This is a genomic window from Citrobacter sp. Cb028 (assembly GCF_030336705.1).
Lineage (GTDB): Bacteria > Pseudomonadota > Gammaproteobacteria > Enterobacterales > Enterobacteriaceae > Citrobacter > Citrobacter braakii.
The window spans coordinates 1,722,556-1,780,071 of sequence record NZ_JAOWCZ010000034.1; the positions used below are offsets into that span (position 1 = coordinate 1,722,556).

The window sequence follows — 57,516 nt, forward strand, 5'->3', positions numbered from 1 at the left end:
TCCAGCCCGGTCAGCAGAATAAGCGCGTGGTTAAACTGGATGACGGCACCATTTTGAATCGCTACTGGGATGACCGCGATACGCCGCGGCCAGAGTCCTGGGTGGAGGATATCGCCACAGCGAAAAGCAATCCGAACCGACCGGCCACAGAAATCTACCGCGACCTGCGTTCTGCCGCCGCGTCGGGTTGGGACTTTAGTTCCCGCTGGATGGATAACCCCAATCAACTAGGCACCCTGCGCACCACCAGCATCGTTCCGGTCGATCTCAATGCGTTGATGTACAAAATGGAAAAGATGATCGCCCTCGCCAGCAAGGCCGCCGGGGATAATGCCAAAGCTGCACAATATGAAGGCTTCGCTAATGCCCGACAAAAAGGGATCGAAAAGCACCTGTGGAACGACAAAGAAGGCTGGTATGCCGATTACGATCTGAAGAGCCACAAAGTACGTAACCAACTGACGGCCGCTGCCCTGTTCCCGTTGTATGTCAATGCAGCGGCAAAAGATCGCGCCAGTAAAGTGGCCGCGGCAACCCAGGCGCATTTGCTGCAACCCGGCGGCCTGGCCACCACGTCGGTGAAAAGCGGCCAGCAGTGGGATGCTCCCAACGGCTGGGCCCCGCTCCAGTGGGTCGCCGCATCGGGATTACAGAATTACGGTCAGGATAACGTCGCCATGGACGTGACCTGGCGATTCCTCACCAACGTGCAGCACACCTACGATCGTGAGAAAAAGCTGGTTGAAAAGTATGACGTGAGTAGCACAGGCACTGGCGGAGGCGGCGGCGAATATCCGTTGCAGGATGGTTTTGGCTGGACCAACGGCGTAACGCTAAAAATGCTCGACCTGATCTGCGCCAAAGAAAAGCCCTGTGACAGCGTGCCCGCATCGCGCCCGGCCCCGGCAAGTACCACGCCAGTCGAGCCTAAAAAACAGGCTCAGCCGACGTCTTAATGCCGTCACCTGAAGCGTTTTACTCCCCGAATCCGCGCTGCGTCGCGGATTTTTTCTGGCTTATATTTCGCCATTCCTGTTGTCTCTACGCCATCTAGCCCTTATGGGGTATTCCGGGTTTTCATCCGTGAGAAATTGATTCTGAACATGTTTTTATTCGCTGTATATGTAAATATATAGCGATTTTATCACCTTCAGGATAACAATTATGCCACTGACAAGACGGATGTTTGCCCAGCTTGTGGCATCTGCACTGCTGCTACGCCATCTTCCCGCCTTGGCTCAAATGCCGCTAACCGTTGCCGTTGGAGGCCACCCAGCGCCAGAGGCGACCCAACGCGTGGTCAGCGCAGGCGCACCCGCCGACATGCTGCTGCTGGCCGTCGCGCCGGAAAAACTGGTTGGTTTTTCATCCTTTGATTTTTCTCGTCAGACCGCCATCCCGTTTCACGAAGACATTCGGGCTTTACCGAAACTGGGCAAGCTGGCGGGACGCGCCAGCACACTCTCGCTTGAAGCGCTACTGGCGCTTAAACCCGATCTGGTGATTGACTGCGGCAATGCCGATGAAACCTGGCTTTCTCAAGCCAGACAAGTGAATGCGCAAACGCAAATTCCCTGGCTGCTGATTAATGGCGAACTGCGGCTCAGCCCGCAACAGCTACTCGCGGCAGGTGAAGCGCTGGGAGTCGCAACACGGGCCAGGACTCAGGCCAAACTGGCCCAGCGTTTTATTGATGAAGCCCTCGCGTTTTCACACTCTCCCGCAGCAAAGCTGCGTTTTTATGCCGCGCGCGGCGCCCGCGGACTTGAAACAGGATTACAAGGTTCATTGCATACCGAAGCGGCAGAACTACTGGGATTACACAATGTGGCGCAAATTCCTGGGCGGCACGGGCTGGCGCAGGTTTCAATGGAAAACCTGTTGAGCTGGCAGCCCGATATTATTCTGGTACAGGATGCGATTACGGCACAGTACCTGCGAGAAGATCCCGTCTGGCAAGGAGTCAAAGCGGTTGCCGATCGGCGCATTCTGTTTCTCAGCGGCCTGCCGTTTGGCTGGCTGGACGCGCCTCCCGGCATCAATCGTTTGCTGGGGTTACGCCGTCTGCATGCCTGGCTTGATCCACAGGTTGAAGCGGGCTTTAAAACCGATATGCAGCGCTACAGTGAACTGTTCTGGCACACCACGTTAAGCGACGCACAGTATCAACAACTGGTGAGCGTCTGATGAAAACATCTACCCTCGGTTTTCTGATGATTACGACGGTGGTGCTTTGCGCGAGCATCGCCGCGGTGTCGGGTGCTTATCGCCTCGATGCACAACAGGTCGTGGATCTTATTGCGGGCAGGGATGGCGTCCCGATGCAGGACAAAATCGTCTTCTGGCAAATCCGACTGCCGCGCATTCTGGCTGCATTGTTACTCGGCGCAGCGCTGGCTGGCGCAGGAACCACTTATCAGGGAATGTTCCGTAACCCACTGGTTTCGCCGGATATCCTCGGCGTGGCGGCCGGTGCCGGTTTGGGCGCCTGTACGGCAATCCTGCTGGGGCTACCAATCCTGTTTATTCAGCTGTATGCGTTCACTGGCGGTTTGTTAGTGGTCGCCGGTGTCTGGCTGATTACCCGGCGAGTCAAGCGTCACGATCCGGTGTTAACACTGGTGCTGGTCGGGATTGCGCTGGGTACGGTCTGCGGAGCAGGAATTTCACTCATCAAAACGCTGGCCGACCCGTATACCCAACTCCCGTCGATCACCTTCTGGCTGCTCGGCGGTTTATCGACAATTACTCTGCACGATCTGTGGTTCTCAGCACCGCTGATCCTTGCTGGACTGGTCCCGTTATTGCTGCTGCGCTGGCGCATGAACCTGCTCACTCTGTCGGATGATGAAGCCCGATCGCTTGGGATCAACGTCTCCCGACTGCGGCTGGGACTGATCGTCTGCGCAACGTTAGTCACCGCCTGTACCGTCGCCATTGCCGGCATTATCGGCTGGATTGGACTGGTGGTGCCGCACATCGGCAGACTCCTCAGCGGGAATAACCACCAGCAGTTACTGCCGGTGTCCATGGGGATCGGCGCCATTCTACTCCTGCTCACCGACACCCTCGCCCGCACGCTGGGCCGCACGGAAATCCCGCTGGGGATCCTGACTGCATTTATTGGCGCACCGTTCTTTTTGCTGCTTTTGCTGCGGGGAAACCGCCCATGACGCTATTACTCGTGCGCCACGCGTCGCTGGGATACCACAGTAAACAACCCGTGTTACGTGATATCTCCTTTCAGGTTTCGCCCGGTTCTGTCTGTTGTCTGATTGGTGCTAACGGCAGCGGTAAAACCACCCTGATGCGCACCATTCTCGGCGTTCTTCCGCCGCTTCGCGGTGACATTCTGCTTGATGGCGTCGCAGTGAATCATCTCAGCGATCGGGAACGCGCCGCAGCCATCGCCTGGGTTCCTCAGGCGCACGACGGCGCGTTTGCCTTCACCGCCCTGGACATGGTGATGATGGGACTGGCCCCGCAACTGGCGGCATTTGCGGTTCCCGGCGCTAAAGAGCGTGAAATTGCGCATCAGAAACTGGCGATACTGGAGATTTCTCACCTGGCACTTCGACGCTGGAACACCCTGAGCGGCGGCGAACGGCAACTGGTGTTGATCGCTCGCGCGCTGGCGCAACGTCCGCGTCTTTTATTGCTGGATGAACCCGCATCCAGCCTTGATTTTGGGCATCAAATCCGTCTGCTCGACACGCTGGTGACGCTGAAAAATTCCGGTATGGCCCTGCTGATGTCGACCCATCACCCGTTGCACGCCCGGGCAATCGCCGACAGCGTGGTACGGGTTGAACCAAACGGCGAGGTGTCGCAGGGTCTGCCTGAACATCAGCTCGCCGCCGACCGCCTGGCCGCGCTGTATCGCGTTACACCGTCACAAATTACCCACCATCTTTATGGTTCACTCAATTAAGGAATATTCATGCTCATTGACGACATTGATTTTGCCGATCTTTACCGTAAGCAATTACAGCTGGCGAACAGAACCGAGAAAAAGCCGGAGCACTGGGACAAACGTGCGGAAAAAATGGCGGAGAATTGCGCCTCATTAACCGACAGCTATCTGCTGCAACTGCTGGGGAAAATCGACCTGCAAGGTGCAGAGTCGCTGTTTGATATGGGTTGCGGCCCCGGTACAGTCTCGCTGGCGCTGGCTAAAAAAATGCCAATAATTTACGGCGTAGATTACAGCAAGGGAATGCTGAGCGTAGCTGCCCGCCGCGCCGCACAAATGAACGCCCGTCACGTACAATGGGTGCAACGAGCCTGGGAAGAGCACTGGGATGATTTACCCCAGTGCGATATCGCCGTCGCCTCGCGCTCCACGCTGGTTGCCGATATGCGCCAGGCAATGAGCAAGCTGAATAATCAGGCCCGGCTGCGGGTTTATACCACCCACCTCGTCAGTTCATCTTTCGTTTCTCCCACCATTCAGCGCGCACTGGGCCGCGAAGTGATTGAACTGCCCAACTATATCTATGCGCTTAATGTTCTTTATCAGATGGGGATCCACGCGCACGTTGATTTTATCCGCGGTCCCAACTGTCAGCAGGACAACAGCACCTGGACGCGTTTTCTGGAAAATGTGCGCTGGAGTATGGGTGAACTGAGCGCCGACGAGGTCGAACGTCTGGAAAACTGGTATCAACAGCAGGATCCACGCGCTATTGCCCCCGCCAGCCGTGACTGGGCGCTTATCTGGTGGGACAGCATCCCGCGGGAGGCGCTGCGATGATCTACTTTTCGCAGGCGCAAACTGACGCGCTGCTGCTGGAAGATATTCAGGGCGGCGATCTGACCACCCGTGCGCTGGGTATCGGCGCCCAACCAGGCGTCATCGAGTTTAACCATCGCCAGGGCGGATGCGTTAGCGGTACCGCTGTTGCCAGACAAATGCTGACGTCATTGGGATTAACCGTCACCGATATTATGTCCGATGGCGAACGGGCGAACGCCGGACAGCGACTGATTCGCGCACACGGACCGGCGGCGGCGCTGCACCAGGGCTGGAAAGCGGTACAAAATGTACTGGAGTGGAGCTGCGGCGTGTCGGGCTATCTCGTCGAGATGCTGAGCATGCTGCATCAACGCTATCCCGATGGGCAGATTGCCTGCACCCGCAAAGCCATTCCCGGTACGCGTTTACTGGCGACTCAGGCAATACTTGCCGCCGGGGGCATTATCCATCGGGGAGGATGCGCCGAAACGGTACTGCTGTTTGCTAATCACCGCCGTTTTCTTACCAACCCAAACGACTGGACAGGCGCGATTGCGCGCTTACGCAGCCATGCGCCAGAAAAAAAGATCGTGGTCGAAGCGGATACGCCAGATGAGGCATTGGCCGCCCTACGCGCCGCCCCTGATGTCCTACAACTCGACAAATTTACCCCCGAGCAGGCGGCAGAAATTGCCCGTCAGGCCCCTGCTCTGGCCCCCCATTGCACGCTGGCACTGACCGGCGGCATTACCCTCGCCTCGCTGGCGGGTTATCTCGACTGCGGTATCAGACTCTTTATCACTTCCGCGCCTTACTACGCTCCACCTGCGGATATCAAAGTGAGCCTGAGCCCGGACGCACGTGGCCTATAACATCAAAAAATGGACTAAAAATAATGAATTTCAACAAAAGTTGTCTTTACACAGCCCTGTCGTTTGCTTTCGCGCACAGTGCTTTTGCTGGGCAGGAAAGCGAAACCATGACCGTCTGGTCTAGTCCGGTCTCCGCGGCCACCACCACGGTTCTCGGCCAGGAAACGATACAACAGCTGGATAAACAGAACGTGGCGCAGGCGCTGAGCGTCGTCCCCGGCGTCGTGCTGCAAAAGTCAGGCAACCGCAACGAGCAACAGGTAAAAGTGCGCGGATTTGACAGCCGTCAGGTTCCCGTCTTTTTTGACGGCGTGCCGGTGTACATCCCCTATGACGGCAACCTCGATTTAGGCCGTTTTCTGACATCCGATATCGCTTCGGTTGAAGTCTCCAAAGGCTACTCGTCTCTGTTACAGGGGCCAAACCAGATGGGCGGCGCCATCAATATCACTACAAAAAAACCGACCAAACCGCTTGAAGGCAGCATTGGCTATCGCCAGGGCTGGAGTCGCAGCAAAGACAACGCCCACGATATGCACGCTTCATTTGGCGCCAGTAACGATCTCGGCTATATCCAGCTCAGCGGCAGTCAGCTGAAGCAGGATTTCCTTGGGTTACCACATGGCGTGGACAACCCGGTTGCAGGCAGTCACGGCAAGATGATCAACTCTTCCGCTGATGACAAGCGTGGCATCGTGAAGCTGGGCTTTACCCCTCGTGGAGATGATGAATATGTGCTGACCTATATAAATCAGGACGGTGAAAAAGATAATCCACCGTACGCCGGAACCAGCAGCCAGAAATCACGCTACTGGCAATGGCCACAATACGATAAAGAGAGCTATTACTATCAGGGAACCACGCATCTGGGCGACCGTTTTACCCTGAAAAGCCGTCTGTATCGCGACACCTTTGAAAATACGTTGATGATGTACAACTCGCTGGCCGATCTGAAAAATAAGAAAGGCAGCTACAGCCATTATTCGGACTATAGCGATGGGGCTGGCCTGCAGCTCGCTGCGGATATGCGAGAAAACGATCTGCTCTCTTTCGCCGTGAACTGGAAGGACGATGTTCACCGCGAGAAAGGCGCACCGAATGCGGCTTACGACCGCTACGAAGACCGCACCTGGTCCGTGGCCAGTGAATACCAGTGGGCTGCGGCGGATAATGTCGATGTGGTGGCGGGAATAAGCTATGACTGGCGAGACAGTCTGGAAGGTATGAAGCACGAGAAAAACGGCAGCGTCACGCACTACGATGACAACAATCAGTCGGCCTTTAACTGGCAGGTGATGACCAAATACCACTTTGAAAATTCAGACACATTAGCGCTGTCTTACTCTGACAGAACGCGTTTCCCAACGTTAAAAGAACGCTACACGACCTCGAAACCGGCCTATAACCAGGTGGCCCTGGTCAATCCACAGCTTAAACCGGAGCGCGCCCGCAGCGTCGACCTGACATGGAATGGTTCACTTAGCCAGAACTGGGGATTCGAAGCCAGCGTGTATTACAACCGCATCAGCGACGCGATCCTTTCGCACAATATTGATGCCGATACCATCCAGAATCAGAACAGTGGTCGGGTGGATTACACCGGCCTGGATGCAGGCGTTAAAGGTAAAGTTTTTGATATGCTGGACGTCGGGCTGAGCTACGGCCTTATTCATGCGGACGCCAAACGCAGCGATATCGGTAAGATTACCGATCTGCCGACGCAAACCCTGACCGCCTGGATGACGCTGAAACCGTGGGAGCCACTCAGCATTACGCTGTCCGAAGAGGCCCGTTCGTCGAGCTATAGCAATACCGACGGCTCGCAGAAAGCCGCTGGTTTCGCCATTACCCATTTGCGCGCTGATTACGCCATTGGCCACGGGTTTAGCGTTAACGCTTCGGTCAATAACCTGTTCGATACTCAGTACGTTTACAGTGAAGGATTTATTGAAGAGGGGCGTAATTACTGGGCGGGCATTGAGTATCAGTTCTGACTTAACAATGCAGAAAAACGGCCCCGTCAGGGGCCGTTCGATTAATCTCGTCGTACAAGCCGAAAGACACCCAGCACAACAATCGCGCCGACCACGGCCACCAGGAAGCTGTGGAGATTAAACCCGCTGATATCGCCGCCGATACCGAACATCGTAGCCAGCCATCCACCGACCACAGCACCGATAATACCGAGAATGCAGGTCAGGATAAATCCACCGCCATCGCGCCCCGGCATAATCAGTTTGGCGATAACCCCCGCAATCAGACCAAAAATAATCCAGGTAATAATTCCCATTTCCAGGCCCTCTTTCCAGTGAACGCACGCGCAAGACATTCTTGCGCCAGCACGTTAAGTATAGGCAAGCCATCGCTACGTGCTTTTTCCCTCAGACTTAATTCATTGGGTTTGGTAAAAAATTTCATCCATTTGTATTAAGTTCCGTTGATTGATGCCGATAATCCAACGATAAACCAGGCATCCAGGAGTCATTAGGTGTGAGTAACTACAATGAGCAGTTCCTGAAGCAAAATCCATTAGCGGTGTTAGGCGTACTCCGGGACTTAAATTCGCAGCAGGTTCCGCTGCGTATCTCCTGGTCAGGTGGCCAGTTCATCAGCAAAATACTGGCTGTCAGCCCGGACGAACTGATCATGGATTTTGGTAGTCAGGAATATGAAAACCAGGCCGTGCAGCGGGCCAGTCAGATAACGATTATCGCCGAAACGCAGGGAGCCAAAGTGGAGTTCACCCTGCCACAGCTGAAAAAAGGCGAATACCAGCGACTACCCGCATTTATCTCATCATTGCCGCCATCTCTGTGGTTCGTCCAGCGTCGGGAATATTTCCGTATCGGTGCTCCACTGCATCCCCCCTATCGCTGCACGGTAAAAATGCCGGATAACAGCACGCTGTGTTTTCGCTTATTCGATTTGTCTCTTGGCGGTATGGGCGGGCTGTTAGAAACGGCAAAACCAGAGGGACTGGTAGAAGGCATGCGCTTTTCACAGGTTGAACTGAACATGGAGCAATGGGGAGTGTATCAGGTGGACGCCCAGCTAATTTCCATTAGCGAACGCAAAGTTATCGACGGGAAAAACGAAACAATTACCACTCCCCGCCTGAGCTTTCGTTTTCTCAACGTCGGCCCGGCGGTGGAGCGTAACCTACAGCGGATTATTTTTTCCCTCGAGCGCGAGGCCCGGGAAAAGTCGAATAAGGTGCGCGATTAGCATCACCTGAATTACATCACATCCAGCGCTTGTTGAAGCTTCCAGATATAGCGCGGAGCCTGCGGCGCCGGATGATTATCCGCAACATGTTCAATAAATTCATCCGGGCTGAGATCGTTTATCTTATTAATGGCTTTTTTCCTGTCGGAGGAGAACGTTCGCAGCAGCGCGCCCGCACCGTTGGCGTACGATACCACCAGCGCATATTGCATCACCTGCGGATCTTCGATCCCGGCCAGCGGCCCGGTCTCAAGAATGCTCAGGTATGCGGCCCCCATCGAGATATTGCGCTCAGGATTTTTCAGCTCGCTGGTCGACGGCTCGCCACTCCACCCCATGCGACGATAAACATCACGCCCTGACGTAGAGGCTTTTAACTGCATCAGGCCAATCGCATTAGACTTACTGACCGCATTCGGGTTTCCACCTGATTCAATGGCGATGATAGCGGTAATCAATTGTGGACTGACACCCCAGGCCGCACCGGCTTTTTCGCTGATCGGCATCCATTGCATTGCGCGTTTAACCGGAACTTCAGCATTCCACGGCGGATTTTTGTAATCCTGTTTTGAACTACAGCCCGCAAGTAATACAACCAAAAAAGCAAACCATCTCAATTTCACGTCATCTATCCTTATAGCCGGAACCTGTCGCTGAGGTGACAACGACATACCTACGCGGCATGATATACATTTGGTTTTAGTTGTAGCAAGGAAATGCCATGTCCCGGTTTCACTTAATTGCCCCGTCGGGCTACTGTATCAACCAGCAGGCTGCCTTACGCGGGCTGGCGCGTCTTACTGAGGCCGGTCATCAGGTCGACAATTCAGCGGTCATTGCACGCCGCTGCCAGCGTTTTGCGGGTACAGAAGCAGAACGGCTTGCTGATGTGAACGCGCTCGTAAATCTGAACACGCCCGATACCATTGTGATGGCAGTACGCGGCGGCTATGGCGCGAGCCGTTTACTGGCAGATATTGACTGGCAGGCGCTGGCGAACCGTCAGCAACACAACCCGCTGCTGCTGTGCGGACACAGCGATTTTACCGCGATCCAGTGTGGTCTGCTGGCGCAGGGGAATGTGATTAGCTTCAGCGGCCCGATGCTGGCGGCTAACTTTGGCGCCGAGGAGATGAACGCATTTACCGAGCACCATTTCTGGCAGGCTGTTCGCAATGCCCAATTTACCCTCGAGTGGCAAGGTAACGGTCCGGCATGTGCGACCGAAGGTACGCTATGGGGCGGAAATCTGGCGATGCTCATTTCTCTGATGGGCACGCCGTGGATGCCCGCTATCGAAAACGGCATTTTGGTGCTGGAAGACATTAACGAGCATCCTTTTCGCATTGAACGCATGCTGCTGCAACTGTATCACGCAGGAATACTGGCCCGACAAAACGCCATCATCCTCGGCAGTTTTAGCGGCAGCGCACCTAATGATTACGACGCGGGTTACAGTCTTGACTCAGTTTGTGATTTTCTACGCGCCAGGTTATCGGTTCCGTTGATCGACGGCCTCGATTTTGGTCATGAACAACGCACCGTCACCTTGCCGTTGGGGGCAAGAGCGGTACTGAAAAATGATAAAAACGGCGCTCAGCTCACCTTAAGTGGGCATCCGGTACTTAAATCGTAAAAAAAGCGGTTAACAGGGCTAAGTAAAACGCTGTTTCTGTCGTTATTATGTTAGGGTTTATAAATACGAAACAGCGTAATTCAGGAGTAACCGAACGTTGGATGCCGCAGCAATAATTAGCCTTTTTATTTTGGGTTCCGTACTCGTCACCTGCAGTATCTTACTCAGTTCATTCTCATCACGTCTTGGTATCCCTATTCTGGTGATATTTCTCGCTATCGGTATGTTAGCGGGAGTCGACGGCGTGGGCGGTATTCCTTTCGATAACTACCCTTTCGCCTATATGGTGAGTAACCTGGCGCTGGCGGTTATCCTGCTCGACGGCGGGATGCGCACCCAGGCCAGCTCATTTCGTGTCGCGTTAGGCCCGGCGCTGTCGCTGGCGACCGTCGGGGTGCTGATAACCTCCGGACTCACCGGCATGATGGCCGCGTGGCTGTTTCATCTGGATCTTATCGAAGGACTCCTGATTGGCGCGATTGTCGGTTCAACCGATGCCGCGGCGGTTTTTTCCCTGCTCGGCGGCAAGGGGCTTAACGAGCGTGTTGGCTCTACGCTGGAAATTGAGTCCGGGAGTAATGACCCGATGGCGGTGTTTTTAACCATCACGCTTATCGCCATGATTCAAAATCACGAGACCGGTTTAAGCTGGATGTTTGCAGTGCATATTATCCAGCAGTTCGGCTTAGGGATCATACTGGGTCTCGGTGGTGGCTACCTGCTTCAGCAAATGATTAACCGCATTTCACTGCCTGCCGGGCTTTATCCGCTACTGGCCTTAAGCGGTGGGATCCTGATTTTTGCCCTGACCACTGCACTGGAAGGCAGCGGTATTCTGGCGGTCTATCTGTGTGGTTTCCTGCTGGGTAATCGCCCCATCCGCAACCGATTTGGCATTCTGCAAAACTTCGACGGTCTGGCCTGGCTGGCGCAAATCGCCATGTTCCTGGTGCTGGGACTGCTGGTTACGCCGTCCGACCTGCTGCCTATCGCGATCCCTGCGCTGATTTTGTCTGCATGGATGATATTCATTGCCCGTCCGCTGTCGGTCTTCGCCGGACTGCTGCCGTTTCGTGGCTTCAATCTGCGCGAGCGCATTTTCATCAGTTGGGTGGGCCTGCGCGGTGCAGTCCCCATTATCCTCGCCGTGTTCCCAATGATGGCGGGTCTGGAGAATGCGCGCCTGTTCTTTAACGTCGCGTTCTTCGTGGTTCTGATCTCGCTGCTGTTTCAGGGAACGTCGCTTTCCTGGGCCGCCAAAAAAGCCAAAGTGGTGGTTCCTCCCGTCGGCTGGCCCGTTTCGCGCATTGGTCTGGATATTCATCCGGAAAACCCCTGGGAGCAATTCGTTTATCAGCTCAGCGCGGATAAGTGGTGTGTAGGAGCCGCACTGCGTGACCTGCATATGCCGGAAGAGACGCGAATTGCCGCCCTGTTTCGTGACAACGTGCTGTTTCACCCATCCGGCAGTACGCGGCTGCGTGAAGGCGATGTTCTGTGCGTCATTGGTCGTGAGCGCGATCTCCCTGCTCTCGGCAAGCTGTTTAGCCAGTCGCCGCCGGTATCGTTAGACCAGCGCTTCTTCGGTGATTTTATTCTCGAGGCCAGCGCAAAATATGCCGATGTGGCACTGATATATGGCCTGGAAGATGGCACAGAGTATCGTGATAAACAGCAAACGCTGGGTGAAATTGTCCAGCATCTGCTTGGCGCCGCGCCGGTCGTCGGTGACCAGGTTGAATTTGCTGGCATGATCTGGACGGTTGCTGAGAAAGAAGATAATGCGGTGCTGAAGGTCGGTGTTCGCGTTGCTGAAGATGAGGATGAGGCGCGTTGATGCTTTTTGCCGGGCGGCGGCAGCGCTTTGCCCGGTTTGCGCTCTGCGTCGCATAAACGGTGTAGCCGGATGAAACGCATCAGCGTCGACATCCGGCTTTAGATACGTTACACCGTCACAACCGGCACGCGCAGCGCCAGAGAACACATCAACTCGTAGCCCACCGTACCCGCTGCGCTGGCCACATCGTCAATTTTAATCTCTTTGCCCCACAGCTCTACCGGCGTCCCGATCCCCGCCTGCGGACACGGTGTCAGATCTACCGCCAGCATATCCATTGAGACCGTCCCCACCGTTGTAGTGCGTACGCCGTCCACCAGCACCGGCGTTCCGCTTGGCGCATGGCGCGGGTAACCGTCTGCATACCCGGTCGCCACAATGCCAATGCGCTGCTCGCCGCTGGCGGTATAGCGTCCCCCGTAGCCCACCCGATCTCCAGCTTTCAGCGTCTGTATGCCGATTATCTCGCTGCTCAGGGTCATGACCGGTTTCAGGCCGGTATTGGCGATGTCCCGCCACTGTCCCGAAGGTGATGCACCATACAAAATAATGCCCGGGCGCACCCAGTCATAATGTGCTTCAGGGTGCCACAGTGTGGCGGCCGAATTGGACAGCGACCGTCTGCACTCCAGTCCTTCTGTCGCCTGTGCAATCCGCGCCATAGCGTCCTGGATACCTTCCGGGTGCTCCGCATCTGCAAAGTGGGACATCAGCGTCATTTCACCGACGTTGGGCATTGCCCGCAGCTGTTGCCAGACCGTTGATACTCTTTCCGGTAAGAAACCCAGTCGGTTCATACCGCTGTTCACCTTCAGATAAACATCCTGCGGCGCGTTGAGGCGCGCATTCTGCAGCGCTTTTAATTGCCAGTTACTGTGTACACAAGTGGTCAGACGATATTTGTCATACACCATCAGGTCTTCGGCGTGGAAAAATCCCTCCAGCATGAGTATCGGGCCTTTCCACCCGCGCTCACGCAGGGTTATCGCTTCTTCAAGATTGAGCATGGCAAAACCGTCGGTTGTGCCCAGCGCATTCCAGACACGTTCAATGCCGTGTCCGTATGCATTGGCTTTCACCACCGACCAGACGCGGGCGTCCGGCGCGGCCTGGCGGGTAATGGTCAGGTTTTGTTTCAACGCCTGCAGGTCAATGCTGGCCAGTATCGGGCGAGTCATCTCACGTCCTTATCAGTTATGTGCGCCATGTAAATGCCGTGGACGAGATGGGGTAAACCCCGGGCTGTAACGCGCCACGCTCAGATCGTCGTAAGGAATGGCTGGTGTGCGGCCAGACAGAATGTCGCTCAGCAACTGACCCGAACCGCAGGCCATGGTCCAGCCCAGCGTGCCGTGGCCGGTATTAAGCAGTAGATTCTTAAAGCGCGTTCGCCCGATCACTGGCGTACCGTCCGGCGTCATCGGACGCAGCCCGGTCCAGAAGGTTGCCTGCTCCACATGCCCACCGCGCGGAAAAAGATCGCGGACGACCATCTCCAGCGTCTCACGACGGGGTTGCAGCAATTCCGTATTGAAGCCGACAATCTCCGCCATGCCGCCAACGCGAATACGGTTATCAAAGCGGGTAATGGCGATTTTGTAGGTTTCATCAAGGATCGTTGAAACCGGCGCGCCGTCATCTTGCGCCACCGGAATGGTCAATGAATAGCCTTTGAGCGGATAGACCGGAATATCAACGATCCCTTTTAGCATCGCCGTAGAGTACGAGCCGAACGCCATTACATAGGCATCGGCTTTGACTATCTCCTCGCCACACTGAACGCCATAAATCTGCTCACCATCGCTCAACAGCTTATCGACCGGAGTATTAAAGCGAAATTTCACACCCGCCTGCTCCGCCATCAGCGCCAGACGCTGGGTAAACAGCTGGCAGTCACCCGTTTCGTCATTCGGTAAACGCAGACCGCCGGTCAGCTTGTGTGCCACTTCCGCCAGCGCCGGTTCAACTTCCGCCAGGCGGCTTGCTTCCAGGAGCTGATACGGCACACCGGCGTCCTCGAGGACGGCGATGTCGCGGGTCGCGTTCTCATACTGTTGAGCGGTACGGAACAGCTGTAAAGTTCCGCCCTGGCGTCCTTCGTACTCGATACCGGTAGAGGCGCGTAGCGCTTTCAGGCAATCACGGCTGTATTCCGCCAGTCGCACCATCCGGCCCTTGTTTTCCATGTAATGGCTGGTGTCGCAGTTGCGTAGCATCTGCCACATCCATTTCAACTGGAACTGCGTCCCGTCGAGGCGAACGGCCAGCGGCGCATGGCGCTGAAACATCCATTTAATTGCTTTAAGCGGGACGCCTGGCGCCGCCCAGGGTGCTGCATAACCTGGAGAGATTTGCCCCGCGTTCGCCGCACTGGTTTCCAGTGCCGGACCGGGCTCACGATCAATGACGGTGACATCGTGTCCAGCCTGACTTAAGTACCAGGCGCTGGTCACGCCAACGACACCACTTCCCAGTATGACAACTCGCATAGCCACTCCGTTAACAGTAAAAGAACAATCATCTAATTACATCTTGATAACTCAGTTGAAAATATTATTCAACATATGGCTTTTTTATGGTGACTTATCTCACATATGGCGGTGATGGCGGGGAACTCCCTGCTTTGGTATCTCCTGCTGTGCGTTATTTTTATCCAGCATAAAATTTTGCGGTCATACCGTTTTTCGACGCCTCGCTAACAAGAAATCGCAAAGAAAAAATTTCAGCCGCAGCACGTTTTTTAACACCATGATCTATGCTTGAAATGAGGTACTCCAGACAGAGAGTGCCGCCAACAATGAGGGTGCGCGAATGGCTACGATTGATTCCATGAACAAGGACAGCACACGGTTAAGCGATGGACCCGACTGGACGTTTGATCTGCTGGATATCTATCTGGCGGAAATAGACCGCGTGGCGAAACTCTACAGACTGGATACCTACCCGCACCAAATCGAGGTGATCACCTCCGAACAAATGATGGACGCTTACTCCAGCGTCGGGATGCCAATCAACTATCCTCACTGGTCGTTTGGTAAAAAATTTATTGAAACCGAGCGTTTGTATAAGCATGGTCAGCAGGGGCTGGCCTATGAAATTGTTATCAACTCCAATCCGTGTATCGCGTATTTGATGGAGGAGAACACCATCACCATGCAGGCGTTGGTGATGGCGCATGCCTGCTACGGACATAACTCCTTCTTTAAAAACAACTATTTGTTCCGTAGCTGGACGGATGCCAGCTCCATCGTCGATTACCTGATCTTCGCGCGAAACTATATTACCCAGTGTGAAGAGCGTTACGGCGTGGATGAAGTCGAAAAGCTCCTCGACTCCTGTCACGCGCTGATGAACTACGGCGTGGATCGTTACAAACGCCCGCAAAAAATCTCCCTACAGGAAGAGAAAGCCCGACAGAAAAGCCGTGAAGAGTATCTGCAAAGCCAGGTAAATATGTTGTGGCGTACGCTGCCGAAGAAAGAGGAAGAGAAAACCGTTGCGGAAGCCCGACGTTATCCTTCTGAACCGCAGGAGAACCTTCTGTACTTCATGGAGAAGAACGCCCCGCTGCTGGAATCCTGGCAACGCGAAGTGCTGCGCATTGTGCGCAAGGTCAGCCAGTATTTTTATCCGCAGAAACAGACCCAGGTGATGAACGAAGGGTGGGCCACTTTCTGGCATTACACCATCCTTAATCACCTTTATGACGAAGGTAAAGTCACCGAACGGTTTATGCTGGAGTTTTTACATAGCCATACCAACGTGGTATTCCAGCCGCCGTACAACAGCCCGTGGTATAGCGGCATAAACCCCTATGCTCTGGGTTTTGCCATGTTCCAGGATATTAAACGAATTTGTCAGTCGCCTACCGAAGAGGACAAATACTGGTTCCCGGATATAGCGGGTTCTGACTGGCTGGAAACCCTGCATTTCGCGATGCGCGATTTCAAAGATGAGAGCTTCATCAGCCAGTTTCTGTCACCGAAGGTTATGCGTGATTTCCGCCTGTTCACCGTGCTGGATGACGATCGTCATAATTATCTGGAGATTTCCGCGATTCACAACGAGGAAGGATATCGTGAGATCCGCAACAGGCTGTCGTCGCAATATAACCTGAGCAACCTTGAGCCGAATATTCAAATCTGGAATGTCGATCTGCGCGGCGACCGCTCGCTCACCTTGCGCTATATTCCGCATAACCGCGCTCCGCTGGATAAAGGACGCAAAGAGGTGCTCAAGCATGTGCACCGGCTCTGGGGTTTTGACGTGATGCTGGAGCAGCAGAATGAAGACGGCAGTGTGGAGCTGCTGGAGCGTTGCCCGCCGAGGATGAACGGTCTGTAAATCTTATTGCCGGATGGCGACGCGAAAACCTCTTATCCGGCCTACAATGCATTTCGTAGGCCGGATAAGGTGCGATTAGCGCCCCTGAATAGCTAAATCGCCCGGCAGGTTTTTCTGCATACGATGCCAAATCTCGCCGCTGTCGTGACCATAGCGACGCACCGTTTCATATACCTGCTCATGAGCACCCTGATCACAAAGTTCTGACAGCTTACGGTAAAAGCTCAGCGCCAGCGCGCGGGCTTCCGGATTGGCGAAATAATGGCGGCCAATGCGGGTATATAATCCCTTCATTCCATTGAGGATCAAACCGTAAATCGGATTGCCAGAGGCAAATGCCAGACCGCGGAAAATGTTATAGTCCAGATCGGCGAATGCATCAGCATGGTCGGCCACCTGATTTGCCGTTGCCAGAACCTCCTGCGCTTTATCAGGATGCTGGCGAAACGCGGTACGAACAAAGATCGTCGAGATGTTGGTACGCACGGACAGCAGATTATCAATAAGCTGCGGCACGCTCTCGTGATCGAGACGCGCCAGCGTTTCAAGGATATTTAGCCCGGAGGTTTCCCAGAAGTTATTCACCTTCGTCGGCTTGCCGTGTTGAATGGTCAACCAGCCGTCCCGCGCCAGACGCTGTAATACCTCGCGTAACGTGGTACGTGTCACTCCAATCAGTTCAGAGAGTTCACGTTCAGCAGGCAAAATAGTGCCAGGTGGGAAGCGGTTATTCCAGATACTTTCAATGATGTACTCTTCCGCGAACCCAGCCGGGCTTTGCGCCTTAATGACCATAGTGATAATTCCATTACACAGCAAAACATAGTTACAGTTATCATACCAGACGGGCTACATGGCTGATAGCTGACGCAATGAAGAAAAAGTGGATCAAGGCTTCATTTTCCAGATTACGCTGAAGCACAGCCAGCCTTGTCCGTCGCGTGAATAGCTTGCCTGTACTCCCTCCTCCCGCTAAGCTTTGCGGTCAAACATAAAAACATGATTTCATTTTTAAAGGTAGGGAAATCACCATGGAGCTATCATGGGGCCGCGCTATGTGGCGCAATTTTTTAGGTCAATCACCTGACTGGTACAAACTTGCACTACTCGTATTCTTAGTCGTTAACCCGGTAATATTTTTCATCAATCCCTTTATTGCGGGCTGGCTGTTGGTGGCCGAGTTCATTTTTACGCTGGCGATGGCGTTAAAATGTTACCCGCTGCTACCAGGCGGGCTGCTAGCCATCGAGGCGGTCATCATCGGCATGACCAGCGCCACACATGTGCGTGAAGAGGTTGCCGCTAACCTTGAGGTGCTATTGCTGCTGATGTTTATGGTGGCTGGCATCTACTTTATGAAGCAGTTGCTGCTGTTTATTTTCACCCGCCTACTACTTACGATTCGCTCCAAGATGCTGCTGTCGCTGGCATTTTGCGTTGCCGCTGCCTTCCTTTCTGCATTCCTGGATGCGCTGACCGTCGTTGCCGTGGTAATCAGCGTAGCGGTTGGTTTTTATGGTATCTACCATCGTTTCGCCTCTTCCCGCACGGAAGACAACAATATGCTCGATGATAGCCATATCGATCAGCACAATAAGGTCGTACTGGAGCAGTTCCGTGGTTTTCTGCGCAGCCTGATGATGCATGCGGGTGTCGGTACGGCGTTAGGCGGCGTAATGACTATGGTCGGCGAACCGCAAAACCTGATTATCGCCAAAGCGGCTGGCTGGCATTTTGGTGACTTTTTCCTGCGCATGTCGCCGGTCACCGTCCCGGTGCTGATTTGCGGCCTGTTAACCTGCATGCTGGTTGAGAAATTGCGCTGGTTTGGCTATGGCGAAACGCTGCCGGAGACCGTCCGCGATGTCCTGCAACAGTTTGACGATCAAAGCCGTCAGCAGCGTACTCGTCAGGAAAAAATCAAACTGATTGTTCAGGCGATTATCGGTATCTGGCTGGTGGTTGCCCTGGCCCTGCATCTGGCGGAAGTCGGATTAATCGGTCTGTCCGTCATTATCCTGGCCACGTCGTTGACCGGCGTTACTGACGAACACGCGATTGGTAAAGCGTTTACCGAGTCGCTGCCTTTCACTGCCCTGCTAACCGTGTTCTTCTCTATCGTTGCGGTGATTATCGATCAACAGCTCTTTTCACCGATTATTCAGTTTGTTTTGCAGTCCTCTGAACATGCTCAACTGACGCTGTTCTATCTCTTTAACGGCCTGCTGTCTTCTATCTCTGATAACGTGTTTGTCGGCACCATCTACATTAACGAAGCCAAAGCCGCGTTGGAACATGGGACCATCAGCCTTAACCAATTTGAGCTGTTAGCGGTGGCGATCAATACCGGGACTAACCTGCCTTCCGTTGCTACGCCAAACGGCCAGGCGGCATTCCTGTTCCTGCTGACCTCCGCGCTGGCACCATTGATTCGACTCTCTTATGGCCGCATGGTGTGGATGGCTCTGCCTTATACTCTCGTCCTGACGCTGGTTGGTCTGCTTTGCGTCGAGTTCACGCTTGTTCCGGTGACTGAGTGGATGACCCAGGCGGGCTGGTTAGCTACACTTTCATAACAATTTACCGGGCAAATCACTGCCCGGTTTGACTTTTTGCATGATAATTATCCGATTACTCAAATTTTCAATTCCTGCTAGTGGCGCATAAATTGAATTGGTTTAAACTGCGCTCTCTACGCATGTTGCAGGGAAATTATTATGTTGCGATTTTTAAACCAGTGCTCCCGAGGTCGTGGTGCATGGTTATTGTTGGCGTTAACCGCCTTTGCGCTGGAGCTTGTCGCGCTGTGGTTCCAGCACGTCATGCTGCTAAAACCTTGCGTGTTGTGTATTTACGAACGTAGCGCATTATTTGGCGTGATGGGCGCGGGGCTGGTGGGGGCTATCGCACCAAAAACGCCACTACGCTATGTGGCGATGATTATCTGGATTTACAGTGCCTGGCGCGGACTGCAGTTAGCTTATGAGCACACCATGATTCAGTTGCACCCATCACCGTTTATGACCTGTGATTTTGCAGCACGCTTCCCGAGCTGGCTGCCGCTGGACAAATGGCTGCCGCAGGTGTTTTTAGCATCCGGTGACTGTGCTGAACGCCAGTGGTCTTTTTTAACCCTGGAAATGCCACAGTGGCTGTTGGGGATCTTCGCCGCTTACCTGGTGGTCGCCGTGCTGGTAGTCATAGCACAGCCGTTTAAACCGAAAAAACGTGACCTCTTCGGTCGCTAACAGAGACGCTCCTTCGGGAGCGTTTTTTTTGCCTTAAATTCATTGCCTGCTGGCATCTATAAAATGTATATTAAATACATCTTATAGATGCCACACCAAGGAGATGTCTGATGTCCCATTTACGCATCCCGGCAAACTGGAAAGTAAAACGCTCTACTCCCTTCTTTACCAAAGACAACGTCCCGGCAGCACTTCTTTCTCACCATAACACCGCAGCAGGCGTGTTTGGACAGCTCTGCGTAATGGAAGGTACGGTAACGTATTATGGCTTTGCCAATGAAGACGCAAAAGAACCTGAAGTGAAAGTGGTGATTAATGCCGGTCAGTTCGCGACCAGCCCACCGCAGTCCTGGCATCGCGTTGAATTAAGCGACGATGCGCAATTCAACATTAACTTCTGGGTGGAAGATGACAACCACTCCGATGAAATGTATCAGGCGAAAAAGTCTTAACCCTTAACGCCTGCTAATCGATGGGCGGGTCAGTCCGCCCATGAAGGTTTGTTCAGGATATGATCCTGCCAGTCACGTACTTCCGATTCTTTCACCGCAATATGACGAACGGAGATACGTTCACCGTGCATCGCCGCTTTTGATCCTGTCAGCAACGGGTGCCACTCCGGCAGCCCTTTTCCTTCTGCGAGCAGACGATAGGCGCAGGTCATCGGCAACCATTCAAAAGTCGGCAGATTATCACGCGTCAGTTTGATGCAGTCAGGCTCGTACTCGAATCGACGTTCGTAATTACGACACTGGCAGGTTTTAATGTTGAGCTGACGACAGGCGACGTTGGTAAAGTAGATTTCGTCAGTGTCTTCATCCATCAGCTTATGCAGGCAGCATTGACCGCACCCGTCACATAATGACTCCCACTCGGCATCGGTCATTTCATCAAGGGTTTTACTTTGCCAGAAAGGTATGTCGCTCATCAGGGTTTCCGCTATTGCAATAAAGCTGCACCTTATAACCAGTCTGGCACGCTGATGCAAGTTTTGCCGCCCGAAAAGGCGGCAAGCAGAGATTACAGCACGCGGGTTGTTAGCGTTTGACCGTGAAAACTGATGGCCAGTTCGTCGCCGCTGCTTAAAGGTCCCACGCCTGCTGGCGTTCCCGTTAGCACCACATCGCCCGCTTTGAGGGTAAAGAAACGGCTCATATAAGCAATCAAGGGAACGATGTGATGGATCATGTCCGCCGTGGAGCCGTGCTGGCGAGTTTCACCGTTGACCGTTAATCCAAGCATCGTATCCTGCGGGTCGCCGTTAAACTCCGCCACCGGAATAAATCCAGACAGCGGGCAAGAGTTATCAAAACCCTTCGCTTTTTCCCATGGCTGCCCCGCCTTCTTCATTTTGCCCTGAATATCGCGCAGAGTCAGATCCAACGCGACACCATAACCGGCGATGGCTTTGCGCACATGATCTTCTGTCGCTTGCCGCAGGGTCGCACCAATCAGCACAGCCAGCTCAACTTCATGGTGGACAGACCCCATATCAGATGGGATCACCAGCGGCTGGCGCAAATCGCACAGCGCGGTTTCCGGTTTAATAAACAGAACCGGTTCTTCCGGGGTGGTTCCGCCCATCTCTTTAATATGGTTAGCATAGTTACTCCCTACGCAAACCACCTTACTCACCGGATAATCCAGCAGAGCACCATGCCAGTTGTGATGTTGATACATTACTTTCCCCTAACGTAGTCATAGATTTCAGGTACTGCATCGATGGAACGTGCTGCTGCCGGATGCAGTTTAACGTTTAGCGTCTGGTGTATTTTGTTTTGCCGCTGCCAGATGCTGTTTAAGTAAATCTTCTGGCGGCGGGGGTATTTGTAAATAATAGCCCTGCTCGGTCAGGGCCTGTTTTACTTTTTCAAGATCGGCATTAACTAATTTTTTTCGCCCATCAAGCGGTAACATCATTGCCAGCGTCGGCTGACCAAATCCTCTCATCAGTTCTTCAGGAACGCGCGAGAAATCGTCTTTTTTTTCGACATATAAATAGGTCTGGTCACGTTTGCTGCTTCGGTAGATCACACAAAACATATCTTTTACTCTGAATTCACGGAATGGTGGCTTGCCTCAATATAATACTGACTATAACATGCCTTATAGTCTTCGGAATATCACCCCGCGCTGGGGATGATAAATAGCAAATTGAGTAAGGCCAGGATGTCAAACACGCCAATCGAGCTTAAAGGCAGTAGCTTCACCTTATCAGTGGTTCATTTACATGAAGCAGAACCCGAGGTTATTCGTCAGGCGTTGGAAGACAAAATCGCGCAGGCACCGGCTTTTTTAAAACATGCTCCCGTGGTGGTTAACGTGAGTGGTCTTGAAAGCCCGGTAAACTGGTCAGCGCTGCAGAAAGTGGTCGCGTCTACCGGATTGCGCATTATTGGCGTTAGCGGATGCAAAGACGCCAGACTAAAGGCAGAAATCGACGAAATGGGTCTTCCTTTACTGACTGAAGGTAAAGAAAAAGCTATTCGTCCTGCGCCTGTTGAGGTCCCGGCTCCCGTCGCTCCGCCGCAAAACGTTACTCCCATCACAAAAACACGATTAATAAATGTGCCGGTTCGTTCCGGTCAGCGCATTTATGCTCCACAATGTGATCTGATTGTTACAAGCCACGTCAGTGCGGGCGCAGAGCTTATCGCTGATGGCAATATTCATGTTTATGGAATGATGAGAGGCCGTGCGCTGGCAGGTGCAAGCGGCGATCGTGAAGCGCAAATTTTTTGTACCCATCTGACGGCAGAACTGGTGTCTATCGCAGGTGTTTATTGGCTGAGTGATAAAATCCCAGCAGAATTTTATGGCAAAGCGGCCCGTCTGCAATTAGCAGAGAACGCTTTGACAGTTCAACCGTTGAATTGATCCCTTTTTAACAAGGAATTTCTATGGCACGCATTATTGTTGTTACTTCGGGTAAAGGGGGCGTTGGCAAAACCACCTCCAGCGCGGCCATCGCTACAGGTTTGGCCCAGAAGGGAAAGAAAACTGTCGTTATTGATTTTGATATCGGCCTGCGTAACCTCGATCTGATTATGGGTTGTGAACGCCGTGTCGTTTACGACTTCGTCAACGTTATTCAGGGCGATGCGTCGTTAAATCAGGCGTTAATCAAAGATAAGCGTACCGAAAATCTCTTTATTCTTCCGGCATCACAGACTCGCGATAAAGACGCGCTGACGCGTGAAGGCGTCGCGAAAGTTCTGGACGACCTGAAAACGATGGAATTCGATTTCATCGTCTGCGACTCCCCGGCGGGTATTGAAACCGGCGCGCTGATGGCCCTGTATTTTGCCGATGAAGCGATTATCACCACTAACCCGGAAGTCTCCTCTGTACGTGACTCTGACCGTATTCTGGGTATTCTGGCGTCGAAATCTCGTCGTGCGGAAAACGGTGAAGATCCGATTAAAGAGCATTTGTTGCTGACGCGCTACAACCCTGGCCGCGTAAATAAAGGTGACATGCTGAGCATGGAAGACGTACTGGAAATTCTGCGAATCAAGCTGGTTGGCGTGATTCCTGAAGATCAGTCAGTCCTGCGCGCGTCTAACCAGGGTGAGCCGGTTATTCTCGACATCAATGCTGATGCCGGTAAAGCCTATGCTGATACCGTAGACCGTCTGTTGGGAGAAGAACGTCCTTTCCGCTTCATTGAAGAAGAGAAGAAAGGTTTCCTCAAACGCCTGTTCGGAGGATAAGTTATGGCATTACTGGATTTTTTTCTCTCGCGGAAAAAGAGCACAGCGAACATCGCTAAAGAGCGACTGCAGATTATTGTTGCGGAACGTCGTCGTAGTGACGCCGAGCCACATTATTTACCGCAACTGAGGAAAGATATTCTCGAGGTTATCTGCAAGTATGTACAAATTGATCCCGAAATGGTCACCGTACAGCTTGAACAAAAAGACGGCGATATTTCTATCCTCGAACTTAACGTGACATTACCTGAAGCTGAAGAGTCTAAATAACGGCTTTGCTCAGTGAGTTATAGTTACAAAAAAGGCAGATTATTCTGCCTTTTTTATTTTCAGTTTCTTGCCAGCTGTTGCGGATTTATTCCAAAGTAAACTTTGGATAGTTTTCGGCAAAATAGCGGCGCAAATACTCAACCGTAATACGGATTTTTGCCGACGTCGCCAGCCGAGAAACATAAACCGCCCATATATTTGCTGGTTGATAATACTCGGGTAATACGTGTACCAGATGTCCACCGGCAATGTTGTCGCAAACGTCCCACCACGAACGCAGGGCAATTCCCTGCCCATCAAGACACCACTGATGTACCACTTCGCCATGATTAGACGACAGAGGCCCCGTAACTTTAATTGAGTGAGCGCCCTCTTTATTACGCATTTGCCAGATGCCAAACGGATGGTCGCGCTCTTTGATAACCAGACAAGGAAAAGTGGAGAGATCGTTGAGTTGCTTCGGCGTCCCATGCTGCGCCACAAATTCCGGCGAGGCGCACAGAATACGGTAGTTAGTCGCCAGCTTGCGGGCAATCAGGTTCGGTGCGATATCATCCCCGATACGAATATCAAGATCGACGCCCTCATTCACCATATCCACCAGGCGGTCTTCAACATCGAACCTCAGTTCTAACTGCGGGTACGCTTTTGCCAGCGCAGACAGCGCCGGAGCCACCACCCGACGGCCAAAACCAAAGCTACTAATAATGCGTAGCATCCCCTGCGGGATCTGCCTGGCATCAGACAACTCGTCCATCATCTGATCGACATCCTGCAGGATCCGCTGCGCCCATTCGTAGATCCGCTCCCCCTCTTCCGTGATGGTTACACGCCGCGTTGTCCGGTGCAGCAGCACCACGTTCAGCGTCTGCTCCAGCAGGGCTACTCGCTTACTGATAAAAGCCGGTGATACACCCAGTTCCTCGGCAACGGCGGCAAATCCTGCCCGACGGGCAACCAGCATAAAGACGCGTAAATCATTTAGCAGCGGCAGATTATTCATGATCTGTGTTTTATGTTTCACCAGTTAGGGGGATTAACTCTTAATCAGTCAATTATAGGATAAGGGGAAAGTCAATTTTGATGGCGTACAAGTGAGAGCTGCTATGAAGAAAACCTGTCGTATTGCCGCTATCCCCGGAGATGGCATTGGTAAAGAAGTGCTGCCTGAAGGCATTCATGTGTTACAGGCAGCCGCCGAGCGTTGGGGGTTGTCGCTCAGCTTTGAGCAAATGGAATGGGCCAGCTGCGAGTACTACACCCATCACGGTAAAATGATGCCGGATGACTGGCATGAGCAGTTGCAATCCTTTGATGCTATCTATTTTGGCGCCGTTGGCTGGCCGGACACCGTACCGGACCACATCTCTTTATGGGGCTCGCTGCTTAAGTTTCGCCGCGAATTCGACCAGTACGTCAACCTGCGTTCGGTACGCCTGTTCCCGGGAGTCCCTTGCCCACTGGCGGGCAAGCAGCCAGGCGACATTGATTTCTACGTCGTACGCGAGAACACCGAGGGAGAATACTCTTCTCTCGGCGGACGCGTGAGTGAAGGGACGGAACACGAGGTGGTTATCCAGGAGTCGGTCTTCACCCGTCGCGGCGTAGATCGTATATTGCGTTACGCCTTCGAGCTGGCGCAAAACCGCCCGCGCAAAACCCTGACCTCGGCGACCAAATCCAATGGTCTGGCCATCAGCATGCCTTACTGGGACGAGCGTGTTGAAGCAATGGCGGCTAACTATCCTGAGATCCGTTGGGATAAACAGCATATCGATATACTGTGCGCTCGCTTTGTGATGCAGCCGGAGCGCTTTGACGTTGTGGTTGCTTCCAACCTGTTCGGCGACATCCTCTCCGATCTGGGTCCGGCCTGTACCGGGACGATTGGCATCGCACCTTCTGCCAACTTAAACCCGGAACGCACCTTCCCGTCCCTGTTCGAGCCAGTACATGGTTCGGCCCCCGATATTTACGGAAAAAACATCGCCAACCCGATTGCCACTATCTGGGCTGGCGCCATGATGCTGGACTTCCTTGGCAAGGGTGATGCCAACTATAAGGCTGCCCACGACGGTATTCTGGCGGCAATTGAGCACGTTATTGCCAGTGGCCCGAAAACGCCGGATATGAAAGGCAGCGCCACCACGCAACAGGTGGGAGAAGCCATCTGTCAGGCACTACGTTAGAGGTCAAACCACGAAATATGAGCCGCGTCACTGACGCGGCTTTTTTATGCGTTTTGTGGAGCCAATAACCTGCGCTAATTCACCTTTTATTATTTCCGTTCCGTGTTTTATTGCTTCACGCATCGGGTAATTGTTTAATTCATGTAAAGAACAAATAATAAAATTGTTAAATAAAAAGTAACTCATTCTACCCCTACAGCATGATAACAACGACAGGCTAATGCCATACGCGGGCAACTGTGCCCAGGAGATCCCATGTTGAGCAACGTCAAGAAAAAAGACATGCCGCTGATAGCCATCAGCCTGGTGGCTATTCTTTTCATCGCCGCCACACTTAGTCTCTTCCCTCAGCAGTCTGCACAAGTCGCAAATACCCTTTTTAACGGCGTTACCCGGATGCTGGGTTCCGCCGTGCAGATCCTCGTTCTGATGGCTATGGGTCTGGTCGTCTGGCTGGCTACCAGCAAATACGGCAACATCCGTCTGGGAGAAGGTAAAGCGGAATACAGCACGCTCTCTTGGCTGTTTATGTTTATATGCGCCGGATTAGGCTCCTCCACGCTCTACTGGGGCGTTGCTGAGTGGGCCTATTATTACCAGACCCCGGGGCTGAATATCGCGCCGCACTCGCAAAAAGCGCTGGAATACAGCCTGCCCTATTCCTTTTTCCATTGGGGGATCAGCGCATGGGCGACCTACACATTGGCCTCATTAACCATGGCCTACCACTTTCATGTGCGTAAAAACAAAGGACTGAGCCTGTCCGGGATTATCGCCGCCATTACCGGCGTGCATCCGCAGGGCGTCTGGGGTCGCCTGGTTGACCTGATGTTCCTGATCGCGACAGTTGGCGCGTTAACTATCTCTCTGGTCGTCACCGCAGCCACCTTTACCCGCGGTTTGTCTGCCCTGACGGGGTTACCGGATAACTTCACGGTGCAAGCGTTTGTGATCCTGTTCTCTGGCGGCATTTTCTGCCTGAGCTCCTGGATTGGTATCAATAACGGTTTGCAACGTCTGAGCAAAATGGTCGGCTGGGGGGCATTTTTACTGCCGCTGCTGGTGCTGATCGTCGGCCCGACCGAATTCATCACCAATAACATCATTAACGCCATCGGCCTGACGACACAAAACTTTTTGCAAATGAGCCTCTTCACCGACCCGCTTGGCAACGGTGAGTTCACCCGTAACTGGACGGTGTTCTACTGGCTGTGGTGGATCTCCTACACGCCGGGCGTGGCAATGTTTGTCACTCGCGTATCTCGTGGTCGCAAAATCAAAGAGGTTATCTGGGCATTAATCCTCGGTAGCACTGTTGGCTGCTGGTTCTTCTTTGGCGTGATGGAAAGCTACTCCATTCACCAGTTTGTGAACGGTGTGATCGACGTACCGCAGGTTATGGCGACGCTGGGTGGTGAGACGGCCGTACAGCAAGTGTTGATGTCGTTGCCTGCCGGGAAACTGTTTCTGGTGGCGTATCTGGCGATCATGATTATATTCCTCGCCTCACACATGGATGCTGTGGCCTACACCATGGCGGCCACCAGCACACGCAACCTGCAGGAAGGGGAAGATCCGCAGCGCAGTCTTCGTCTGTTCTGGTGCGTGGTCATCACCCTGATCCCATTATCAATTTTGTTCACCGGCGCGTCCCTGGAAACCATGAAGACCACGGTGGTTCTGACCGCTCTTCCATTCCTCGCCATCCTGTTGGTGAAGGTTGGCGGTTTTCTGCGCTGGGTACGGCAGGACTATGCCCACGTTCCTGCGCATCAAATTGAAAGCCATCTTCCCGAAGCGCCAGTTGACGTCCCGGTCGCGCCACCGGCCGGGACACTACTCAAAGGCGACAATTAAGCGCCAGTACAAAAATCCTCTTACTCACAAATTAAAGGTATTCCAATGAGCAATCTGAGCCCTGAGTTTATTCTGCCGCAAAATTTCTGTGCCAACCCGCAGGATGCCTGGACTATCCCGGCCCGGTTTTATACCGACCATCAGGCTTTCGAACACGAACAAGAAAAGGTGTTCGCTAAAAGCTGGATTTGCGTCGCCCACAGTAGCGAACTGGCGAAACCCAATGATTATGTTACCCGAGAAGTGATTGGCGAGAATATCGTGCTGGTACGTGGGCGCGATAACGTGCTGCGGGCCTTCTACAACGTCTGCCCGCATCGCGGTCATCAGCTGTTGAGCGGCGAGGGGAAAGCGAAAAATGTGATTACCTGCCCTTACCACGCATGGGCGTTCAAACTTGACGGCAATCTGGCGCATGCGCGTAACTGCGAAAACGTCGCCAACTTCGACAGCGAAAAAGCGCACCTTACACCGGTACGCCTGGAAGAATATGCCGGATTCGTGTTTATTAACATGGATCCGAACGCGGACAGCGTGGAAGAACAACTCCCTGGTCTTGCGGACAAAGTTATCGAGGCCTGCCCAGACGTGCATGACCTGAAACTTGCTGCGCGCTTTACGACTCGTACCCCAGCCAACTGGAAGAATATCGTTGATAACTATCTGGAGTGCTACCACTGCGGTCCGGCCCATCCAGGTTTTTCCGACTCGGTCCAGGTTGACCGTTACTGGCATACCATGCACGGCAACTGGACGCTGCAATACGGTTTCGCCAAACCTTCAGAGCAGTCATTTAAGTTCGAAGAAGGGGTTGATGCCGCCTTCCACGGTTTCTGGCTGTGGCCGTGCACCATGCTCAACGTGACGCCAATCAAAGGCATGATGACCGTTATCTACGAATTCCCGGTAGATGCGGAAACCACGCTGCAAAACTATGACATCTACTTCACCAACGAAGAGCTGACCGAAGAGCAGAAACAACTGATCGAATGGTATCGCAACGTCTTTCGTCCTGAAGATTTACGTCTGGTTGAAAGCGTACAAAAAGGGCTGAAATCGCGCGGGTATCGCGGCCAGGGACGCATTATGGCGGACACCAGCGGCAGCGGCATCTCCGAGCATGGCATTGCCCATTTTCATAATCTGGTCGCCCAGGTTTTTCAGGAATAACCCGGGGCTGTTACGACAGGTTCCGGCGCGTCGCTGAGGCGCGTCGGACAGATTTTTTAGGGAGGCCGCAATGTCCGATTATCAAATGCAAGAAGTCCGGGTCAGCCGGATTGAGCCGATTACCGCGCAGGTAAAATGCTTCACCTTAACGGCGACCTCAGGCCAGCCGTTGCCTGCGTTTCAGGGTGGCAGCCATATTATCGTGCAGATGCGCGATGGCGAGAACCTGTACAGCAATGCGTACTCGCTGATGAGTTCACCACGCGATACGCGCGCCTATAAAATCGCCGTACGCCTGGAGGAAGCGTCCAAAGGCGGCTCACGATACCTGCATCAAAACGTGAAGCCCGGCGACACGCTCACGATCTCCACACCAAACAATCTCTTCGCCCTCGCCCCTCAGGCACAAAAACATCTGTTGATTGCCGGAGGTATCGGCATCACACCGTTTTTATCGCAACTCCCGGAGCTGGAACAATCTCAGACGCAATGGCAACTGCACTATTGCTCTCCCAGCCAGGAGACCTGCGCGTTTCATGACGAACTCATGCAACACCCCAGCGCCGATCGCATTCATCTGCACCTGTCGAACGCAGGCACCCGCCTCGATTTAGCCCGTCTGCTGGCAGATGTTGAACCCGGCACGCATATCTACACCTGTGGCCCTGCGGTGCTCAACGATGCTGTCAGAGAAGCGGCTTCCCGCCTTGGGCTGGACAGCAATACGCTACATTTCGAACAATTTGCCGTGGAAGAGAAAGGCGGCGACGCCTTCACCCTGGTGCTGGCGCGTTCCGGGCGCGAGTTTGTGGTCCCGGAAGAGATGACCATTTTGCAGGTTATCGAAAATAACAAAGCCGCCCGGGTTGAGTGCCTGTGCCGGGAAGGTGTTTGCGGCACCTGCGAAACGACGATTCTCGAAGGGGAAGCGGATCACCGCGATCAGTATTTCAGCGACGACGAAAAAGCCAGCCAGCAAAGCATGCTCATCTGCTGCTCGCGCGCCAAAGGTAAGCGCCTGGTGCTCGATCTGTAGCGTTGCGCAGGCCGGGTCAGCAAACGCGCGACCCGGCGAGCCTGGTGACTTACTGCGGGTATTCCTGCAGCAGCGCGTTGAGGCGATCGGACATCAATTCGCCACGCCAGCCGGAAACCAGCTCTGGCAGGGATTGCTGCGGCTTTAATTTCCAGTGCCAGTTGAGCAACTGGTTGATCTGGCGACGCGAAGCAAGCAGTTCGACGCTGAGATTATGTTCCGCACTCACCTCGGCAACCAGCGCTTTGATGGCTTTGAACGCCTTGCGATACCCTGGCATATCCATCAAATTCAGCAGCGGCTGCGGCAGCGACTCTTCCGGCAAAGCCTGGGCCTTTTCCACCAGGGCGATCAGCGTTTTACCGTGGAAACGAATTTCGCTCCCGGAAAGACCCAGGCTATCCAGTTCACCCAGGCTGCCCGGCATATAACGCGCCACCGCCCACAGGTGCTCTTCACGCACCACGAAGTTTACCGCCAGATCGCGCTCGCGTGCTTTACGCAGTCGCCAGTCGGCAAGCAGTTGCAGGCAGGCTAGCTGACGGGTGCGCAGTTGCCATGCGTTGGTGATGTCACGCCAGGCGTCTTCTGGCGCCAGAATCTCCTGGCGACGCTGCTGCATTAAGCGGCATTCGTCCAGCGCGGCTGGCAGCCAGCCGCTGGCTTCGGTTTCAGCCATCAGTTTTGTGGTGATCGGTAACAGATACCAGACGTCAGCCGCCGCGTATTCGCACTGACGCTCGGTCAGCGGTCTGGCCAGCCAGTCGGTACGCGATTCGCTTTTGTCGAGCGCCACACCCGTAAACTCTTCCACCATCGAGGCGAAGCCCCACGACAGCGGACGACCGCAAAACGCGGCCAGGATTTGTGTGTCAATTAACGGCTGCGGAAGTTCGCCAAAAGCGTTGAGAAACACTTCCAGGTCTTCACTTCCCGCATGCAGGAATTTGGTGATGGCGGTATCACGCAGAATATCGCGCAGGGGCGACCAGTCGGTGATCCCTAGTGGATCAATCAGAGCAACGTGTTTGCCATCAAACAGTTGGATCAGCCCCAACTGCGGATAATAGGTACGTGTGCGAACAAATTCGGTATCCAGGGCTATCGCCGGAAATTCACGGACGGCTTCGCACAGCGTGGCTAACGCGTCGTCCGTGGTGATCATTTGATAATTCAAATCGTGCTCTCTTAGGTTTGCGCCAAAAAAAACGCCGGATTACCCGGCGTTTTCTGCTGGCTGACTTAACGCTCAGCCTTTATTGTCCACTTTGGCGCGCGCTTCGTCACGTAATTCTCGTCGCAAAATTTTACCGACGTTAGATTTCGGCAACTCGTCGCGAAACTCCACCAGCTTCGGTACTTTATAGCCCGTCAGGTGACGACGGCAGAAAGTGATAAGCGCCTCATCAGTTAACGAGGCATCTTTCTTCACCACGAAAATTTTCACCGCTTCACCGCTGCTGCCCGACGGAACACCGACCGCAGCCACTTCCTGTACGCCAGGATGTTGCATAACCACGTCTTCAATTTCGTTTGGATAGACGTTAAAGCCGGACACAAGGATCATATCTTTCTTACGATCGACAATACGCAGGAAGCCTTCATCATCCATCACCGCAATATCGCCGGTGTGTAGCCAGCCGTCTTTAACGATTTCGTCGGTGGCGTCTGGTCGCTGCCAGTAGCCCAGCATCACTTGCGGACCTTTCACGCACAGTTCGCCCGGTTCTCCCGGCGGCACTTCGTTATCGTCGTCATCCACCAGTTTGACCTCGGTGGAAGGAACCGGTAACCCGATACTGCCGCTGTGGTAGTCGATATCATGAGGGTTGACGCTCACCAGAGGGGCACACTCCGTCAGGCCATAGCCTTCCAGCAGATACTGACCCGTCAGCTTCACCCATCGTTCAGCTACCGCCTGTTGAACCGGCATCCCGCCGCCTGCCGAAAGGTGCAGTGACGAGAAGTCCAGTTGTTGGAACTCTTTGTTATTCAGCAGCGCGTTAAACAGCGTGTTGACGCCGGTCATAGCGGTGAACGGATACTTCGCCAGCTCTTTTACCAGTCCCGGAATATCACGCGGGTTGGTAATCAGCAGGTTTTGACCGCCCAGCTCAATAAACAGCAGGCAGTTCATCGTCAGCGCAAAAATGTGATACAGCGGTAGGGCCGTCACCACCAGTTCTTTACCCGGATGCAGCAACGGGCCATAAGTGGCATTAACCTGCTCAAGGTTAGCCAGCATGTTACGGTGCGTAAGCATCGCGCCCTTCGCCACACCGGTAGTCCCCCCGGTATATTGCAGGAACGCCAGATCTTCCGACACTACTTCGGGTTTCACATACTGCATGCGATAACCGTTTTGCAGCGCACTACGAAATGAGATGGCATCCGGCAGGTGATATTTCGGCACCAGACGCTTGATATACTTGACGACGAAGTTAACCAACGTCCCTTTGGCGGTCGACAGCTGATCGCCCATACGCGTCAGAATCACGTGTTGCACCGACGTTTTGTCGACGACTTTTTCCAGCGTGTGGGCAAAGTTAGACACGATGACAATCGCCGACGCGCCGCTGTCGTTGAGCTGATGTTCCAGCTCGCGAGGCGTGTACAGCGGGTTCACGTTCACGACGATCATGCCAGCACGTAAAATCCCAAACAGTGCGACCGGATATTGCAGCAGGTTCGGCATCATCAATGCGACGCGATCGCCCTTCTTCAGCCCGAGTCCCTGTTGCAAATAGGCCGCAAATGCCCGGCTACGCTCTTCAAGCTTGCGGAAGGTCATCACCTCCCCCATGTTTACAAACGCGGGCTGATCGGCATACCGTCTTACTGAGTGTTCAAAGAGTTCCACCAGGGATTGATAACGGTCAGGATTGATCTCCGCAGGAACACCAGCGGGATAACGGTTAAGCCAAACCTTTTTCAATACATCACCTCTAAAATGCGTATTCGTCGTCATCACAACCCCAGGCAATAAACAAACTGTTAACATAATATTAACTCAGCGTACCAGTTTGTTTATTACACAACGACAAGGTTGCGAAGCACGTCACTATTTATTTTTCTTATATCCACGTTAATGCAGAAACAGCGGACGAGCCGCTGTTTCTTTTACTTATAAAACAAAGAGTTACTCAGTTACTATGGTCTGAACCTGTGCCGGGCCGGGATTGTACCATCCCCATCCACCGTAGCCACCGTAAGGCCAGCCACGCGCACCGTAGAACCAGGGGTCGATCGGCTGAGGCGGCATAACAATTTGCTGAGTAATATGCCAGCGTTTATAGCCAGTTACCTGCATCAGCATGAATTTATACGGCGTATTACCGATTTTTCCATCCACAGTACCGCTAATCGGACCGACGACGGTAACCAGTTGACCGCGGAAGTCCACCGGGTCGAGGAAGCCATTTACATCAGCATAAATTCGCCCGCGGGAGTCTTCGCCCAGCACCGGTCGCGCCCCGCTATCAAGAGGAACAGTGGCAATTTCCAGACGGGATTTCCCCTGCTGGTTCTGAATATCCACCACTTTACCGCCGAAACGCGCTTCCTGTCCGACATACAGCTGTGGCGCATTCATCACCCGCACCAGATCCTGCTGCGGCGTAGGGCTCGAACCTTTAATCGCGTCCGGGATGGTGACACAACCGCTAAGCATTAACGCGAATGCGCCCGCCAACAGACCTTTCAATAACTGCTTTTGCACCGCCATATTGCGACTCCCTTTTCTTAGCTTCTGCCCCGACCAATTCACCATGCTGCGCACTGACGGCTATGCGAATTAACCAGGGATGTACTACTAAGATTCATTCTTTACCGGGAAGTTTCTTCCATGCCACGGTGTTACGTAAATAAACCGGTTCCGCATGTTCAACCGCCACGGTCTTACCGGCAGCCAGCATTTGCGTGGCAACAGGCAGCATATCTTCAGCCGCCGGAAGCAAAACGTCGCCATCGCTCAGCGTCAGACCGCTGTCTTTACCGAGCTCAGGCCAGGCAGGCCAGCCCGTTCCGACCGTTACCCACTCGCCAGACAGTTGCAGTAAACGCGCATGCACCTGCTCGGGGGTTAGCACCGCTTCGGTTTCTTCACCGTGCCAGTTGCCGTGCTCATCACGCAGGTATTCGGCCCAATAGACTTCGCCCATTCGCGCGTCGATCGCGGCCAGTACGCGGGTCGCGCCCGACTTACGCCAGGCTCCCTGCGCCATTGTTGCCAGGGTGGAAACGCCGATCATCGGTAAATTCGCGCCTAACGCCAGCCCCTGAGCAATGCCAATCCCAATACGTACACCGGTGAAACTGCCAGGACCGCGACCAAACGCCAGAGCGTCGATATCGGTTAACGTGAGATCGCCAGCAGCCAGGATTTCCTCGACCATTGGTAAAATTCGTTGGGTGTGTTCTCGTGGGCAAAGCTCGAAATGAGCCTTGGTAGTACCGTCATTCCACAGGGCAACAGAGCACGCCTCTGTGGCGGTATCGATAGCCAGAATTCGCATGGGTGTTTGTGATCAGGTCAATAAATTTGGCGCGCATCTTACCACACTCCGTAACAAATTACTCAGTCGTTGGTATGGCAAGAAAACGAACAGCGCGAGCAATATCACGTGTCCGCGGCGCAGGCGGAAGGCTTGCCAGGAAAGTGGCACCGTAAGGTCGCATCACCAGACGGTTGTCGCAAATCACCAGCACCCCGCGGTCGTCGGCGTCACGAATCAGACGCCCCACGCCCTGTTTCAGGGTGATTACCGCATCCGGCAACTGAACGTCTTCAAACGGATCGCCGCCGCGCAAACGGCAGTCCTCCATCCGCGCTTTTAACAGCGGATCGTCCGGCGAGGTGAACGGCAGTTTATCAATAATCACCAGCGACAACGTATCGCCACGCACGTCCACCCCTTCCCAGAAGCTGCTGGTGGCAACCAGTAACGCATTACCTGCGCTGACAAACTGCTGTAACAGTTGCCCTTTACTGGTTTCGCCCTGCAGCAGCACGGGAAGGGTCATGGTGGCGCGGAATTGTTCCGCCAGATCGCGCATCATCGCGTGCGAGGTACACAGCATAAAGCAGCGACCGTTGTTCGCTTCGATAATGGGACGCAGCATGGATGCCAACTGACGCGCCGCTCCCGGTTGGTTGGTTTGCGGGAGATTACGCGGCACGCACAGCAGCGCCTGGCGGGTGTAATCAAATGGACTTGGCAGCAGCATCGACTCGGCATCTTCAATACCCAGCCGCGCGGTGAAATGATGAAGGTCATCGTTTACCGACAGCGTCGCGGAGGTAAAAATCCAGCAGCCCGGCTTCTGTTCCATCACTTCTTTGAATTTATCCGCCACCGTGAGCGGCGTCAGCGCAAGGGTGAAATGGCGCGAGGTGCATTCATACCAGTAGCTGAAACCTGGCTGGTTGATCTCTTTCAGGCGCTTCAGACGAGCACGGTAAAGCGTGGCACGTTCAAACGCGGCATCCAGCAAGGCGGAACGTCCGAGAGACAGTTTCGCCACGTCGTAACACAGCTCCAGCGTGTCATCGAGCAACAAAAACGCGCGCTGTACGCGCGGGTCGGCCAGCAGTTCCCGCAAGTTTCCTCGATAGCCCGGCTCGCCCAGTTGCAGGCGGAAGTCCTGCGCGCTTTGCGCCAGTCGGTCAGCGCATTTTTGAAGCTGCTGAGTGTCTTTCAGCTCGGTGCGATAGGCAATGGTGATGTCTTTCGCCAGATCCAGCAGTTGGCGACTGGAGAGCGATTGACCAAAATACTGGCTGGCGATATCCGGTAACTGATGCGCTTCATCGAAGATCATCACTTCAGCTTCCGGGATCAGCTCGCCAAACCCACTCTCTTTTACCACCATATCAGCGAGAAACAGATGGTGGTTTACCACGACGACATCTGCATCCATCGCCTTCTTGCGCGCTTTAACGACAAAGCACTCTTTGTACAGCGGGCAGTCGCTCCCAAGGCAATTATCATTTGTGCTCGTCACCAGCGGCCAGGCCTGAGAGTCTTCCGCCACGCTGACGCAGGTGCTGATGTCACCATCAAGGGTTTGATTTGACCATGAGCGTAGCAGAATGACGTCACTTAAAGTTTGTACCGGCAGATCACCGCCCGCCAGCGCCTGTTGTTCGAGACGCTCAAGACACAGATAGTTTGAACGCCCTTTCAGCAGCGCCAGTTTACCCGTGAATTCCAGAGCCTTTGCTACTGTGGGTAAATCGCGGCTGTATAGCTGATCCTGCAACGCCTTCGAGCCCGTGGAGACAATTACTTTCTTTCCGGCACGCAGCGCAGGGGCAAGATAAGCGTAGGTTTTACCTGTTCCTGTTCCGGCTTCGACAACAAGCGGCTGTGATTTTTCGATAGCATGGCTGACGGCGAAGGCCATCTGCCGCTGTGGTTCACGCGGTTTAAAACCGGGTATCGCTTTAGCCAACTGACCGTCTGCTGCAAAATCGTCCGTCACACTGCCCCCTGTTCATTTGAACAGGGATTATGTCAGGCCAGCGGCTCTTTCGCCAGTTGAAGAGGTGACGTGGACACAACATTATGGCAGTCTTGGCGCAACCCGAAGCCATTATGAAAAAACGTAAATGAGGAATGATTTATGACGATTGTGCGCATTGATGCCGAAGCGCGTTGGTCCGACGTGGTTATCCACAACAACACGTTGTATTACACCGGCGTACCGGAAAATCTGGATGCCGACGCCTTTGAGCAAACGGCAAATACGCTGGCGCAAATTGATGCGGTGCTGGAAAAACAGGGCAGCAGCAAGTCACGTATTCTTGATGCCACCCTGTTCCTGGCGGACAAAAATGATTTTGCCGCCATGAACAAAGCCTGGGACGCATGGGTTGTTGCTGGTCACGCGCCGGTACGTTGTACCGTTCAGGCCGGGTTAATGAACCCGAAATACAAAGTTGAAATTAAGATTATCGCTGCGGTATAAGCGGCGTTATTCGTCTTCATCTTCAAAACGCGCCACGATCCGCTCGCCGGTATGGCTGGCGCGTAATTCAGCAGCCACTTTCGTAATCGCCTCGCCACTGCTCATCCCCTGGGATATCAGTTCATGAATGCGTTCAACCGCCTGTTGCTGCTGATCGTGCGTGAGTGAAGGTAAACCTGCAATCATGGTGAACTCCTGCTAAATTATTAGCGCTAATTATTTCATGCTACCCGGCACATAGCCAGTGAAGTAGCAACGAGTCAGGACTGATGAAGACGTTATCTCCCGCTGTAATCACACTCCCCTGGCGTCTGGACGCCGCTGAGCACTATTTTGCCACATTAAGCCACCAGCCCTGGGCAATGCTTTTGCATTCAGGCCATGCCGACCATCCGCATAATCGCTTTGATATTCTGGTCGCCGACCCCATTACCACGCTGGTCACACATGCAGAAGAGACCGTTGTGCATGACCATCACGGCACTATGCAAACGGTTGATGATCCGATGACAGTTTTACGTTCGGCGCTGACATCGCTGACTATTCAGCCCGATTATAATCCCGATTTTCCCTTCCAGGGAGGCGCATTGGGTCTGTTCGGTTATGACTTAGGCCGTCGTTTTGAATCTCTGCCAACGGAAGCCGAACAGGATATCACGCTACCGGACATGGCGGTTGGCATTTACGATTGGGCGCTGATTGTCGATCATCAGTTGCAAAGGGTGTCGCTACTTAGCCACTCCGATGTACAGGCACGACGCCGTTGGCTGGAAAGTCAACAGATTCCCGTGCGCGAACCGTTTTCGTTAACATCCTCGTGGCAGTCCAACATGACCCGCGCGCAGTATGGTGAAAAGTTCCGTCAGGTGCAGCGTTATCTGCACAGCGGCGATTGCTATCAGGTCAATCTTGCCCAGCGTTTTCAGGCGCATTATCAAGGAGATGAGTGGTTGGCGTTTGTACGTCTCAACCATGCGAACCGCGCCCCGTTCAGTGCGTTTATACGTCTTGAGGAGGGGGCGATTCTCAGCCTTTCACCTGAGCGTTTTATTCTGCTGGAAAACCAGCACATCCAGACGCGTCCGATTAAAGGCACGCTGCCCAGACTTGAAGATGCCGATGCCGATCGTCTGCAGGCTCAATCACTGGCGAACTCCCCAAAGGATCAGGCGGAAAACCTGATGATCGTCGATTTAATGCGTAATGATATCGGCCGCGTTGCCGAACCCGGTTCGGTACAGGTTCCGGAACTGTTCGTTGTCGAACCGTTCCCTGCCGTTCATCATTTGGTCAGCACCATTACCGCGCGTCTGCCAGAGTCATTGCACGCCACTGACCTGCTGCGCGCCGCCTTCCCCGGCGGCTCTATTACCGGTGCGCCAAAAGTGCGGGCAATGGAAATTATTGACGAACTGGAACCGCAAAGACGCAACGCCTGGTGCGGTAGCATTGGCTATCTGAGCTTTTGCGGCAATATGGATACCAGCATCACCATTCGCACGCTGACAGCCACCAACGGACGCATTTATTGTTCCGCTGGCGGTGGCATTGTGGCGGACAGCCAGGAAGATGCGGAGTATCAGGAAACGTTTGATAAAGTGAATCGTATTTTGCACCAACTGGAGAACTGACACGTGGAATACAGCAGCCTGACGCTTGATGATTTTTTATCGCGCTTTCAACTCCTGCGCCCGCAGGTTAATCATACTGCGTTAAACCAGCGTCAGGCCGCCGTACTGATCCCCGTCGTGCGTCGTGCACAGCCGGGGTTACTGTTAACTCAGCGTTCCGTTCATCTGCGCAAGCATGCCGGACAGGTCGCCTTTCCCGGCGGCGCGGTGGATAGCAGCGATGCCTCGTTAATTGCCGCCGCCCTTCGCGAAGCGCAGGAAGAAGTGGCGATCCCACCATCCTGCGTGGAGGTGATTGGCGTTCTGCCGCCGGTCGACAGTGTGACCGGTTTCCAGGTCACGCCGGTGGTAGGCATTATCCCGCCAAATTTGCCGTATCGCGCAAGTGTTGATGAAGTTTCCGCCGTGTTCGAAATGCCGCTGGCACAAGCCCTGCATTTAGGTCGTTATCATCCGCTGGATATCTACCGTCGCGGCGATTCACATCGTGTATGGCTTTCCTGGTATGAGCAATATTTCGTCTGGGGAATGACCGCCGGAATAATTCGTGAGCTGGCGCTGCAAATTGGCGTCAAGCCCTGACTATACTTATCTTTACGCACACCATAGACAACTTGAAACTCAGGTCACAACATTAGTAAAACCGCGGTTATCTATTAGTTTAATTCATGTGAATAGTTAAGCCGATCGCCGCGTTCCCTCTTACACTATGCGCAGTTATAACATCGTTACTGGAAACCCCAGTCGCCCTGTAGGAGTATTATCGTGATTAGTCTATTCGACATGTTTAAGGTGGGGATTGGTCCCTCATCTTCCCATACCGTAGGGCCTATGAAGGCGGGTAAACAGTTCGTCGATGACCTGGTCGAAAAAGGATTACTGGACAGCGTTACTCGTGTCGCCGTCGACGTGTATGGTTCACTGTCGCTCACGGGTAAAGGTCACCATACCGATATCGCCATTATTATGGGTCTGGCGGGCAATGAGCCTGCTACCGTGGATATTGACAGCATCCCCGGATTTATCCGCGACGTAGAAACGCGTGGACGCCTGCTGCTTGCGCAGGGCCAGCACGAAGTGGATTTCCCGCAGAATGACGGAATGCGTTTTCACAACGGCAACCTGCCGCTGCATGAAAACGGAATGCAGATCCACGCGTACAGTGGCGAAACCGTCATTTACAGCAAAACCTACTACTCCATCGGCGGTGGATTCATCGTTGATGAAGAACATTTTGGTCAGGATGCCGCGGGCGAGGTCAGTGTGCCTTATCCGTTCAAATCCGCCACCGAAATGCTGGAATACTGCAACAGCACCGGCCTGTCTCTCTCTGGCATGGCGATGCAGAACGAACTTGCTCTGCACAGTAAAAAAGAGATTGAAGAGTACTTTGGTAACGTCTGGCAAACCATGCAGGCTTGTATCGATCGTGGTATGAACACCGAAGGCGTGCTGCCGGGTCCGCTGCGCGTTCCTCGTCGTGCTTCAGCCCTGCGTCGTATGCTGGTTTCCAGCGATAAACTGTCCAACGATCCGATGAACGTGATCGACTGGGTGAACATGTTCGCGCTGGCCGTTAACGAAGAAAATGCCGCGGGTGGTCGCGTAGTCACTGCGCCAACCAACGGTGCCTGCGGTATCGTGCCTGCGGTACTGGCCTATTACGATCATTTCATCGAGTCCGTCAGCCCGGATATCTATACTCGTTATTTCCTGGCGGCCGGCGCGATTGGCGCGTTGTATAAAATGAACGCGTCTATCTCTGGTGCAGAAGTGGGTTGTCAGGGTGAAGTGGGCGTAGCCTGTTCCATGGCTGCCGCGGGTCTGGCTGAACTGTTAGGCGCAAGCCCTGAGCAGGTGTGTGTTGCTGCTGAAATCGGCATGGAACATAACCTCGGCTTAACCTGCGATCCGGTGGCGGGACAGGTACAGGTTCCGTGCATCGAACGTAATGCCATTGCGTCAGTGAAGGCGATCAACGCTGCGCGTATGGCAATGCGCCGTACCAGCGCTCCGCGCGTCTCGCTGGATAAAGTCATTGAGACCATGTACGAAACAGGTAAAGACATGAACGCCAAATACCGTGAAACGTCACGCGGTGGTCTGGCAATCAAAGTTCAATGTGACTAATACTTATTTTTCGCCCATCTGCGACGGATGGGCGAATTTGCCCCCTCTCCCTCGTCTGGCGTAATTTTCCCCACTACACTTGCTCTGTTGCTGTTGGCTACTGTGACCAACGGCTTATCGGGCGGCCCGCATGCAAACAGCGCAAAGGATCATCAAGAACTATCGCCGGAATCGCTTAATCGTCTGCACATTATGTGCACTACTGACGCTCATTCTCACATTAACTGTCCGATTTATTTCGGAGCGTAATTTAAATCATCGCAATACCGTTACCTTTGCCAACCACGCCGTTGAAGAGTTGGATGACGTGCTTTTGCCCCTACAGACCGGACGCGATGTACTGCTACCGCTGATTGGGCTTCCCTGCTCAGTCGCGCGTTTACCTCTGAGTAAGCATGCAGCCAGACTGCAAACGGTACGTTCTATCAGCCTGATTCAGAGCGGGATCCTTTATTGTTCCAGCATTTTTGGCTATCGCAATGTGCCTATTCGCCAACTGGAGCCTGAATTACCCAGTCGGGAGCCGCAATTGCTGCTGTCTACCGACCATTCGTTGATTAAGGGCAGTCCGATTCTGACGCAATGGTATCCAGCATCTGCCGATGGCTCAGATGGCGTGCTGGAAATCGTTAACATTGATTTATTATCGTCCATGTTGCTTGAACCCCAGCCACCGCAAATTACCCATGCCAGCTTAACCGTCGGTAATCGCCATTTGCTATATGGACAGGGTGTTGTCGATACGCTACCTGAACTGGATAATGAAAAACGCTACCAGCTCTCATCGCAACATTTCCCCTTTACTATCAGCGTCACCGGTCCGGGTGCCAGCGAACTGGCTATAAAACATCTACCAACACAACTGCCGCTGGCGGTGATCCTAAGTTTTTTAGTGGGCTACCTGGCATGGCTGGCGACCGCCAGCAGAATGAGCTTCTCCTGGGAGATAAATCTGGCCCTTGCTGCACGGGAATTCGAGCTGTTTTGCCAGCCGCTACTTAATGCGCAAACCCAGCAATGTATGGGAGTGGAAATCCTTTTACGCTGGAATAACCCGCGCCAGGGTTGGATCTCTCCCGAAGTGTTTATTCCCATCGCAGAGGAGCACAACCTGATTGTGCCGCTTACCCGTCATGTCATCGCAGAAACCATTCAGCAACGGCACGTATTCCCGATGAGCAGCCAGTTTCATATTGGGATTAATGTTGCCGCCAGCCATTTTCGTAACGGTACGCTGCTAAAAGATCTCAACCAGTACTGGTTCAGCCAGCACCCTATTCAGCAGTTGGTTATCGAACTCACCGAGCGCGATGCGTTGCTGGATGTGGATTATCGGGTCGTGCGCGAGTTAAATCGGCTTGGCGTAAAGCTGGCAATTGACGATTTCGGCACCGGCAACAGCTCGCTCTCCTGGCTGGAAAAGCTTCGCCCGGATGTGCTGAAGATTGATAAATCATTTACCTCGGCAATCGGGACAGACGCCGTGAACTCAACCGTCACAGACATCATTATCGCTTTGGGGAAAAAACTGAATATCGAACTGGTGGCGGAAGGCGTTGAAACACAGGCGCAGGCACAGCATTTGCGCCGACACGGCGTACATTTATTGCAAGGCTTTTTGTATGCAAAGCCGATGCCGCTGCGCGATTTTCCCAAATGGCTGGCGGGCAGCACGCCGCCGCCCGCCCGGCATAACGGGCGACACAGTATGCACGTTATGCCGTTTCGCTAACCCCGCTTACTCGTCTTCGTCGTGAGCGGGTTGTTCTTTAACAATGCGAACTAAATCCACACGATAGTCATTGGCTTCGACAATCGTAATGCTCAACGGTGCAACATCGATAACATCACCTACGCGTGGAATATGGCCGTTAGCGGCAATGACTAAACCTGCCACCGTGGCGATGTCTTCATCTTCATTCACTAACGTATCCACGTCCAGCGCCTGTTGCAACGCATGCAGATCGGTACCACCTTTCACCAACCAACCGCCTGCATCAGCAATAATTTCAGGCGTTTCATCAGCATCCGGGAATTCACCGGCAATAGCTTCTAATACGTCCAACGGCGTGACCAGACCCTGGACTACACCAAACTCGTTAGTGACGATAACAAAGCTGCCGCGAGCGCGTCGCAGAACACCTAACAGATTGATAGGATCCAGCGTTTCCGGGACAATAATAGCCGGAGACGCAGAGGCAATGGCCGCCACATCCACACCGTCTTCCAGCGCGACCAGCAGCTCTTTAGCACGCACAATACCGATGATTTCATCCAGTTCGCCACGACACACCGGGAACAGGCTGTGTGGTGACGAGAGCAATTGCTCGCGAATTTCCTCCACGCTCAGGTCTGCATCAACCCAGCTAATTTCGCCACGAGGCGTCATAATGCCGCGTAATGAACGCGATGCCAGAGAAAGGACGCCGTTGATCATATAGCGTTCTTCTTCCACAAATGCGCCTTCCGGGACGGGAACCGGCACCGGGTTGTCGGATTCCATCTGCGCGCTGGCCTGACTTTTACCCCCCATCAGACGCAGGATTGCATCGGCAGTGCGCGCACGCAGCGGCAGCGTCGACTGGTGGCGAATAAAGTTCCGACGGGCAATCTGGTTAAACAACTCAATGATGATTGAGAAGCCAATCGCCGCATACAGATAGCCTTTCGGAATATGGAAGCCAAACCCTTCGGCAACCAGGCTCAGACCGATCATTAACAGGAAGCTCAGACACAGCACCACCACCGTCGGATGTTGGTTCACAAATCGTGTCAGCGGCTTAGAAGCCAGCAGCATCACGGCCATAGCAATCACGACCGCCGCCATCATCACCGGCAGATGGTTGACCATACCGACCGCCGTAATAACGGCATCCAGCGAGAACACCGCGTCGAGAATGACAATCTGCGTCACAACAACCCAAAAACTCGCATACCCTTTTGCCTGGCCGGTATCATGTTCACGGTTTTCCAGCCGCTCATGCAGCTCTGTCGTGGCCTTGAACAAGAGGAAAATCCCCCCCAGCAGCATGATCAGATCGCGCCCCGAGAACGAGTAGTCCATTACCGTAAATAGCGGCTTAGTTAGCGTCACCATCCACGAAATCACGGACAACAAGCCCAGGCGCATAACCAGTGCCAGTGACAAACCGATTAAACGCGCTTTATCTCGCTGTTTTGGCGGCAGCTTATCAGCCAGGATCGCAATGAAGACCAGGTTATCAATACCCAGAACAATTTCGAGAACGACAAGCGTGAGCAAACCCACCCAAATCTGCGGGTCCATTAATAATTCCATGACAAGCTCCTGCTTAAGGAATGACCAAACTGCGCGCTGAGGATCTCAGGCGTTGAAGCGATATGCAGAGAAAATTTGTGGCAAAAAGTGCCAATCTGACAGGCTTGATACGGCCTGATAGTGAAATGACGTCGGTGACGATCCATATGGTGAGCTACTGCCCTATACTCCTGAGTAATTAAACCGATGCTAAACATAACAGAGACAACCGTTTTTTAGCAAAGATTTACCTTCCTTTGCAATAAGTTGTTTCGGAGATATTTTACCCTTCGAAATTTCTTTTTATCGGAAGTTAAATTACGGATCTTCATCACATAAAATATTTTTTTCGATATCTAAAATAATTCACGAAAATCATAGGTTTTTCTTTGTAACCCTTATCTGAATCGATTCGATTGCGGACGACGATTCAAATACATCTTCACGTTGATGTGTTAACGATAATAAAGGAGGTAGCAAGTGACCATTGCTATTGTAATAGGCACACATGGTTGGGCTGCAGAGCAGTTACTTAAGACAGCAGAAATGCTGTTAGGCGAGCAGGAAAACGTCGGCTGGATCGATTTCGTTCCAGGCGAAAATGCCGAAACGCTGATTGAAAAGTACAACGCTCAGTTGGCAAAACTCGATACCAGTAAAGGCGTGCTGTTTCTCGTTGACACATGGGGAGGCAGCCCGTTTAACGCTGCGAGCCGCATTGTCGTCGATAAAGAGCATTACGAAGTCATCGCCGGTGTGAACATTCCCATGCTGGTTGAAACCTTCATGGCGCGTGATGACAACCCCAGCTTCGATGAATTAGTAGCACTGGCCGTTGAAACCGGTAGCGAAGGCGTGAAAGCGCTGAAAGCAAAACCGGTGGAGAAAGCCGCTCCAACCCCAGTCGCGGCGCCAAAAGCAGCAGTTCCCACCAAACCGATGGGTCCGAACGATTATATGCAGATCGGCCTGGCGCGTATTGATGACCGCTTAATCCATGGTCAGGTAGCAACTCGCTGGACCAAAGAAACCAACGTAACACGCATTATCGTCGTCAGTGATGAAGTTGCCGCCGATACCGTGCGTAAAACGCTGCTGACCCAGGTTGCACCTCCGGGTGTGACGGCGCATGTGGTTGATGTCGCGAAAATGATCCGCGTCTACAACAACCCGAAATATGCAGGTGAGCGTGTGATGCTGTTGTTTACCAACCCGACCGACGTAGAACGTATCGTTGAAGGTGGTGTGAAAATTACCTCTGTAAACATTGGCGGTATGGCTTTCCGTCAGGGTAAAACGCAGGTAAACAACGCAATTTCTGTCGATGAAAAAGACATCGAAGCCTTCAAGAAACTCAACGAACGCGGTATTGAGCTCGAGGCTCGTAAGGTTTCTACCGATCAGAAACTGAAAATGATGGATTTGATTGCCAAGGTGAAATAACGCCCTGGCATTTACTTAGTTTTCACACTTAAGTCTGTATAGCAATAGGAGAAGTACAATGGAGATTACCACTCTTCAGATTGTGCTGGTGTTCATCGTCGCATGTATCGCGGGTATGGAGTCGGTACTCGATGAATTTCAGTTCCACCGTCCGTTGGTGGCCTGTACGCTGATTGGTGCCGTTCTCGGTGATATGAAAACCGGTATCATCATCGGTGGTACCCTGGAAATGATCGCCCTGGGCTGGATGAACATCGGTGCTGCGGTTGCACCTGATGCCGCATTGGCCTCAATTATCTCTACCGTTCTGGTTATCGCGGGTCACCAAAGCATTGGTGCAGGTATCGCGCTGGCTATCCCACTGGCAGCAGCAGGCCAGGTACTGACCATCATCGTTCGTACTATCACCGTAGCATTCCAGCACGCAGCGGATAAGGCGGCAGAAAACGGTAACCTGACGGCGATCTCCTGGCTGCACGTATCCTCCCTGTTCCTGCAGGCTATGCGTATCGCTATCCCGGCGGTAATCGTGGCGATTTCTGTTGGTACCAGTGAAGTTCAGAGCATGCTTAATGCCATTCCGGAAGTTGTGACCGGTGGTCTGAACATCGCAGGGGGTATGATCGTAGTGGTTGGTTATGCGATGGTCATCAACATGATGCGCGCAGGCTACCTGATGCCATTCTTCTACCTCGGCTTCGTCACCGCGGCATTTACTAACTTCAACCTGGTTGCTCTGGGTGTGATTGGCGCAGTAATGGCTATCCTCTACATTCAGCTGAGCCCGAAATATAACCGCGTAGCCGGCGCACCTGCTGCTGCGGCTGGCAATAACGATCTCGATAACGAACTGGACTAGCAGGTGAGCGAAATGGTTGATATGACTAAAACTACCACCGAGAAAAAACTCACTCCGAGTGACATTCGTGGCGTGTTCCTTCGTTCTAACCTGTTTCAGGGTTCCTGGAACTTCGAACGTATGCAGGCGCTGGGTTTCTGTTTCTCCATGGTGCCGGCTATCCGCCGCTTGTACCCGGAAAACAACGACGCTCGTAAGCAGGCTATTAAGCGTCACCTGGAATTCTTTAATACCCATCCGTACGTAGCGGCCCCCGTATTGGGCGTTACGCTGGCGATGGAAGAGCAGCGTGCAAACGGCGCAGAGATTGACGATGGTGCCATCAACGGTATCAAAGTTGGTCTGATGGGACCGCTTGCAGGCGTGGGCGACCCGATCTTCTGGGGTACCGTACGTCCAGTATTCGCCGCACTTGGCGCAGGTATCGCGATGAGCGGCAGTCTGCTTGGACCACTGCTGTTCTTCATCCTGTTTAACCTGGTTCGTCTGGCAACCCGTTACTACGGTGTGGCATACGGCTACCGTAAAGGTATCGATATCGTTAAAGATATGGGCGGTGGCTTCCTGCAGAAACTGACTGAGGGGGCGTCAATCCTCGGCCTGTTTGTCATGGGGGCATTGGTTAACAAGTGGACGCATGTAAACATCCCGCTGGTGGTTTCCACCATCACCGGTCAGGATGGTCAGACTCGCGTCACCACTGTGCAGACTATCCTTGACCAGCTGATGCCGGGTCTGGTTCCTCTGCTGTTGACTTTCGCCTGTATGTGGCTGCTGCGTAAAAAAGTGAACCCGCTGTGGATCATCGTTGGCTTCTTCGTCATCGGTATCGCGGGCTACGCTGTCGGACTGCTCGGCCTGTAAGACTGTTGTACATCACCGGGGGCTTGCCCCCGGTTTTTCTATTTAGAGGGTTGAGGATTCATGACTATCACGGACCTGGTGCTGGTTCTTTTTATCTTTTCGCTGCTGGCGTATGCCATTTACGATCAGTTCATCATGCCCCGCCGTAATGGCCCTACTCTGCTGTCTGTCGCCCTGCTTCCTCGTAGCAGAGTCGACAGCGTTATCTTCCTTGGCTTGATTGCTATTCTTATCTACAACAACATCACCAGCCACGGCGCGCAATTTACCACATGGTTATTATGTGCACTGGTATTGATGGGACTGTATCTGTTTTGGATCCGTACGCCAAAAATCATCTTCAAACAGAAAGGCTTTTTTTTCGCCAATGTTTGGATTGAATATAACCGGATTAAAGAGATGAATTTATCTGAAGACGGTGTCCTGGTGATGCAATTAGAACATCGAAGATTACTGATTCGCGTGCGGAATATAGACGATCTCGAAAACATATATAAACTTTTAATTTCAAATCAATGAGTTAAAAATATAGCCTGAACTATGTTTTATATATATCCATTCCAAAATAAACATAGCTAAGGCTATATCCCACTGCTCATAATGTTATTTATTTTAACGTTTTATTTATAAATAAATCTAAATGAAAATCGTTTTCAATTAGAGGCCAAATATTATTTCTGCGTTTCTTGTTTTATATTCTCAAAATATGTTAAGGTTGCGCCCGTCGTTGGGGAGTAGCCGATTTCCAGACTCCGGAAATGTACGTGTCAACATACTCGTTGAAAAACGTGGCGCGTACGGACTGATCTTACAGGTTCAGTCAGGCGAGACCATAGGCACATCAACTGCAATGCATACCTGAATGGCGCTGTATTTACAGTGATTCCAGCCTGTATGCATGGTTACTGGGGGCAGTGATGTGTTTTATGGATACCCCGGTCAGGACGCTGTTATGAATCTCACCGCTACTGTTCTTCTTGCTTTCGGCATGTCGATGGATGCTTTCGCTGCATCAATTGGCAAAGGCGCCACCCTGCATAAACCCAAATTTTCTGAAGCACTGCGCACCGGCCTTATTTTCGGCGCCGTTGAAACGCTTACGCCGCTCATTGGCTGGGGCATGGGTATGCTCGCCAGCAAATTTGTACTGGAGTGGAACCATTGGATCGCCTTCATTCTGCTGATCTTTTTAGGCGGACGAATGATAATAGAAGGCTTTCGCGACGACGGGGATGAAGATGAAGAGCCACAGCGCCGCCATGGCTTCTGGCTGCTGGTCACCACCGCCATTGCAACCAGTCTCGACGCAATGGCCGTCGGGGTGGGTCTGGCTTTCCTGCAGGTCAACATTATTGCCACTGCGCTTGCCATCGGCTGCGCCACGTTGATTATGTCTACGCTCGGCATGATGATCGGTCGTTTCATTGGCCCGATGCTGGGCAAGCGAGCTGAAATTTTGGGCGGGGTGGTACTGATAGGTATTGGCGCCCAGATCCTCTGGGCACACTTCCACGGTTAATTCAGGCGCTGCCAGATATGAATACTAAAGTCTGTCTGGCAGTCAAACGTCGTTTTTCCGGCTAACGTTTCCCACACTTCCGGCTTTGCCCGCCAGGCGAACGGCGTCATTTGCAGTAACGCAACGGCCTCGCTACCTTTGAGCTGCATCTGATACCCCAGCGCAAGACTCTCTTGCAGAACAAAACCGTCCAGTTGCTCAGTGTGTGGCGCATGCAAACGCACCTCATCATAAATCAGCCCTTTCAGCTCCATTAAATGACGCGGACCCGGCGTGGCGGTAATAACCCAGCCACCCGGTTTGACCACGCGAGCCAGCTCCGGCGCTTTACAGGGCGCGTAGATCCGGATGATGGCATCCATTGACTCGTCGGCAAACGGCAGGCGATGGCTGGAGGCAACGCAAAAGGTCACCTGCGAATAACGACGGGCTGCGGCCTTAATCGCCACTTTAGAAACGTCAAGACCAAAGGTTGTACAGCCCGTCAGCGCATCGGCAAAGGCATGGGTGTAATACCCTTCCCCACAGCCAATATCCAGGATCGCCGCATCTTCTGAACTCAACCTCTGGGTGAGCGCATCCACAATTGCTTCGCGCAGCGGCTGATAGTGTCCGGCATCGAGAAATGCCCGGCGCGCCTGCATCATCTCCGCGCTATCACCCGGATCGCGCGACCGTTTGTGCTGAACCGGCAGTAAGTTGACATACCCTTCTTTCGCCACGTCAAACTGGTGCCGCCCAGGGCAGACAAAACTGTTATTCGCTTGAGTAAGAGGCTGGTGGCAAAGAGGACAGGAAAACGACATGACAACTCCGGCAGGTGACTTAAGGGCGCAAGTGTAACGCGAATTGCGCCCTGGGAAAATAACTTACAGCGACGGCGAGGATACGTTGCTGCCGTGCATTACCAGCAGATGATCGGAGCCAGGAGGCATACCGTCCGGCTTAACGTTTTCCAGACGCAGGACATCGCCCATTATCTGGCTGAATACCGGCGCGGAGACTGCCCCCCCATAATAAGCACCGTTTTGCGGGTTATTTATAACCACAACCAGCGCGAACTTTGGGTCGCTCGCTGGCGCAACGCCCGCCGTATAGGCCACATATTTATCGACATATTTGCCGTCATCGCCAATTTTCTTTGCCGTTCCGGTCTTAACCGCGACGCGATAATCTCTGACCGCGGCCTTGGTTCCCCCGCCGCCGGGTAGCGCGACGCTTTCCATCATATGTTCAACCTGGTGAACCAACGCCTCCGGCATCACCCGCGTACCTATTACCGGCGGATCGATACGCGTAATAGAAAGGGGTCGATAGATACCAAAACTGCCGATGGTGGCATATACATGCGCCAGCTGGAGCGGCGTCACCATTAATCCATAACCAAATGCGAAGGTTGCCCGGTCCAGATCGCTCCAGTAGCGGCGTTGAGGCATTAATCCGCGACTTTCCCCGGTTAAACCCAGTCCGGTTGGATCGCCAAAGCCAAAGCTTTTATAGGTATTCAGTAATTTCTGTACCGGCATCGCCAGCGAAAGGTGTGACACGCCGGTATCGCTCGATTTCTGCAAAATCCCGGTCAGCGATAGCTCCGGGTAAAATCCGACGTCGCGGATGCGATGCCCATCAACAATAAAAGGATGAGTATCAATCACGCTGTCAGGCTGTACTATCCCCTGCTGCAGAGCGGTCATAATCACCAGTGGTTTTACGGTTGAACCGGGTTCAAAGGTATCGCTAATTGCACGATTACGAAAATCATCCAGTACCGCGCCATCACGGTTATTGGGATTGAAATCGGGAAAGCTTGCCATGGAGAGTATTTCGCCGGTGGCAATGTTGACCAGCACTGCGGCCCCTGACTCCGCTTTATTCCATGTCACGGCATTGTCCAGCGCGTCTTCAGTAACCGTCTGCAAGCGCTCATCAATGCTGAGCTGTAATTCATGCGCCGGCACCGGCATCACTTCCGTGATATTTTCGATGACATGGCCAAATTTGTCTTTCCGTACCAGGCGGGAGCCAGGTTTGCCCATCAACTGGCTATTGAAGCTTTTCTCCAGCCCTTCAATCCCCTGACCGTCAATGTTGGTGAAACCAATCAGATTGGCCGCAACATGTCCGGCGGGATAAAAGCGGCGGGACTCTTCACGCAGGTTGATTCCCGGCAGATCCAGTTTATCGACCCATTCTGCCTGCTGAGGAGAGATCTGGCGCGCCAGATAGATAAACCGCCCGGCTGGATTGCTGTTAACGCGTTCAGCCAGCGTGCTGAGAGAAATATGCAGCGTCTTCGCTAACGCCTGCCAACGTTCGTTATAGCCAACGCCACCCTTGCTGATAATCGTCTTCGGATCGGCCCAGACGGCGTTAACCGGAACGCTTACCGCCAGCGGTCGCCCTTCTCTGTCGGTTATCATTCCGCGTGGCGAAGCGATGGACACCTCGCGTAAGGAACGCATGTCTTCCTGTTTTACCAGATTCGTCGGCGTGACAATTTGCAACCACGCAACCCGCCCCAGCAGCAATCCAAGGCTCAATAATATTGCCACGCAAAGCAGGGCAAAACGTACGGGAGTAAAATTGCGCGCATCGCCGTCGTTTTTCTTTTTCACCCGAACTCCAACAAGATAGTTTTTCAGGTGTCTGATTTAACGGGAAATGCCGCAAGAAAGCGGGGAAAACTATGCTACGAACATCACGCCTTTGCAACAAAGCGCTAATGGATGGGCATTCAGTAATATTTTGACGTAATTTGAATTAAAAAGCCCCGCATAAGCGAGGCTTTATATCTGAGATGGATGCGCAAAAGCGCTTCAAATCAGTGGTGTCGATCAGATAGCTGTTACGTTAACAGCAGCCGGACCTTTCTGGCCGTCCTGAATTTCGAACTCAACGTTCTGGCCTTCAGCCAGAGTTTTGAAGCCGTTACCCTGGATAGCGGAGAAGTGTACGAACACGTCTTTGCTGCCATCAGCCGGAGTAATGAAACCAAAACCTTTAGACTCGTTGAACCACTTAACTTGACCTTTAATCTTTGCCATTTGCAAAATTCCTTAGAGTATTTTCTTCGCCCGCGGGCATAACATAGATAAAACTGAGACATTACTGCTTGAGGCACTAATATAAGGTTCGGCAGAGAAGCGGTATTCAACGTCAACGTGTTTACTCAGGACTTCTTTACTGAAAATGCCACACATAAACAGAACTGTACCTCGTTTAACCCAAAACGTGTTATCACATACAACGTTAATAATGGCAAGCCATTTTTAAACGTGTCTCGATCGGTCGCACAAATCCCGTCGTCCATCAAACAGCAACTGCACAGTTATGCGCCAGATCGAGTAGAATTATATTCTCGCCTCTCTCCCCTATCCCCGCCTGACTTGCGCCATAGCCGGGATATTTCTACCATAGCTCAATAGCTTCAGTTGTTCCAGGTTATCTGTTACGGGTTCTGCCAGATATCATTTTTTATGCTTAGTAATGCATAAAATGTCACAAGCGTAAAAATGAGATCCGCCTTCTGGTTTTGCACCAAAATAATGAAAGAATGATGACAAGGCACAAAAAAAGTAAGAGAAACGTTTCGCTGTTAATAAAACGATCGTTATCACAAAAATGACATAATCATATTTTTTACGTATGGAAGATTATATTTATATCAGACTGGGGATAAGATATTAATTAGTCGGAGCATCTGAAAATACTGAGAATAGATGACTGCCCGGCCGCCAATTACACGACGGGGACAGAAGAAAATAATCTGACGCGCTGACGACAGGATGAAGCAACTGAGAACAACAACAGCCTTTCCTCATCCTGCCATACCTTTTTTACCGCTCAGCTACCAAGCGGATGATGTCATCGTCTTCATCCTTAATGGGCAGTGCAGTAGGCTCTGCTGCTTTCTCGGGTTCGTTAGCTTCGCAAAGGCGACGTAACAAAGCGTTCTGTCTTTTTTGCTGATCTAACAATGCCTCAAGCAGCTCAATCTGCTCGTTAGTACGCGAACTTGCCCGATTGATAAAAAACCAAAGAACAAGCCCTACAATCAGAACCACCACCGATACCGCTAAAGACGCAAAACTCAACGCGCCAGAATTCAAAACTTCGTTCATTTTACCACCTCAATGTAGACAGTGTAGTTTACCACTGCCGCACAAGAAGGTAATCAACTGTTGCGAAAATGCGCTTACCAGGGAATAAATTTATTGAAGGCACAAATACCGCTGAAAAATTGTACGTCCTGATCGCACATGATGTTGAACACCTGCGCCCACATCAGTATGCATACCAGTACAACAACAATCAGCACTACCCAGCGAATTTTTTTCACTCCAGCTCCACTCTTCAACTCCACATCTTATGTCTATAAATTATCATGCGTTACCTAAACCCAGAGTTAACTGTATAGGCATTCAATCTTTTTAGGAATGATTGACTTGTTTCATACCGTGTACAGGCTAATCTAATAACAATGAGAAAAGATAAGAGGTTGTAATGCGTCTGATTATCCGCGCTATTGTGTTGTTAGCTCTGGTTTGGATCGGTTTATTATTGAGCGGCTATGGAATTTTGATTGGAAGTAAGGAGAATGCTGCCGGTCTGGGTCTGCAATGCCAATATCTGACTGCCCGTGGAACCAGCACGGCACAGTACGTCCACACCAGTAGCGGTATCATTGGCCTGTCGGATTGTCCCCTGTTAAGGAAAAGCACGGTCATTATCGATAACGGCTAATAATGCAACATTACATTCGATACGTTATTTACGCCAGGTAACGTTATGACTGTTCATAAAAAACCCCAGGTACAAAATACCTGGGGTTTTTAACATTCGCGATTACGTCAGATTAGAACGGATAGTCGTTATAGCCCATTTGTTCTGAAATCTTGCGCGCTGCCGTATGCAGCATTGCCACATACTCGTGTAAACGCTCTTCTGAGAAACGCAGCGTTGGGAATGAAATACTCAACCCCGCAATAACCACGCCGAAACGGTCAAACACCGGTACGCCGATGCAGCGCAGGCCTTCTTCCTGTTCTTCGTTATCTTCGCCGTAACCCTGCTCACGTACTTTATCCAGCAGTAGCAGTAATTCATCAGTATTCGTAATGGTACGATCGGTGCTGCGTTTGTACTCAATGCCATCCAGAATCTGCTTCACTTCATCGCGGTCACGCCATGCCAGCAGAACTTTACCGATAGCCGTACTGTACAGCGGATTACGACGACCAACGCGGGAATACATGCGCAGATTGTACATAGAGTCTATTTTGTGAATGTAGACGATGCTGTCTTCATCCAGCGCACCGAGGTGGACTGTCTCTTTAGTCAGGCGCGAAAGTTCGCGCATCTGAATGTCAGCGCTACGGATAAGATCGACGTTTTGCAACGCGCGCGCGCCCAGCTCGAATAATTTCAGGGTCAGTGAGTATTTCTCAGACTCCCCTTCCTGTGCCACATAACCCAGCGTTTTCATGGTCTGCAAAAAGCGATAAACGGTGCTTTTCGACATCATGACGCGTTGCGACAACTCGGTAATACCAATTTCGCGCTCTTCACCCAGCGCCTGCAGAATGCCAAAAACTTTCAGCACGGAAGATACAGAATCGGGTTGCTTATCCAGATCTGCGATTGCCATTTATCACCCCTTTCGAGTGTTTTATAAAAATCAGAACCGGTTTTTATTATAATTTCACGTACCAACCCTCGCAATCGCTCTTTGCTCACTTAGTTACAAATCTGCGACCTAACACCTGAATATCAATGCTAAAATTATTACTCTCATCATAAATTCCACAAATATCGACTTTCTATGGAAAAAATTCAGGCCGATGGTCTGCCATTGCCCCAGCGATATGGCGCAATTTTAACCATTGTTATTGGCATTTCTATGGCAGTACTCGACGGTGCAATAGCGAACGTGGCCCTGCCAACTATCGCCGCCGATCTTCAGGCCTCACCTGCCAGCTCAATCTGGATTGTAAACGCCTATCAAATCGCGATCGTCGTTTCGCTCCTGTCCCTCTCTTTTTTAGGCGATATGTTCGGTTACCGGCGCATTTATAAGTGTGGCCTGGTCGTGTTCCTGCTTGCATCGCTATTTTGTGCCTTGTCAGATTCGTTGCACATGCTGACGCTGGCTCGCGTCGCCCAGGGTTTTGGCGGTGCGGCGCTAATGAGCGTGAATACGGCATTGATCCGACTTATTTATCCCCAGCGTCAGCTCGGGCGAGGGATGGGGATTAACTCCTTTATCGTCGCGGTCTCCTCGGCTGCGGGTCCGACCATTGCCGCAGCTATTCTTTCTATTGCCTCCTGGAAATGGCTGTTTCTGATTAACGTCCCGCTGGGAATAGTCGCCCTGTTGCTGGCGATGCGTTTTTTGCCAGCCAATGCGTCCCGCGGCACTAAACCACGCTTTGACCTGCCCAGTGCGGTAATGAATGCCTTAACGTTTGGCTTGTTAATTACGGCGCTCAGCGGCTTTGCACAAGGACAGTCGCTAAAACTGATTGGTGCCGAGCTTGTGGCGCTTATGGTGGTGGGTTTTTTCTTTATCCGACGCCAGCTCGCGCTGGAGGTGCCGTTACTGCCGGTTGACCTGTTACGCATTCCACTGTTTTCACTCTCGATTTGTACCTCGATATGTTCATTCTGCGCACAAATGCTGGCATTGGTTTCCCTGCCCTTCTTTATGCAAACGGTGCTCGGACGCAGCGAGGTCGAAACAGGCCTGCTGTTGACGCCATGGCCGCTGGCAACCATGGTGATGGCGCCGCTGGCGGGATATCTGATTGAACGCGTTCACGCCGGGCTGTTGGGCGCACTGGGCATGGCGTTGATGGCAAGCGGGTTGTTTTCGCTGGTGCTGCTGCCCGTTTCCCCCTCCGATTTTAATATCATCTGGCCGATGATTCTGTGCGGCGCGGGCTTTGGATTGTTCCAGTCCCCAAATAATCACACCATCATCACCTCCGCGCCGCGTGAACGCAGCGGTGGGGCGAGCGGTATGCTGGGGACGGCGCGCTTGCTGGGTCAGAGTACCGGGGCCGCACTGGTCGCGCTGATGCTAAACCAGTTTGGCGACAGTGGAACGCACGTCTCGCTGATAGCCGCTGGCATTCTGGCCTCGCTGGCAGCAATTGTGAGTGGTTTACGTATTACGCAACCGCGAGTTCAGGCATAAAAAAACGGGAACCTCTCGGCTCCCGTTCTCACACAACCCAGAATCTGGATTACATGTTTTCGATGATCGCGTCACCAAACTCGCTACATTTCAGCAGCTTAGCGCCATCCATCAGACGTTCGAAGTCATAGGTTACGGTCTTGGCGTTGATTGCGCCTTCCATACCTTTAACAATCAGGTCAGCCGCTTCTACCCAACCCATGTGGCGCAGCATCATTTCAGCGGACAGAATAATGGAACCTGGGTTCACTTTATCCTGACCTGCATACTTCGGTGCAGTACCGTGGGTTGCTTCGAACAGCGCACATTCGTCACCGATGTTCGCGCCCGGTGCGATACCAATACCACCAACTTGCGCGGCCAGCGCATCGGAGATGTAGTCGCCGTTCAGGTTCATACAGGCAATCACATCATATTCAGCCGGACGCAGCAGGATCTGTTGCAGGAACGCATCGGCGATAACATCCTTAACCACGATCTCTTTGCCGGTTTTCGGGTTCTTGATTTTCACCCAAGGACCGCCGTCGATCAGTTCACCACCGAATTCTTCACGCGCTAACTGGTAGCCCCAGTCTTTGAACGCGCCTTCGGTGAATTTCATGATGTTACCTTTGTGTACCAGGGTAACAGAATCACGATCGTTAGCGATGGCGTATTCGATCGCCGCACGAACCAGACGTTTAGTCCCTTCTTCAGAACACGGTTTGATACCAATACCGCAATGCTCCGGGAAGCGGATTTTCTTCACGCCCATCTCTTCGCGCAGGAATTTAATCACTTTCTCGGCATCTGCAGAGTCCGCTTTCCATTCGATACCTGCGTAGATATCTTCGGAGTTTTCACGGAAGATGACCATGTCGGTCAGTTCAGGGTGCTTAACCGGGCTAGGCGTGCCCTGGTAATAACGCACCGGGCGCAGGCAGACATACAGGTCAAGTTCCTGACGCAGGGCAACGTTCAGAGAGCGGATACCGCCGCCAACTGGGGTGGTCAGTGGGCCTTTGATGGCAACACGATATTCACGAATCAGATCAAGGGTTTCAGCAGGCAGCCAGACGTCCTGGCCATAAACCTGAGTGGATTTCTCGCCGGTGTAGATTTCCATCCAGGAGATTTTACGCTCGCCTTTATAGGCTTTCTCGACAGCAGCATCGACAACTTTGATCATCGGTGGGGTTACATCAACGCCGATACCGTCGCCTTCAATGAACGGGATAATCGGATTTTCAGGAACGTTGAGTTTGCCGTTTTGCAGGGTGATCTTCTTACCTTCCGCCGGAACAACTACTTTGCTTTCCATTCACCTCTCCTTCGAGCGCTTCTGGTTCTGCTCGTCTGTCATCGCGCTGCATGTGCGTTTGCGTCCTGCTGCACGAATGCGTTAGAGCAATTTTTTGTTAATGTTTTGTAATGAGCATGTCAATACTACCCTAATGTTCGTCGCCATGAAAGACACTCGTTCTTAGGCTATAATGCGGCAATTGATATAATCTGAAA

General features: G+C 52.7%; 57 protein-coding genes and 2 pseudogenes (1 of these 59 only partly in view). 33 read left to right on the forward strand and 26 right to left on the reverse strand.

Annotation, left to right across the window (positions count from 1 at the left end):
* The 7 genes from OGV75_RS17925 to OGV75_RS17955 form a co-directional block, all read left to right on the forward strand.
* Positions 1-956 carry the 3' portion of an alpha,alpha-trehalase gene (locus OGV75_RS17925; RefSeq protein ID WP_286480977.1) on the forward strand. Its footprint begins 757 nt before the window's first position, so only the last 956 of its 1,713 coding nucleotides appear in the window; its start codon lies beyond the left edge, outside the window; it ends in the stop codon at positions 954-956.
* A gap of 208 nt (positions 957-1,164) precedes the next feature.
* A complete protein-coding gene (locus OGV75_RS17930) occupies positions 1,165-2,187 on the forward strand; it encodes an ABC transporter substrate-binding protein (protein WP_286480979.1) in 1,023 nt (340 codons plus the stop codon).
* A 26-nt stretch (positions 2,188-2,213) separates the two neighbouring features.
* A complete protein-coding gene (locus OGV75_RS17935; protein WP_502873977.1) occupies positions 2,214-3,173 on the forward strand; it encodes a FecCD family ABC transporter permease in 960 nt (319 codons plus the stop codon).
* Positions 3,170-3,931, forward strand: coding sequence for an ABC transporter ATP-binding protein (locus OGV75_RS17940; RefSeq protein WP_047358285.1), 762 nt, complete (start codon positions 3,170-3,172; stop codon positions 3,929-3,931). The genes OGV75_RS17935 and OGV75_RS17940 overlap by 4 nt, the downstream gene beginning before the upstream one ends.
* Positions 3,932-3,940: 9 nt before the next feature.
* Positions 3,941-4,753, forward strand: a complete 813-nt coding sequence (locus tag OGV75_RS17945; RefSeq protein WP_047358286.1) for a class I SAM-dependent methyltransferase — start codon at positions 3,941-3,943, stop codon at positions 4,751-4,753.
* Complete coding sequence (gene modD, locus OGV75_RS17950; protein WP_169330035.1) at positions 4,750-5,607, forward strand: ModD protein; 858 nt, start codon at positions 4,750-4,752, stop codon at positions 5,605-5,607. The genes OGV75_RS17945 and modD overlap by 4 nt, the downstream gene beginning before the upstream one ends.
* Before the next feature lie 23 nt (positions 5,608-5,630).
* Complete coding sequence (locus OGV75_RS17955; protein ID WP_137352313.1) at positions 5,631-7,601, forward strand: TonB-dependent receptor plug domain-containing protein; 1,971 nt, start codon at positions 5,631-5,633, stop codon at positions 7,599-7,601.
* Between the two features lie 41 nt (positions 7,602-7,642).
* Here OGV75_RS17955 and OGV75_RS17960 read toward each other — a convergent pair whose 3' ends face one another.
* Complete coding sequence (locus tag OGV75_RS17960) at positions 7,643-7,897, reverse strand: GlsB/YeaQ/YmgE family stress response membrane protein (RefSeq protein WP_016153363.1); 255 nt, start codon at positions 7,895-7,897, stop codon at positions 7,643-7,645.
* Between the two features lie 200 nt (positions 7,898-8,097).
* Here OGV75_RS17960 and ycgR point away from each other — a divergent pair, with 200 nt between their 5' ends.
* The gene (ycgR, locus tag OGV75_RS17965) at positions 8,098-8,832 is read left to right on the forward strand and encodes a flagellar brake protein YcgR (protein WP_095715404.1); all 735 of its coding nucleotides are present in this window, start codon (positions 8,098-8,100) and stop codon (positions 8,830-8,832) included.
* Positions 8,833-8,843: 11 nt separating this feature from the next.
* Here ycgR and emtA read toward each other — a convergent pair whose 3' ends face one another.
* Positions 8,844-9,455 (reverse strand): membrane-bound lytic murein transglycosylase EmtA, encoded by a 612-nt coding sequence (gene emtA, locus OGV75_RS17970; RefSeq protein ID WP_016153365.1) that lies wholly within the window; start codon positions 9,453-9,455, stop codon positions 8,844-8,846.
* A 98-nt stretch (positions 9,456-9,553) separates the two neighbouring features.
* On the opposite strand from emtA, the gene ldcA reads away from it, so the two are divergent.
* Together ldcA and OGV75_RS17980 are read left to right on the forward strand one after the other, a co-directional pair.
* The gene (gene ldcA / locus OGV75_RS17975; protein WP_047358289.1) at positions 9,554-10,468 is read left to right on the forward strand and encodes a muramoyltetrapeptide carboxypeptidase; all 915 of its coding nucleotides are present in this window, start codon (positions 9,554-9,556) and stop codon (positions 10,466-10,468) included.
* A gap of 97 nt (positions 10,469-10,565) precedes the next feature.
* Positions 10,566-12,296, forward strand: a pseudogene (locus OGV75_RS17980) (potassium/proton antiporter); the annotation flags it as partial.
* On the opposite strand, the pseudogene OGV75_RS23670 reads toward OGV75_RS17980, so the two are convergent.
* The 3 genes and pseudogenes from OGV75_RS23670 to OGV75_RS17990 form a co-directional block, all read right to left on the reverse strand.
* Positions 12,237-12,359: pseudogene (locus OGV75_RS23670) on the reverse strand (hypothetical protein); the annotation flags it as partial. The pseudogenes OGV75_RS17980 and OGV75_RS23670 overlap by 60 nt on opposite strands.
* Positions 12,360-12,412: 53 nt before the next feature.
* Complete coding sequence (gene dadX, locus OGV75_RS17985) at positions 12,413-13,483, reverse strand: catabolic alanine racemase DadX (protein WP_286480981.1); 1,071 nt, start codon at positions 13,481-13,483, stop codon at positions 12,413-12,415.
* A gap of 12 nt (positions 13,484-13,495) precedes the next feature.
* Positions 13,496-14,794 (reverse strand): D-amino acid dehydrogenase, encoded by a 1,299-nt coding sequence (locus OGV75_RS17990; RefSeq protein ID WP_046275019.1) that lies wholly within the window; start codon positions 14,792-14,794, stop codon positions 13,496-13,498.
* 322 nt (positions 14,795-15,116) lie between these two features.
* Here OGV75_RS17990 and OGV75_RS17995 point away from each other — a divergent pair, with 322 nt between their 5' ends.
* Positions 15,117-16,649: a SpoVR family protein gene (locus OGV75_RS17995; protein ID WP_114680220.1), complete on the forward strand. Its 1,533-nt coding sequence runs from the start codon at positions 15,117-15,119 to the stop codon at positions 16,647-16,649.
* 75 nt (positions 16,650-16,724) lie between these two features.
* Here OGV75_RS17995 and fadR read toward each other — a convergent pair whose 3' ends face one another.
* The gene (gene fadR, locus OGV75_RS18000; RefSeq protein ID WP_016153370.1) at positions 16,725-17,444 is read right to left on the reverse strand and encodes a fatty acid metabolism transcriptional regulator FadR; all 720 of its coding nucleotides are present in this window, start codon (positions 17,442-17,444) and stop codon (positions 16,725-16,727) included.
* A gap of 236 nt (positions 17,445-17,680) precedes the next feature.
* Between fadR and nhaB the strand changes: the two genes are divergently transcribed.
* The 3 genes from nhaB (at position 17,681) to OGV75_RS18015 (ending at position 20,349) form a co-directional block, all read left to right on the forward strand.
* A complete protein-coding gene (nhaB, locus tag OGV75_RS18005; RefSeq protein ID WP_029139569.1) occupies positions 17,681-19,225 on the forward strand; it encodes a Na(+)/H(+) antiporter NhaB in 1,545 nt (514 codons plus the stop codon).
* Positions 19,226-19,366: 141 nt separating this feature from the next.
* A complete protein-coding gene (gene dsbB, locus OGV75_RS18010; RefSeq protein WP_003844060.1) occupies positions 19,367-19,897 on the forward strand; it encodes a disulfide bond formation protein DsbB in 531 nt (176 codons plus the stop codon).
* Between the two features lie 110 nt (positions 19,898-20,007).
* Entirely contained in the window at positions 20,008-20,349 is a 342-nt protein-coding gene (locus tag OGV75_RS18015; protein ID WP_286480982.1) for a TehB family protein, read from the forward strand.
* Positions 20,350-20,378: 29 nt separating this feature from the next.
* Here OGV75_RS18015 and ycgN read toward each other — a convergent pair whose 3' ends face one another.
* The 3 genes from ycgN to OGV75_RS18030 all read right to left on the reverse strand — a co-directional run bounded on the left by ycgN (position 20,379) and on the right by OGV75_RS18030 (position 21,940).
* Entirely contained in the window at positions 20,379-20,825 is a 447-nt protein-coding gene (ycgN, locus tag OGV75_RS18020) for a cysteine cluster protein YcgN (protein WP_016153373.1), read from the reverse strand.
* A gap of 92 nt (positions 20,826-20,917) precedes the next feature.
* Positions 20,918-21,577 (reverse strand): fumarylacetoacetate hydrolase family protein, encoded by a 660-nt coding sequence (locus tag OGV75_RS18025; protein WP_016156786.1) that lies wholly within the window; start codon positions 21,575-21,577, stop codon positions 20,918-20,920.
* A gap of 69 nt (positions 21,578-21,646) precedes the next feature.
* The gene (locus tag OGV75_RS18030; RefSeq protein WP_016153375.1) at positions 21,647-21,940 is read right to left on the reverse strand and encodes a YcgL domain-containing protein; all 294 of its coding nucleotides are present in this window, start codon (positions 21,938-21,940) and stop codon (positions 21,647-21,649) included.
* A 126-nt stretch (positions 21,941-22,066) separates the two neighbouring features.
* Here OGV75_RS18030 and minC point away from each other — a divergent pair, with 126 nt between their 5' ends.
* From minC to minE, 3 genes are read left to right on the forward strand one after another with little or no spacing between them, the layout of a single operon-like run.
* Positions 22,067-22,774: a septum site-determining protein MinC gene (minC, locus tag OGV75_RS18035; protein WP_016153376.1), complete on the forward strand. Its 708-nt coding sequence runs from the start codon at positions 22,067-22,069 to the stop codon at positions 22,772-22,774.
* 23 nt (positions 22,775-22,797) lie between these two features.
* A complete protein-coding gene (gene minD / locus OGV75_RS18040) occupies positions 22,798-23,610 on the forward strand; it encodes a septum site-determining protein MinD (RefSeq protein WP_003020956.1) in 813 nt (270 codons plus the stop codon).
* A 3-nt stretch (positions 23,611-23,613) separates the two neighbouring features.
* Positions 23,614-23,880: a cell division topological specificity factor MinE gene (gene minE / locus OGV75_RS18045; RefSeq protein WP_001185666.1), complete on the forward strand. Its 267-nt coding sequence runs from the start codon at positions 23,614-23,616 to the stop codon at positions 23,878-23,880.
* 85 nt (positions 23,881-23,965) lie between these two features.
* On the opposite strand, the gene OGV75_RS18050 is transcribed toward minE, so the two are convergent.
* Positions 23,966-24,883 (reverse strand): LysR family transcriptional regulator, encoded by a 918-nt coding sequence (locus OGV75_RS18050; protein WP_016153377.1) that lies wholly within the window; start codon positions 24,881-24,883, stop codon positions 23,966-23,968.
* Between the two features lie 103 nt (positions 24,884-24,986).
* On the opposite strand from OGV75_RS18050, the gene OGV75_RS18055 reads away from it, so the two are divergent.
* The 4 genes from OGV75_RS18055 (at position 24,987) to OGV75_RS18070 (ending at position 30,132) form a co-directional block, all read left to right on the forward strand.
* The gene (locus OGV75_RS18055) at positions 24,987-26,069 is read left to right on the forward strand and encodes a tartrate dehydrogenase (protein WP_286480984.1); all 1,083 of its coding nucleotides are present in this window, start codon (positions 24,987-24,989) and stop codon (positions 26,067-26,069) included.
* A gap of 255 nt (positions 26,070-26,324) precedes the next feature.
* Complete coding sequence (locus OGV75_RS18060) at positions 26,325-27,926, forward strand: BCCT family transporter (RefSeq protein ID WP_049043155.1); 1,602 nt, start codon at positions 26,325-26,327, stop codon at positions 27,924-27,926.
* Between the two features lie 45 nt (positions 27,927-27,971).
* Complete coding sequence (gene yeaW, locus OGV75_RS18065; RefSeq protein WP_286480985.1) at positions 27,972-29,096, forward strand: carnitine monooxygenase, oxygenase subunit YeaW; 1,125 nt, start codon at positions 27,972-27,974, stop codon at positions 29,094-29,096.
* 70 nt (positions 29,097-29,166) lie between these two features.
* The gene (locus tag OGV75_RS18070; RefSeq protein WP_220222226.1) at positions 29,167-30,132 is read left to right on the forward strand and encodes a PDR/VanB family oxidoreductase; all 966 of its coding nucleotides are present in this window, start codon (positions 29,167-29,169) and stop codon (positions 30,130-30,132) included.
* 49 nt (positions 30,133-30,181) lie between these two features.
* Here OGV75_RS18070 and rnd read toward each other — a convergent pair whose 3' ends face one another.
* From rnd to yoaA, 5 genes are all read right to left on the reverse strand, one after another.
* A complete protein-coding gene (gene rnd / locus OGV75_RS18075; protein ID WP_016156789.1) occupies positions 30,182-31,297 on the reverse strand; it encodes a ribonuclease D in 1,116 nt (371 codons plus the stop codon).
* An 84-nt stretch (positions 31,298-31,381) separates the two neighbouring features.
* Positions 31,382-33,067 (reverse strand): long-chain-fatty-acid--CoA ligase FadD, encoded by a 1,686-nt coding sequence (fadD, locus tag OGV75_RS18080; protein ID WP_131379489.1) that lies wholly within the window; start codon positions 33,065-33,067, stop codon positions 31,382-31,384.
* A gap of 204 nt (positions 33,068-33,271) precedes the next feature.
* Positions 33,272-33,856 carry a Slp family lipoprotein gene (locus tag OGV75_RS18085; RefSeq protein WP_286480986.1) on the reverse strand — a complete coding sequence of 195 codons (585 nt, stop codon included), beginning with the start codon at positions 33,854-33,856 and terminating at the stop codon, positions 33,272-33,274.
* A gap of 94 nt (positions 33,857-33,950) precedes the next feature.
* Positions 33,951-34,646 (reverse strand): tRNA (adenosine(37)-N6)-threonylcarbamoyltransferase complex dimerization subunit type 1 TsaB, encoded by a 696-nt coding sequence (gene tsaB, locus OGV75_RS18090; protein WP_094761103.1) that lies wholly within the window; start codon positions 34,644-34,646, stop codon positions 33,951-33,953.
* 58 nt (positions 34,647-34,704) lie between these two features.
* Positions 34,705-36,615 (reverse strand): DNA repair helicase YoaA, encoded by a 1,911-nt coding sequence (gene yoaA / locus OGV75_RS18095; protein ID WP_016153386.1) that lies wholly within the window; start codon positions 36,613-36,615, stop codon positions 34,705-34,707.
* Positions 36,616-36,756: 141 nt separating this feature from the next.
* On the opposite strand from yoaA, the gene OGV75_RS18100 reads away from it, so the two are divergent.
* On the forward strand, positions 36,757-37,101 hold the full coding sequence (locus OGV75_RS18100; RefSeq protein WP_016153387.1) for a RidA family protein: 345 nt from the start codon (positions 36,757-36,759) through the stop codon (positions 37,099-37,101).
* Positions 37,102-37,107: 6 nt separating this feature from the next.
* Here the strand turns inward: OGV75_RS18100 and OGV75_RS18105 are convergent, their stop codons facing one another.
* The gene (locus tag OGV75_RS18105; RefSeq protein ID WP_016153388.1) at positions 37,108-37,287 is read right to left on the reverse strand and encodes a YoaH family protein; all 180 of its coding nucleotides are present in this window, start codon (positions 37,285-37,287) and stop codon (positions 37,108-37,110) included.
* An 83-nt stretch (positions 37,288-37,370) separates the two neighbouring features.
* Between OGV75_RS18105 and pabB the strand changes: the two genes are divergently transcribed.
* The 4 genes from pabB to pdeD all read left to right on the forward strand — a co-directional run bounded on the left by pabB (position 37,371) and on the right by pdeD (position 42,594).
* On the forward strand, positions 37,371-38,732 hold the full coding sequence (pabB, locus tag OGV75_RS18110; RefSeq protein WP_046275024.1) for an aminodeoxychorismate synthase component 1: 1,362 nt from the start codon (positions 37,371-37,373) through the stop codon (positions 38,730-38,732).
* A gap of 3 nt (positions 38,733-38,735) precedes the next feature.
* Positions 38,736-39,314, forward strand: coding sequence for a CoA pyrophosphatase (locus tag OGV75_RS18115; RefSeq protein WP_016153390.1), 579 nt, complete (start codon positions 38,736-38,738; stop codon positions 39,312-39,314).
* 183 nt (positions 39,315-39,497) lie between these two features.
* Positions 39,498-40,862 (forward strand): L-serine ammonia-lyase, encoded by a 1,365-nt coding sequence (sdaA, locus tag OGV75_RS18120; RefSeq protein ID WP_016153391.1) that lies wholly within the window; start codon positions 39,498-39,500, stop codon positions 40,860-40,862.
* Positions 40,863-40,992: 130 nt separating this feature from the next.
* Complete coding sequence (pdeD, locus tag OGV75_RS18125) at positions 40,993-42,594, forward strand: cyclic di-3',5'-guanosine monophosphate phosphodiesterase PdeD (RefSeq protein ID WP_016156794.1); 1,602 nt, start codon at positions 40,993-40,995, stop codon at positions 42,592-42,594.
* Between the two features lie 6 nt (positions 42,595-42,600).
* On the opposite strand, the gene yoaE is transcribed toward pdeD, so the two are convergent.
* Entirely contained in the window at positions 42,601-44,160 is a 1,560-nt protein-coding gene (gene yoaE / locus OGV75_RS18130) for a CNNM family cation transport protein YoaE (protein WP_016153393.1), read from the reverse strand.
* Positions 44,148-44,357 (reverse strand): protein YoaL, encoded by a 210-nt coding sequence (locus OGV75_RS23675; RefSeq protein WP_049040522.1) that lies wholly within the window; start codon positions 44,355-44,357, stop codon positions 44,148-44,150. Before OGV75_RS23675 ends, yoaE begins: the two co-directional genes overlap by 13 nt.
* 262 nt (positions 44,358-44,619) lie before the next feature.
* On the opposite strand from OGV75_RS23675, the gene manX reads away from it, so the two are divergent.
* The 5 genes from manX to mntP all read left to right on the forward strand — a co-directional run bounded on the left by manX (position 44,620) and on the right by mntP (position 48,824).
* Complete coding sequence (gene manX / locus OGV75_RS18135; protein WP_094761101.1) at positions 44,620-45,582, forward strand: PTS mannose transporter subunit IIAB; 963 nt, start codon at positions 44,620-44,622, stop codon at positions 45,580-45,582.
* Positions 45,583-45,640: 58 nt separating this feature from the next.
* Positions 45,641-46,441, forward strand: a complete 801-nt coding sequence (manY, locus tag OGV75_RS18140) for a PTS mannose transporter subunit IIC (RefSeq protein WP_016153395.1) — start codon at positions 45,641-45,643, stop codon at positions 46,439-46,441.
* Positions 46,442-46,453: 12 nt separating this feature from the next.
* Entirely contained in the window at positions 46,454-47,305 is an 852-nt protein-coding gene (locus OGV75_RS18145) for a PTS mannose transporter subunit IID (protein WP_016153396.1), read from the forward strand.
* Between the two features lie 60 nt (positions 47,306-47,365).
* Entirely contained in the window at positions 47,366-47,824 is a 459-nt protein-coding gene (locus tag OGV75_RS18150) for a DUF986 family protein (RefSeq protein WP_016153397.1), read from the forward strand.
* Between the two features lie 433 nt (positions 47,825-48,257).
* Positions 48,258-48,824, forward strand: coding sequence for a manganese efflux pump MntP (mntP, locus tag OGV75_RS18155; RefSeq protein ID WP_016153398.1), 567 nt, complete (start codon positions 48,258-48,260; stop codon positions 48,822-48,824).
* On the opposite strand, the gene rlmA is transcribed toward mntP, so the two are convergent.
* From rlmA to mgrB, 6 genes are all read right to left on the reverse strand, one after another.
* Complete coding sequence (gene rlmA, locus OGV75_RS18160) at positions 48,821-49,630, reverse strand: 23S rRNA (guanine(745)-N(1))-methyltransferase (protein ID WP_095715395.1); 810 nt, start codon at positions 49,628-49,630, stop codon at positions 48,821-48,823. The genes mntP and rlmA overlap by 4 nt on opposite strands.
* A gap of 63 nt (positions 49,631-49,693) precedes the next feature.
* Positions 49,694-51,439: a peptidoglycan DD-transpeptidase FtsI2/PBP3(PARA) gene (ftsI2, locus tag OGV75_RS18165; RefSeq protein ID WP_016153400.1), complete on the reverse strand. Its 1,746-nt coding sequence runs from the start codon at positions 51,437-51,439 to the stop codon at positions 49,694-49,696.
* Positions 51,440-51,658: 219 nt separating this feature from the next.
* Entirely contained in the window at positions 51,659-51,868 is a 210-nt protein-coding gene (cspE, locus tag OGV75_RS18170) for a transcription antiterminator/RNA stability regulator CspE (RefSeq protein ID WP_001062678.1), read from the reverse strand.
* 12 nt (positions 51,869-51,880) lie between these two features.
* Positions 51,881-52,024 carry a DUF2627 domain-containing protein gene (locus OGV75_RS18175; RefSeq protein ID WP_006684179.1) on the reverse strand — a complete coding sequence of 48 codons (144 nt, stop codon included), beginning with the start codon at positions 52,022-52,024 and terminating at the stop codon, positions 51,881-51,883.
* 636 nt (positions 52,025-52,660) lie between these two features.
* The gene (locus OGV75_RS18180) at positions 52,661-52,945 is read right to left on the reverse strand and encodes a YebO family protein (protein ID WP_016156797.1); all 285 of its coding nucleotides are present in this window, start codon (positions 52,943-52,945) and stop codon (positions 52,661-52,663) included.
* Positions 52,946-53,019: 74 nt separating this feature from the next.
* Positions 53,020-53,163 carry a PhoP/PhoQ regulatory lipoprotein MgrB gene (gene mgrB / locus OGV75_RS18185; protein WP_016153402.1) on the reverse strand — a complete coding sequence of 48 codons (144 nt, stop codon included), beginning with the start codon at positions 53,161-53,163 and terminating at the stop codon, positions 53,020-53,022.
* 164 nt (positions 53,164-53,327) lie between these two features.
* On the opposite strand from mgrB, the gene OGV75_RS18190 reads away from it, so the two are divergent.
* A complete protein-coding gene (locus OGV75_RS18190; RefSeq protein WP_016153403.1) occupies positions 53,328-53,567 on the forward strand; it encodes a YobH family protein in 240 nt (79 codons plus the stop codon).
* Between the two features lie 112 nt (positions 53,568-53,679).
* Here OGV75_RS18190 and kdgR read toward each other — a convergent pair whose 3' ends face one another.
* Positions 53,680-54,471, reverse strand: coding sequence for a DNA-binding transcriptional regulator KdgR (gene kdgR, locus OGV75_RS18195; RefSeq protein ID WP_016156798.1), 792 nt, complete (start codon positions 54,469-54,471; stop codon positions 53,680-53,682).
* Positions 54,472-54,645: 174 nt separating this feature from the next.
* Here kdgR and OGV75_RS18200 point away from each other — a divergent pair, with 174 nt between their 5' ends.
* Entirely contained in the window at positions 54,646-56,019 is a 1,374-nt protein-coding gene (locus OGV75_RS18200; protein ID WP_016153405.1) for an MFS transporter, read from the forward strand.
* A gap of 49 nt (positions 56,020-56,068) precedes the next feature.
* Here the strand turns inward: OGV75_RS18200 and icd are convergent, their stop codons facing one another.
* Positions 56,069-57,319, reverse strand: coding sequence for an NADP-dependent isocitrate dehydrogenase (gene icd, locus OGV75_RS18205; protein ID WP_003030769.1), 1,251 nt, complete (start codon positions 57,317-57,319; stop codon positions 56,069-56,071).
* Positions 57,320-57,516: the final 197 nt, after the last annotated feature.

Coding starts and splice junctions, on each gene's coding strand:
- OGV75_RS17930 (WP_286480979.1), top strand. CDS start 1,165: ATGCCACTGACAAGACGGATGTTTGCCCAGCTTGTGGCATCTGCACTG.
- OGV75_RS17935 (WP_502873977.1), top strand. CDS start 2,214: ATGATTACGACGGTGGTGCTTTGCGCGAGCATCGCCGCGGTGTCGGGT.
- OGV75_RS17940 (WP_047358285.1), top strand. CDS start 3,170: ATGACGCTATTACTCGTGCGCCACGCGTCGCTGGGATACCACAGTAAA.
- OGV75_RS17945 (WP_047358286.1), top strand. CDS start 3,941: ATGCTCATTGACGACATTGATTTTGCCGATCTTTACCGTAAGCAATTA.
- modD (WP_169330035.1), top strand. CDS start 4,750: ATGATCTACTTTTCGCAGGCGCAAACTGACGCGCTGCTGCTGGAAGAT.
- OGV75_RS17955 (WP_137352313.1), top strand. CDS start 5,631: ATGAATTTCAACAAAAGTTGTCTTTACACAGCCCTGTCGTTTGCTTTC.
- OGV75_RS17960 (WP_016153363.1), bottom strand. CDS start 7,897: ATGGGAATTATTACCTGGATTATTTTTGGTCTGATTGCGGGGGTTATC.
- ldcA (WP_047358289.1), top strand. CDS start 9,554: ATGTCCCGGTTTCACTTAATTGCCCCGTCGGGCTACTGTATCAACCAG.
- dadX (WP_286480981.1), bottom strand. CDS start 13,483: ATGACTCGCCCGATACTGGCCAGCATTGACCTGCAGGCGTTGAAACAA.
- OGV75_RS17990 (WP_046275019.1), bottom strand. CDS start 14,794: ATGCGAGTTGTCATACTGGGAAGTGGTGTCGTTGGCGTGACCAGCGCC.
- OGV75_RS17995 (WP_114680220.1), top strand. CDS start 15,117: ATGGCTACGATTGATTCCATGAACAAGGACAGCACACGGTTAAGCGAT.
- fadR (WP_016153370.1), bottom strand. CDS start 17,444: ATGGTCATTAAGGCGCAAAGCCCGGCTGGGTTCGCGGAAGAGTACATC.
- nhaB (WP_029139569.1), top strand. CDS start 17,681: ATGGAGCTATCATGGGGCCGCGCTATGTGGCGCAATTTTTTAGGTCAA.
- dsbB (WP_003844060.1), top strand. CDS start 19,367: ATGTTGCGATTTTTAAACCAGTGCTCCCGAGGTCGTGGTGCATGGTTA.
- OGV75_RS18015 (WP_286480982.1), top strand. CDS start 20,008: ATGTCCCATTTACGCATCCCGGCAAACTGGAAAGTAAAACGCTCTACT.
- ycgN (WP_016153373.1), bottom strand. CDS start 20,825: ATGAGCGACATACCTTTCTGGCAAAGTAAAACCCTTGATGAAATGACC.
- OGV75_RS18025 (WP_016156786.1), bottom strand. CDS start 21,577: ATGTATCAACATCACAACTGGCATGGTGCTCTGCTGGATTATCCGGTG.
- OGV75_RS18030 (WP_016153375.1), bottom strand. CDS start 21,940: ATGTTTTGTGTGATCTACCGAAGCAGCAAACGTGACCAGACCTATTTA.
- minC (WP_016153376.1), top strand. CDS start 22,067: ATGTCAAACACGCCAATCGAGCTTAAAGGCAGTAGCTTCACCTTATCA.
- minD (WP_003020956.1), top strand. CDS start 22,798: ATGGCACGCATTATTGTTGTTACTTCGGGTAAAGGGGGCGTTGGCAAA.
- minE (WP_001185666.1), top strand. CDS start 23,614: ATGGCATTACTGGATTTTTTTCTCTCGCGGAAAAAGAGCACAGCGAAC.
- OGV75_RS18050 (WP_016153377.1), bottom strand. CDS start 24,883: ATGAATAATCTGCCGCTGCTAAATGATTTACGCGTCTTTATGCTGGTT.
- OGV75_RS18055 (WP_286480984.1), top strand. CDS start 24,987: ATGAAGAAAACCTGTCGTATTGCCGCTATCCCCGGAGATGGCATTGGT.
- OGV75_RS18060 (WP_049043155.1), top strand. CDS start 26,325: ATGTTGAGCAACGTCAAGAAAAAAGACATGCCGCTGATAGCCATCAGC.
- yeaW (WP_286480985.1), top strand. CDS start 27,972: ATGAGCAATCTGAGCCCTGAGTTTATTCTGCCGCAAAATTTCTGTGCC.
- OGV75_RS18070 (WP_220222226.1), top strand. CDS start 29,167: ATGTCCGATTATCAAATGCAAGAAGTCCGGGTCAGCCGGATTGAGCCG.
- rnd (WP_016156789.1), bottom strand. CDS start 31,297: ATGATCACCACGGACGACGCGTTAGCCACGCTGTGCGAAGCCGTCCGT.
- OGV75_RS18085 (WP_286480986.1), bottom strand. CDS start 33,856: ATGGCGGTGCAAAAGCAGTTATTGAAAGGTCTGTTGGCGGGCGCATTC.
- tsaB (WP_094761103.1), bottom strand. CDS start 34,646: ATGCGAATTCTGGCTATCGATACCGCCACAGAGGCGTGCTCTGTTGCC.
- OGV75_RS18100 (WP_016153387.1), top strand. CDS start 36,757: ATGACGATTGTGCGCATTGATGCCGAAGCGCGTTGGTCCGACGTGGTT.
- OGV75_RS18105 (WP_016153388.1), bottom strand. CDS start 37,287: ATGATTGCAGGTTTACCTTCACTCACGCACGATCAGCAGCAACAGGCG.
- pabB (WP_046275024.1), top strand. CDS start 37,371: ATGAAGACGTTATCTCCCGCTGTAATCACACTCCCCTGGCGTCTGGAC.
- pdeD (WP_016156794.1), top strand. CDS start 40,993: ATGCAAACAGCGCAAAGGATCATCAAGAACTATCGCCGGAATCGCTTA.
- yoaE (WP_016153393.1), bottom strand. CDS start 44,160: ATGGAATTATTAATGGACCCGCAGATTTGGGTGGGTTTGCTCACGCTT.
- OGV75_RS23675 (WP_049040522.1), bottom strand. CDS start 44,357: ATGTTTAGCATCGGTTTAATTACTCAGGAGTATAGGGCAGTAGCTCAC.
- manY (WP_016153395.1), top strand. CDS start 45,641: ATGGAGATTACCACTCTTCAGATTGTGCTGGTGTTCATCGTCGCATGT.
- OGV75_RS18145 (WP_016153396.1), top strand. CDS start 46,454: ATGGTTGATATGACTAAAACTACCACCGAGAAAAAACTCACTCCGAGT.
- OGV75_RS18150 (WP_016153397.1), top strand. CDS start 47,366: ATGACTATCACGGACCTGGTGCTGGTTCTTTTTATCTTTTCGCTGCTG.
- mntP (WP_016153398.1), top strand. CDS start 48,258: ATGAATCTCACCGCTACTGTTCTTCTTGCTTTCGGCATGTCGATGGAT.
- rlmA (WP_095715395.1), bottom strand. CDS start 49,630: ATGTCGTTTTCCTGTCCTCTTTGCCACCAGCCTCTTACTCAAGCGAAT.
- cspE (WP_001062678.1), bottom strand. CDS start 51,868: ATGGCAAAGATTAAAGGTCAAGTTAAGTGGTTCAACGAGTCTAAAGGT.
- OGV75_RS18175 (WP_006684179.1), bottom strand. CDS start 52,024: ATGTGTGGCATTTTCAGTAAAGAAGTCCTGAGTAAACACGTTGACGTT.
- OGV75_RS18180 (WP_016156797.1), bottom strand. CDS start 52,945: ATGAACGAAGTTTTGAATTCTGGCGCGTTGAGTTTTGCGTCTTTAGCG.
- OGV75_RS18190 (WP_016153403.1), top strand. CDS start 53,328: ATGCGTCTGATTATCCGCGCTATTGTGTTGTTAGCTCTGGTTTGGATC.
- kdgR (WP_016156798.1), bottom strand. CDS start 54,471: ATGGCAATCGCAGATCTGGATAAGCAACCCGATTCTGTATCTTCCGTG.
- OGV75_RS18200 (WP_016153405.1), top strand. CDS start 54,646: ATGGAAAAAATTCAGGCCGATGGTCTGCCATTGCCCCAGCGATATGGC.
- icd (WP_003030769.1), bottom strand. CDS start 57,319: ATGGAAAGCAAAGTAGTTGTTCCGGCGGAAGGTAAGAAGATCACCCTG.